Source organism: Streptomyces sp. NPDC045701, from assembly GCF_056432045.1.
This window is the reverse complement of sequence record NZ_JBWKJV010000002.1, coordinates 1-57,151: the sequence shown is the minus strand read 5'-3', so window position 1 is coordinate 57,151 and position 57,151 is coordinate 1. Positions and strand designations below refer to the sequence as shown.

Annotated in this window: 47 protein-coding genes, 3 tRNA genes and 2 pseudogenes (1 of these 52 cut by a window edge); 23 read left to right on the top strand and 29 right to left on the bottom strand. The window is 71.9% G+C overall.

Translation table 11 applies throughout. From position 1 onward, the window contains the following. A protein-coding gene (locus AC07DW_RS02520) for a helix-turn-helix domain-containing protein (RefSeq protein WP_478855768.1) crosses the window boundary here: on the bottom strand, positions 1-173 show its 5' portion. Its footprint begins 667 nt before the window's first position; 173 of the gene's 840 nt are visible here — the first part of the coding sequence; its start codon is at positions 171-173; its stop codon lies off the left edge, out of view. A 93-nt stretch (positions 174-266) separates the two neighbouring features. Between AC07DW_RS02520 and AC07DW_RS02515 the strand changes: the two genes are divergently transcribed. Further along, positions 267-524 (top strand): hypothetical protein, encoded by a 258-nt coding sequence (locus AC07DW_RS02515; RefSeq protein WP_478855767.1) that lies wholly within the window; start codon positions 267-269, stop codon positions 522-524. Then, entirely contained in the window at positions 521-736 is a 216-nt protein-coding gene (locus AC07DW_RS02510) for a hypothetical protein (protein ID WP_478855766.1), read from the top strand. Before AC07DW_RS02515 ends, AC07DW_RS02510 begins: the two co-directional genes overlap by 4 nt. Before the next feature lie 81 nt (positions 737-817). On the opposite strand, the gene AC07DW_RS02505 is transcribed toward AC07DW_RS02510, so the two are convergent. Further along, the gene (locus AC07DW_RS02505) at positions 818-1,207 is read right to left on the bottom strand and encodes a peptidase inhibitor family I36 protein (RefSeq protein ID WP_478855765.1); all 390 of its coding nucleotides are present in this window, start codon (positions 1,205-1,207) and stop codon (positions 818-820) included. A 101-nt stretch (positions 1,208-1,308) separates the two neighbouring features. Next, positions 1,309-2,256 (bottom strand): hypothetical protein, encoded by a 948-nt coding sequence (locus AC07DW_RS02500; protein WP_478855764.1) that lies wholly within the window; start codon positions 2,254-2,256, stop codon positions 1,309-1,311. A gap of 242 nt (positions 2,257-2,498) precedes the next feature. On the opposite strand from AC07DW_RS02500, the gene recO reads away from it, so the two are divergent. Both recO and AC07DW_RS02490 read left to right on the top strand, forming a co-directional pair. Next, entirely contained in the window at positions 2,499-3,245 is a 747-nt protein-coding gene (gene recO / locus AC07DW_RS02495) for a DNA repair protein RecO (RefSeq protein WP_478855763.1), read from the top strand. A gap of 27 nt (positions 3,246-3,272) precedes the next feature. Continuing rightward, complete coding sequence (locus tag AC07DW_RS02490) at positions 3,273-4,124, top strand: isoprenyl transferase (protein WP_478855762.1); 852 nt, start codon at positions 3,273-3,275, stop codon at positions 4,122-4,124. A 59-nt stretch (positions 4,125-4,183) separates the two neighbouring features. Here AC07DW_RS02490 and AC07DW_RS02485 read toward each other — a convergent pair whose 3' ends face one another. The 4 genes from AC07DW_RS02485 to AC07DW_RS02470 all read right to left on the bottom strand — a co-directional run bounded on the left by AC07DW_RS02485 (position 4,184) and on the right by AC07DW_RS02470 (position 7,371). Next, on the bottom strand, positions 4,184-4,591 hold the full coding sequence (locus AC07DW_RS02485; protein WP_179166373.1) for a Fur family transcriptional regulator: 408 nt from the start codon (positions 4,589-4,591) through the stop codon (positions 4,184-4,186). An 89-nt stretch (positions 4,592-4,680) separates the two neighbouring features. Beyond that, the gene (locus tag AC07DW_RS02480; protein WP_478855761.1) at positions 4,681-5,589 is read right to left on the bottom strand and encodes a metal ABC transporter permease; all 909 of its coding nucleotides are present in this window, start codon (positions 5,587-5,589) and stop codon (positions 4,681-4,683) included. A gap of 1 nt (position 5,590) precedes the next feature. Continuing rightward, a complete protein-coding gene (locus tag AC07DW_RS02475; RefSeq protein WP_478855760.1) occupies positions 5,591-6,385 on the bottom strand; it encodes a metal ABC transporter ATP-binding protein in 795 nt (264 codons plus the stop codon). 5 nt (positions 6,386-6,390) lie between these two features. Further along, complete coding sequence (locus AC07DW_RS02470) at positions 6,391-7,371, bottom strand: metal ABC transporter substrate-binding protein (RefSeq protein WP_478855759.1); 981 nt, start codon at positions 7,369-7,371, stop codon at positions 6,391-6,393. 144 nt (positions 7,372-7,515) lie between these two features. Here AC07DW_RS02470 and AC07DW_RS02465 point away from each other — a divergent pair, with 144 nt between their 5' ends. After that, positions 7,516-8,898, top strand: coding sequence for a glycine--tRNA ligase (locus tag AC07DW_RS02465; RefSeq protein ID WP_433117374.1), 1,383 nt, complete (start codon positions 7,516-7,518; stop codon positions 8,896-8,898). A 115-nt stretch (positions 8,899-9,013) separates the two neighbouring features. Here the strand turns inward: AC07DW_RS02465 and AC07DW_RS02460 are convergent, their stop codons facing one another. After that, positions 9,014-9,601: a TetR/AcrR family transcriptional regulator gene (locus AC07DW_RS02460; protein ID WP_478855758.1), complete on the bottom strand. Its 588-nt coding sequence runs from the start codon at positions 9,599-9,601 to the stop codon at positions 9,014-9,016. A 32-nt stretch (positions 9,602-9,633) separates the two neighbouring features. Next, positions 9,634-10,650 (bottom strand): aldo/keto reductase, encoded by a 1,017-nt coding sequence (locus AC07DW_RS02455; RefSeq protein ID WP_478855757.1) that lies wholly within the window; start codon positions 10,648-10,650, stop codon positions 9,634-9,636. A gap of 237 nt (positions 10,651-10,887) precedes the next feature. Between AC07DW_RS02455 and AC07DW_RS02450 the strand changes: the two genes are divergently transcribed. After that, positions 10,888-11,067 carry a DUF6243 family protein gene (locus AC07DW_RS02450; RefSeq protein WP_478855756.1) on the top strand — a complete coding sequence of 60 codons (180 nt, stop codon included), beginning with the start codon at positions 10,888-10,890 and terminating at the stop codon, positions 11,065-11,067. A 308-nt stretch (positions 11,068-11,375) separates the two neighbouring features. Here the strand turns inward: AC07DW_RS02450 and AC07DW_RS02445 are convergent, their stop codons facing one another. Beyond that, entirely contained in the window at positions 11,376-12,821 is a 1,446-nt protein-coding gene (locus AC07DW_RS02445; RefSeq protein WP_478855755.1) for an MFS transporter, read from the bottom strand. A gap of 57 nt (positions 12,822-12,878) precedes the next feature. Between AC07DW_RS02445 and dusB the strand changes: the two genes are divergently transcribed. The 3 genes from dusB (at position 12,879) to AC07DW_RS02430 (ending at position 19,014) form a co-directional block, all read left to right on the top strand. After that, a complete protein-coding gene (gene dusB / locus AC07DW_RS02440; protein ID WP_478855754.1) occupies positions 12,879-14,015 on the top strand; it encodes a tRNA dihydrouridine synthase DusB in 1,137 nt (378 codons plus the stop codon). Positions 14,016-14,438: 423 nt separating this feature from the next. Beyond that, the gene (ppdK, locus tag AC07DW_RS02435; RefSeq protein ID WP_478855753.1) at positions 14,439-17,150 is read left to right on the top strand and encodes a pyruvate, phosphate dikinase; all 2,712 of its coding nucleotides are present in this window, start codon (positions 14,439-14,441) and stop codon (positions 17,148-17,150) included. Positions 17,151-17,970: 820 nt separating this feature from the next. Further along, entirely contained in the window at positions 17,971-19,014 is a 1,044-nt protein-coding gene (locus AC07DW_RS02430) for an ArsR/SmtB family transcription factor (RefSeq protein WP_478855752.1), read from the top strand. On the opposite strand, the gene AC07DW_RS02425 is transcribed toward AC07DW_RS02430, so the two are convergent. Beyond that, positions 18,984-20,144 carry a PhoX family protein gene (locus AC07DW_RS02425; RefSeq protein ID WP_478855751.1) on the bottom strand — a complete coding sequence of 387 codons (1,161 nt, stop codon included), beginning with the start codon at positions 20,142-20,144 and terminating at the stop codon, positions 18,984-18,986. The genes AC07DW_RS02430 and AC07DW_RS02425 overlap by 31 nt on opposite strands. A gap of 464 nt (positions 20,145-20,608) precedes the next feature. Here AC07DW_RS02425 and AC07DW_RS02420 point away from each other — a divergent pair, with 464 nt between their 5' ends. Beyond that, positions 20,609-21,013 carry a VOC family protein gene (locus AC07DW_RS02420; protein ID WP_478855750.1) on the top strand — a complete coding sequence of 135 codons (405 nt, stop codon included), beginning with the start codon at positions 20,609-20,611 and terminating at the stop codon, positions 21,011-21,013. 144 nt (positions 21,014-21,157) lie between these two features. On the opposite strand, the gene nirD is transcribed toward AC07DW_RS02420, so the two are convergent. From nirD to AC07DW_RS02405, 3 genes are read right to left on the bottom strand one after another with little or no spacing between them, the layout of a single operon-like run. Beyond that, on the bottom strand, positions 21,158-21,499 hold the full coding sequence (gene nirD, locus AC07DW_RS02415; protein WP_478855749.1) for a nitrite reductase small subunit NirD: 342 nt from the start codon (positions 21,497-21,499) through the stop codon (positions 21,158-21,160). Beyond that, the gene (nirB, locus tag AC07DW_RS02410; protein WP_478855748.1) at positions 21,496-24,015 is read right to left on the bottom strand and encodes a nitrite reductase large subunit NirB; all 2,520 of its coding nucleotides are present in this window, start codon (positions 24,013-24,015) and stop codon (positions 21,496-21,498) included. The genes nirD and nirB overlap by 4 nt, the downstream gene beginning before the upstream one ends. A gap of 1 nt (position 24,016) precedes the next feature. Continuing rightward, entirely contained in the window at positions 24,017-25,198 is a 1,182-nt protein-coding gene (locus AC07DW_RS02405; protein WP_478855747.1) for an NAD(P)/FAD-dependent oxidoreductase, read from the bottom strand. A 212-nt stretch (positions 25,199-25,410) separates the two neighbouring features. On the opposite strand from AC07DW_RS02405, the gene AC07DW_RS02400 reads away from it, so the two are divergent. Continuing rightward, on the top strand, positions 25,411-26,187 hold the full coding sequence (locus AC07DW_RS02400) for a sulfite exporter TauE/SafE family protein (protein WP_478855746.1): 777 nt from the start codon (positions 25,411-25,413) through the stop codon (positions 26,185-26,187). On the opposite strand, the gene AC07DW_RS02395 is transcribed toward AC07DW_RS02400, so the two are convergent. Both AC07DW_RS02395 and AC07DW_RS02390 read right to left on the bottom strand, forming a co-directional pair. Next, positions 26,184-26,774, bottom strand: a complete 591-nt coding sequence (locus AC07DW_RS02395; protein WP_478856043.1) for a class F sortase — start codon at positions 26,772-26,774, stop codon at positions 26,184-26,186. The two genes, AC07DW_RS02400 and AC07DW_RS02395, sit on opposite strands and share 4 nt — an antisense overlap. Before the next feature lie 202 nt (positions 26,775-26,976). Continuing rightward, complete coding sequence (locus AC07DW_RS02390; protein ID WP_478855745.1) at positions 26,977-27,576, bottom strand: hypothetical protein; 600 nt, start codon at positions 27,574-27,576, stop codon at positions 26,977-26,979. Positions 27,577-27,850: 274 nt separating this feature from the next. On the opposite strand from AC07DW_RS02390, the gene AC07DW_RS02385 reads away from it, so the two are divergent. Then, on the top strand, positions 27,851-28,450 hold the full coding sequence (locus AC07DW_RS02385; RefSeq protein WP_478855744.1) for an NADPH-dependent FMN reductase: 600 nt from the start codon (positions 27,851-27,853) through the stop codon (positions 28,448-28,450). A 153-nt stretch (positions 28,451-28,603) separates the two neighbouring features. After that, positions 28,604-28,927, top strand: coding sequence for a divalent-cation tolerance protein CutA (cutA, locus tag AC07DW_RS02380; RefSeq protein WP_478855743.1), 324 nt, complete (start codon positions 28,604-28,606; stop codon positions 28,925-28,927). Positions 28,928-29,032: 105 nt separating this feature from the next. Here the strand turns inward: cutA and AC07DW_RS02375 are convergent, their stop codons facing one another. The 3 genes from AC07DW_RS02375 to AC07DW_RS02365 all read right to left on the bottom strand — a co-directional run bounded on the left by AC07DW_RS02375 (position 29,033) and on the right by AC07DW_RS02365 (position 32,736). Beyond that, positions 29,033-31,126, bottom strand: a complete 2,094-nt coding sequence (locus AC07DW_RS02375; RefSeq protein WP_478855742.1) for a molybdopterin oxidoreductase family protein — start codon at positions 31,124-31,126, stop codon at positions 29,033-29,035. A 157-nt stretch (positions 31,127-31,283) separates the two neighbouring features. After that, on the bottom strand, positions 31,284-31,979 hold the full coding sequence (locus tag AC07DW_RS02370) for a SanA/YdcF family protein (protein ID WP_478855741.1): 696 nt from the start codon (positions 31,977-31,979) through the stop codon (positions 31,284-31,286). Positions 31,980-32,022: 43 nt separating this feature from the next. After that, positions 32,023-32,736, bottom strand: a complete 714-nt coding sequence (locus AC07DW_RS02365) for an aquaporin (RefSeq protein WP_478855740.1) — start codon at positions 32,734-32,736, stop codon at positions 32,023-32,025. 267 nt (positions 32,737-33,003) lie between these two features. On the opposite strand from AC07DW_RS02365, the gene AC07DW_RS02360 reads away from it, so the two are divergent. From AC07DW_RS02360 to dnaG, 4 genes are all read left to right on the top strand, one after another. After that, positions 33,004-33,885 (top strand): sirohydrochlorin chelatase, encoded by an 882-nt coding sequence (locus AC07DW_RS02360; protein WP_478855739.1) that lies wholly within the window; start codon positions 33,004-33,006, stop codon positions 33,883-33,885. Between the two features lie 37 nt (positions 33,886-33,922). Beyond that, on the top strand, positions 33,923-35,227 hold the full coding sequence (locus AC07DW_RS02355; protein WP_478855738.1) for a deoxyguanosinetriphosphate triphosphohydrolase: 1,305 nt from the start codon (positions 33,923-33,925) through the stop codon (positions 35,225-35,227). Positions 35,228-35,329: 102 nt separating this feature from the next. Next, a complete protein-coding gene (locus AC07DW_RS02350; protein WP_478855737.1) occupies positions 35,330-36,598 on the top strand; it encodes an NAD(P)/FAD-dependent oxidoreductase in 1,269 nt (422 codons plus the stop codon). A 49-nt stretch (positions 36,599-36,647) separates the two neighbouring features. After that, positions 36,648-38,552 carry a DNA primase gene (gene dnaG, locus AC07DW_RS02345; protein WP_478855736.1) on the top strand — a complete coding sequence of 635 codons (1,905 nt, stop codon included), beginning with the start codon at positions 36,648-36,650 and terminating at the stop codon, positions 38,550-38,552. Between the two features lie 20 nt (positions 38,553-38,572). On the opposite strand, the pseudogene AC07DW_RS02340 reads toward dnaG, so the two are convergent. Beyond that, positions 38,573-38,677 (bottom strand): annotated as a pseudogene (locus AC07DW_RS02340) (cupin domain-containing protein); the annotation flags it as partial. An 80-nt stretch (positions 38,678-38,757) separates the two neighbouring features. Here AC07DW_RS02340 and AC07DW_RS02335 point away from each other — a divergent pair. Next, the gene (locus AC07DW_RS02335; RefSeq protein ID WP_478855735.1) at positions 38,758-40,005 is read left to right on the top strand and encodes an RNA polymerase sigma factor; all 1,248 of its coding nucleotides are present in this window, start codon (positions 38,758-38,760) and stop codon (positions 40,003-40,005) included. 350 nt (positions 40,006-40,355) lie between these two features. On the opposite strand, the gene AC07DW_RS02330 is transcribed toward AC07DW_RS02335, so the two are convergent. The 4 genes from AC07DW_RS02330 to AC07DW_RS02315 form a co-directional block, all read right to left on the bottom strand. After that, the gene (locus tag AC07DW_RS02330; protein ID WP_478855734.1) at positions 40,356-42,305 is read right to left on the bottom strand and encodes an ABC transporter ATP-binding protein; all 1,950 of its coding nucleotides are present in this window, start codon (positions 42,303-42,305) and stop codon (positions 40,356-40,358) included. Then, positions 42,305-44,038: an ABC transporter ATP-binding protein gene (locus AC07DW_RS02325; protein ID WP_478855733.1), complete on the bottom strand. Its 1,734-nt coding sequence runs from the start codon at positions 44,036-44,038 to the stop codon at positions 42,305-42,307. The genes AC07DW_RS02330 and AC07DW_RS02325 overlap by 1 nt, the downstream gene beginning before the upstream one ends. A 76-nt stretch (positions 44,039-44,114) precedes the next feature. Beyond that, complete coding sequence (locus AC07DW_RS02320) at positions 44,115-45,557, bottom strand: FGGY family carbohydrate kinase (protein ID WP_478855732.1); 1,443 nt, start codon at positions 45,555-45,557, stop codon at positions 44,115-44,117. Positions 45,558-45,578: 21 nt separating this feature from the next. Beyond that, entirely contained in the window at positions 45,579-45,881 is a 303-nt protein-coding gene (locus AC07DW_RS02315) for a YtxH domain-containing protein (protein WP_478855731.1), read from the bottom strand. Positions 45,882-46,052: 171 nt separating this feature from the next. Here AC07DW_RS02315 and AC07DW_RS02310 point away from each other — a divergent pair. The 3 genes from AC07DW_RS02310 to AC07DW_RS02300 all read left to right on the top strand — a co-directional run bounded on the left by AC07DW_RS02310 (position 46,053) and on the right by AC07DW_RS02300 (position 46,472). Beyond that, a tRNA-Asn gene (locus AC07DW_RS02310) sits at positions 46,053-46,125 on the top strand. A gap of 5 nt (positions 46,126-46,130) precedes the next feature. Next, a tRNA-Asn gene (locus tag AC07DW_RS02305) sits at positions 46,131-46,203 on the top strand. Positions 46,204-46,398: 195 nt separating this feature from the next. Then, positions 46,399-46,472, top strand: a tRNA-Ile gene (locus AC07DW_RS02300). Between the two features lie 506 nt (positions 46,473-46,978). Here AC07DW_RS02300 and AC07DW_RS02295 read toward each other — a convergent pair. Continuing rightward, complete coding sequence (locus tag AC07DW_RS02295) at positions 46,979-49,555, bottom strand: glycoside hydrolase family 9 protein (protein ID WP_478856042.1); 2,577 nt, start codon at positions 49,553-49,555, stop codon at positions 46,979-46,981. A gap of 406 nt (positions 49,556-49,961) precedes the next feature. Between AC07DW_RS02295 and AC07DW_RS02290 the strand changes: the two genes are divergently transcribed. After that, positions 49,962-50,357, top strand: a complete 396-nt coding sequence (locus AC07DW_RS02290) for a substrate-binding domain-containing protein (RefSeq protein ID WP_478855730.1) — start codon at positions 49,962-49,964, stop codon at positions 50,355-50,357. Between the two features lie 495 nt (positions 50,358-50,852). On the opposite strand, the gene AC07DW_RS02285 is transcribed toward AC07DW_RS02290, so the two are convergent. The 4 genes and pseudogenes from AC07DW_RS02285 to AC07DW_RS02270 all read right to left on the bottom strand — a co-directional run bounded on the left by AC07DW_RS02285 (position 50,853) and on the right by AC07DW_RS02270 (position 55,750). Next, positions 50,853-52,421, bottom strand: coding sequence for a PQQ-dependent sugar dehydrogenase (locus AC07DW_RS02285; RefSeq protein ID WP_478855729.1), 1,569 nt, complete (start codon positions 52,419-52,421; stop codon positions 50,853-50,855). A gap of 264 nt (positions 52,422-52,685) precedes the next feature. Next, complete coding sequence (locus AC07DW_RS02280) at positions 52,686-53,357, bottom strand: lytic polysaccharide monooxygenase auxiliary activity family 9 protein (protein ID WP_478855728.1); 672 nt, start codon at positions 53,355-53,357, stop codon at positions 52,686-52,688. A gap of 134 nt (positions 53,358-53,491) precedes the next feature. Next, positions 53,492-54,593, bottom strand: a pseudogene (locus tag AC07DW_RS02275) (lytic polysaccharide monooxygenase auxiliary activity family 9 protein). 935 nt (positions 54,594-55,528) lie between these two features. After that, complete coding sequence (locus tag AC07DW_RS02270; RefSeq protein WP_478855727.1) at positions 55,529-55,750, bottom strand: hypothetical protein; 222 nt, start codon at positions 55,748-55,750, stop codon at positions 55,529-55,531. Positions 55,751-55,882: 132 nt separating this feature from the next. On the opposite strand from AC07DW_RS02270, the gene AC07DW_RS02265 reads away from it, so the two are divergent. Beyond that, on the top strand, positions 55,883-56,926 hold the full coding sequence (locus AC07DW_RS02265; RefSeq protein ID WP_478855726.1) for a TIGR00645 family protein: 1,044 nt from the start codon (positions 55,883-55,885) through the stop codon (positions 56,924-56,926). Positions 56,927-57,151: the final 225 nt, after the last annotated feature.

Here is a 57,151-nt window from a genome sequence, read left to right as displayed (position 1 = left end):
ACGTCCAACTGCGGTTTCCGAATAGCCTGTTCGAATTGGCCGATGTACCCGCCCGAGACGAAGACCTTCCGCCCCAGTTCCTGCTGCGTCATTTTCGCCGCTTCGCGCCGGTTCTTCAGCTCCGTGCCGTAGAACTCCCAGGCGGCCTGCCTGGACGAGCCTGTGTTGGCCATGGCTTAACACCCCAGTCCTGCAAAGCAGTTGTAGCGCGTGCGCAACCGCCAATGCTAGGCGGTCGGGTCCATCCTGGGGGCAGTAAGCGGGAAATGGATTCGGAAAGGACGGCGTTGGTGAAGGAAGAAACCGAGCGGCAGTCGTCGGGGAGCGTTCAGGACGCGGAGGAGGCGTTGGAAGAATTGCGCGCGGCACTGGAGAGGGCGGGAATCACGCTCCCGTCGCTGGGGCTGGACCCCGTCACGTGTGCCGCCGAGCCCCCTCGGCCGCTCGTGGAATTGGGACGTTGCACGGTGGAGACGGCGCGCAGGCTGGCCGCCGCCCTGCCGGAGGAAGGTGGCCGCTCATGAACCTGCCCGTCGGGTCGTACGTCGTCGATGTCCGCAGCGGACGCGTGGGGCGCGTCATGGGGCACGTGGGGCCGTACCTCCAGCTGCGGCCCGTCGGGGGCGGGCGGGAGTGGGACTGCCCGCCGGAGGGGGTACGGCCGGCGACGGACGCGGAGCGGCTCAGCGCGGCGACGTCGTACGTGAACGCGCGGAGCCGGGGCGAGGTGCCGTGACCGGTCGGCGAACGGGAACGGCCCGGCCCGTACCCGGCGTGGAAAGCGGGTACGGGCCGGGCCTGCGCCGGGTGAGTGGCGTCAGCAGTTCGAGACCCACCGCAGGGAGGCGTTCTCGTTGTACGTCTCCACCAGGTTCTGGGGGGCGTACGCGTAGATCCGGTCGAACGCGCCACCGTAGTTGGAGGAGAAGAACACCAGGGCCTGGCAGCCGGTGTTGTTCTTGACCGACGCGGAGTTGTTCTTGACGTACTGGCCCTGCCCGGCACCGGCGGCCGTGTACGTGTACCCGGCCAGGTTGGGGACGTCCGCCTTGAAGCCCTTGTAGGAGCCGGCCTGGTTGGAGTTGTAGAAGAAGCAGAAGGTGCTCGACGGGCAGTCGCTGGCCGCGGCCTGGGCCGAGGACGCCATCATGGGGACGAGCAGGGCGGCACCGGCGACCGCGGTGAAGAACTTGGAGATACGCTTCATTTTTGCCGTTCCTTTGTGTGTGTTTCTTACACATGGGCAGGGAGCGGTGAATACCCCTGACCAAGTCGTGACTTCTCCGGCACGGAGGTGCCTCTGTGCGGTCAGCGAGTGGCGCGGACGGCCTTGGCATTGCTCAGCTGGCTCTTCTTGGACCGAAGTGCCGAGTCGAATGCCGACGGGTTCCGTGCGATGAGGCTTTTCTGCACGGCCGTTTCGACGGTGAACCAAACGCCGACCAGGTTTGTCTCCCGCTTGCAGGCGACGTCGGCCGCCGCTGCTTTGCGCTCCTCCGGTGTCGGATCTTTCCGCTGGAATTTCGCATCGCTCATCGCCGCGAGCGGATCTGGGTACGAGTGGCCTGACTTCACCATGCACGCCGACCATGCCTCCAGGGCCGACACGACGCGCGGATCGGACTTGGAGATGCTGAAACTGTCGAAGTTCATGCGCCTGGCCGGCTCGCTCGGGCCCAGCGGTTGTGACCCGGCTATCCTCCTGGCCGCCTCTCCGGCGCAGCCGCCCGCCGGAACCGGCAGTCCGTTGACCCGGGGGCCCCGCGCGCCGGTGGGCGCCGACGAGGGTGGACCCTGGAGGACCAGGGTGAGCTGCTGCTTGTCGGCCTCGGCCGGTGGTGTCCGCCCGGCGCCGGGCCCGGCGGCGCGCGACCGGTCGGCGAGGTGGTAGCCGTGGGCCTTCACGGCCGCCCCGTCCGTCACCCCGTACCGGCGCTCCATCAATGTGCGCGGCCCGGGTGTGGGCTCCGGACTTCCGAGGTCATGGTCCAGACCGAAACGCTTCAGGCAGTCATTCATCAGTCGGAACCTGGCGCGGTCCAGTTCCAGTGTCTCCGACTCGGAGAATAGGTAGTCCTCGACGGGGAGGCGCAGATCCGCGCTGTTCAGAAGGGCCGGTGCGTGAAATTCTGGCGTCTTTTCCGGTGCCTGGGAAGGTGCGGAGCAGCCCGCAACAGCCAGGTAGACAGTGCCGACGAGCGTGGCGAATGCCGCTTTCCTGACACTGCGGCGCCGAGTACGCTTTTTCTCTTTCACGGCAGCCCCCCGGCCATGTTCATCGCGTTGCAGCAGACTTTCCCTCGCCCCCCGCGAGGAAAAGCAGAAATATTTCCGGTGACCCCGGATTCGGTTTGTCATTCAAGCACGAATCCCGACCATGATCAACTTGCTTGTGAAGATCCTGTAGGGGGCCGGTGTCGTTCGCCCGCCGACGAGCCGGCGCCCACCGGAACGGAGGACCGGGACCCCGGGCGCCCCGGGTACGGGACAATGGACCCATGACCCTGTTCCGCGACGACGGCATCGTGCTGCGCACCCAGAAGCTGGGTGAGGCGGACCGCATCATCACGCTCCTCACGCGCGGGCACGGGCGCGTGCGGGCCGTCGCGCGGGGCGTCCGGCGGACCAAGTCGAAGTTCGGCGCCCGGCTGGAGCCGTTCAGCCACGTCGACGTGCAGTTCTTCGCGCGGGGCTCCGAGCTGGTGGGGCGCGGGCTGCCGCTGTGCACGCAGAGCGAGACGATCGCGCCGTACGGCAGCGGCATCGTGACCGACTACGCGCGGTACACCGCCGGCACCGCCATGCTGGAGACCGCCGAGCGGTTCACCGACCACGAGGGTGAGCCGGCCGTGCAGCAGTACCTGCTGCTCATCGGCGGGCTTCGGACCCTGTCGCGCGGGGAGCACGCCCCGCACCTGATCCTGGACGCGTTCCTGCTGCGGTCGCTGGCCGTGAACGGTTACGCGCCCTCGTTCGACGACTGCGCGCGCTGCGGCCTGCCCGGCCCGAACCGGTTCTTCTCGGTCGCGGCGGGCGGGGTCATATGCGGCGACTGCCGGGTGCCCGGCAGCGTCGTACCCTCTGCGGAGGCCGTCGGTCTGCTCAGCGCGCTGCTGACCGGCGACTGGGAGACGGCGGACGCGTGCGAGCCGCGCCACGTCAGGGAGGGCAGCGGGCTGGTGTCCGCGTACCTGCACTGGCACCTGGAGCGAGGGCTGCGCTCCCTTCGGTACGTCGAGAAGTAGAAGCAATTTGAGGAGAGTGTGAGCCGCATGGCACGACGCGGATTCCTGGGCCGGTCCCGCCGCGACTACAAGGACCCCGAGCCGCACCCCTCGGGCGCGCGACCGCCGAGGATCCCCGGCGAGCTGGTGCCGAACCACGTCGCGATCGTCATGGACGGCAACGGCCGCTGGGCCAAGGACCGCGGCCTGCCGCGTACCGAGGGGCACAAGGTCGGCGCCGAGCGCGTCCTGGACGTCCTCCAGGGCGCCGTCGAGATGGGTGTCGGCTCCATCTCCCTGTACGCCTTCTCCACCGAGAACTGGAAGCGCTCGCCCGACGAGGTGCGCTTCCTGATGAACTTCAACCGCGACTTCATCCGCAAGACCCGCGACCGGCTCGACGAGCTGGGCATCCGGGTGCGCTGGGTGGGCCGGATGCCGAAGCTGTGGAAGTCGGTGGCCAAGGAGCTCCAGATCGCCCAGGAGCAGACCAAGGACAACGACCGGCTCACGCTGTACTTCTGCATGAACTACGGCGGGCGCGCGGAGCTCGCGGACGCCATGCAGGCCATCGCCGAGGACGTGAAGGCGGGCAAGCTCGACCCGTCGAAGGTCGGCGAGAAGACGATCCAGAAGTACCTGTACTACCCGGACATGCCGGACGTGGACCTGTTCCTGCGGCCCAGCGGTGAGCAGCGCACGTCCAACTACCTGATCTGGCAGAGCGCGTACGCGGAGATGGTCTTCCAGGACGTGCTGTGGCCCGACTTCGACCGCCGCGACCTGTGGCGCGCCTGCCTGGAGTTCGCCCAGCGCGACCGCCGCTTCGGCGGAGCGATCCCCAACGAGGAGCTGCTGGCCATGCGGGGCCGCCCGGAGGGGGAGCAGCCGGCCGTCTGACCGACGCGCGGAAGGGCCCGCACCGGACCGTGCCGGTGCGGGCCCTTCCGCGCGTCACCTCACTTGGCGGCGCACTCCGCGCACGTACCGAAGATCTCCACCGTGTGCGCCACGTTCACGAAGCCGTGCTCGCCCGCGATCGTCTCGGCCCACTGCTCCACCGCCGGGCCCTCCACCTCGACCGCCTTGCCGCACATCCGGCACACCAGGTGGTGGTGGTGCTCGCCCGTCGAACAGCGGCGGTACACCGCCTCGCCGTCGCTGGTGCGCAGGACGTCGACCTCACCGGCGTCGGCGAGGGACTGCAGGGTGCGGTAGACCGTCGTCAGGCCCACCGAGTCGCCGCGGTGCTTGAGCATGTCGTGCAGCTCCTGCGCGCTGCGGAACTCGTCCACCTCGTTCAGCGCCGCCGACACGGCAGCTCGCTGCCGGGTCGACCGGCCGCGCACGCCGGGGGTTCCAGCCATCGCCACAGGTGCCTCCTCAACACTCGGCCCGCTCACATGTACGTCGGGCCATTCTGCCAGGCCCCACCGACGGGCCCGGCAGTCGCGCGTCAGGGCTTCCCGACCCTGACGTCGTCGTCCGCCGCGCCGGGAGCGCCCGTCACGGCCACGTCGCAGGCCGCCACGGGCGCGGGTTCGGCGGCCCGGGCCCGCCGCCGGGCCAGCGGCGCGGCCAGGCCGGTCAGGACGACGAACACCGCGATGGCCAGCAGGACGATCGTCGCGCCGGGCGGTACGTCCTGGTAGTAGGAGGTCGCCGTACCCGCCAGCGTCACCGCCGTACCGATGAGCACCGCCAGGGTGAACGTCATCCGGAAGCTCCGCGCCAGCTGCTGCGCCGCCGCGACCGGCACCACCATCAGGGCGCTGACCAGCAGCAACCCGACCACCCGCATGGCGACCGTGACGGTCACCGCGGCGGTCACCGCGATCAGCAGGTTCAGCGCCCGCACCGGCAGCCCGGTGACCCGCGCGAACTCCTCGTCCTGGCTGACGGCGAACAGCTGCCGCCGCAGCCCCAGCGTGACGAGGATCACGAACGCCGCCAGCACGCAGATGGCGGTGACGTCCTCCTCGGACACCGTGGACAAGGAGCCGAAGAGATACGAGTTGAGGTTGGCGTTCGAGCCGGTCGGCGACAGGTTGATCAGCATCACGCCACCGGCCATGCCGCCGTAGAAGAGCAGGGCCAGCGCGATGTCGCCGCGGGTGCGCCCGTACGCCCGGATCAGCTCCATGGTGATGGCGCCCGCGACGGAGACGGCCGCGGCCATCCACACCGGGTTGGTGGACAGCAGGAAGCCGAGGCCGACGCCCGTCATGGCGACATGGCCGATGCCGTCGCCCATCAGGGCCTGCCGGCGCTGCACCAGGTAGATGCCGACGGCCGGGGCGGTGATGCCGACCAGGACGGCCGCGAGCAGCGCGCGCTGCATGAAGGCGAGCTGGAGGATTTCCATGTCAGGTCAGCAGTCCCGTGCGGAGCGGCTCGTCCGCCGCGTGCGGATGTACGTGGTCGTGGCCGGGCAGCGCGTGCTGGCCGACGGCCCTCGGCGGCGGCCCGTCGTGCACGACGCAGCCGTCGCGCAGCACGACCGCGCGGTCGATCAGCGGCTCCAGCGGACCCAGCTCGTGCAGGACCAGCAGGACCGTCGCCCCGCCCGCCACCTGCTCGCGCAGCGTCGCGGCGAGGATCTCCTGGCTGGCCAGGTCGACGCCCGCCATCGGCTCGTCCATGATCAGCAGCTCGGGGTCGGCGGCGAGGGCGCGGGCGATCAGCACCCGCTGGTGCTGGCCGCCGGACAGGGCGCTCACGGAGTCCTTGGCGCGGTCGGCCAGCCCGACGAGCCCGATGGCCCGCTCCACGGCCGCCCGGTCGGCCCTGGAGGGCCACTTCAGCCTGGTACGCGAGAGGCGGCCGGACGAGACGACCTCGCGGATCGTGGCCGGGACGCCGCTGGCGGCGGTGGTGCGCTGCGGTACGTACCCGACGCGCGACCACTGGCGGAACCGCTTCAGCTCCGTGCCGAACAGGGCGATGGACCCGCCGGTGAGCGGGACCTGGCCGATCACGGAGCGCACGGCGGTGGACTTGCCCGAGCCGTTGGCGCCCAGCAGTGCGACGACCTCACCGCGGTGGACGGCGAGGTCGACGCCGCGCAGCACGGGGCGCGAGCCGAGCGAGGCGGTGGCCGAACGGACGGATATGACTGGCTCTGTCCTGGCGGGTTCGCTGCTCACAGTGCTGCCTCCCATGCGTGTCACTTGGCGCCGAGGGCCTTCTGCAGCGCGGCGAGGTTGGCTTCCATGACCTCGATGTAGTCAGTGCCCCTCGACCGGTCGGTGATTCCCTCCAGCGGGTCCAGGACGTCCGTCTTGAGGCCGGTGTCCCGGGCGAGGGTCTTCGCGGTCTTGTCGCTGGCGAGGGTCTCGAAGAAGACGGTGGTGACGCCGTCCTTCTTCGCGGTGTCCTGGAGTTGCTTGATCCGCGCGGGGCTCGGCTCGGACTCGGGGTCCACGCCGGAGATGCCCTCCTGGTCCAGCCCGTAGCGCTCGGCGAGGTAGCCGAAGGCGGAGTGGGTGGTGATGAAGGTCTTGGTGACGGTGTTCGTCAGGCCCTGCTCGAACTTCCCGTCGAGGGCGTCCAGCTCCTTGACCAGCGCGTCGGTGTTCTTCCGGTACGCCGCCGCGTTGTCTGGGTCGGCCTTCTCCAGGGAGGCGCCGACGCCCTTGGCGACCTCGGTGTACTTCACCGGGTCCAGCCAGATGTGCGGATCGGCTCCGGCCTCTTCGCCGCCGTGTTCGTCGCCGTGCTCGTCGTGTCCGTGGTCCTCGCCCTCGTGGGCGTGGCTGTCGGTGGCGGTGCCGTGCTGTTCCAGCTCGGTGAGCGTGCCGGCGTCCACGGTGTTCTTGACGCCCGCCTGCTTGATGGCGTCGTCGACGGCGGGCTGAATGCCCTTGAGGTAGAGGATGTAGTCGGCTTCGCCGAGTTCGCCGATCTGCTTCGGCTTGAGCTCCAGGTCGTGGGGCTCGACACCCGGCTTGGTCAGGGTGGTGACGGAGACGTGGTCGCCGCCTATCCGCTCGGCCAGGAACTGCATGGGGTAGAACGACGCCACCACATCCAGCTTGCCGTCCTCGTTGCCGGAGGCGGAGGTCCCGCCGCAGGCGGAGAGCGTGACCATGCCGAGGGTCACGGCTCCGGCCAGGGCGGTGGTGGGTATCAGGCGTCGTACGTTCATGGGATTCATTTTCAACAATGTTGGAAACGATTGTCAACAAAGGGGGTACGTGGCCCCGGCCACCCACCGATTTGATCCCAGGGGTGCGCGCGCCGGTAACCTGAAGCATTCGCCGTTCGCCATCGTCGTTATGAAGAGAGCACAGTGGCCGCCGACAAGATCGACTCGATCGTCAACCTGAGCAAGCGCCGTGGCTTCGTCTACCCGTGCAGCGAGATCTACGGCGGTCAGCGGGCCGCCTGGGACTACGGGCCGCTGGGTGTCGAGCTCAAGGAGAACCTCAAGCGCCAGTGGTGGCGCTACATGGTCACCTCGCGCGAGGACGTCGTCGGTATCGACTCGTCGGTGATCCTGGCCTCCGAGGTCTGGGAGGCCTCCGGCCACGTCGCCACGTTCACCGACCCGCTCACCGAATGCACCTCCTGCCACAAGCGGTTCCGCGCGGACCACCTGGAAGAGGCGTACGAGGAGAAGCACGGCCGTCTCCCCGAGAACGGCCTGAAGGACCTGGGCTGCCCCAACTGCGGCAACAAGGGCACCTTCACCGAGCCCAAGCAGTTCTCCGGCCTGCTCTCCACGCACCTCGGCCCGACCCAGGACTCCGGCTCCGTCGCCTACCTGCGTCCCGAGACCGCCCAGGGCATCTTCACCAACTTCGCCCAGGTGCAGCAGACTTCCCGCAAGAAGCCGCCGTTCGGCATCGCGCAGATGGGCAAGTCCTTCCGGAACGAGATCACTCCGGGCAACTTCATCTTCCGCACGCGCGAGTTCGAGCAGATGGAGATGGAGTTCTTCGTCAAGCCGGGCGAGGACGAGCAGTGGCAGGAATACTGGATGGAGCAGCGCTGGAACTGGTACCGCGACCTGGGTCTCCGTGAGGAGAACATGCGCTGGTACGAGCACCCGAAGGAGAAGCTCTCCCACTACTCCAAGCGCACCGCCGACATCGAGTACCGCTTCCAGTTCGGCGGCAGCGAGTGGGGCGAGCTCGAGGGTGTCGCCAACCGCACCGACTACGACCTGTCGGCCCACTCCAAGGCGTCGGGGACGGACCTGTCGTTCTTCGACCAGGAGGCCGGCGAGCGCTGGACGCCGTACGTCATCGAGCCCGCCGCCGGTGTCGGCCGCGCCATGCTGGCGTTCCTCCTCGACGCGTACAACGAGGACGAGGCCCCCAACGCCAAGGGCGTCATGGAGAAGCGCACCGTGATGCGCCTCGACCCGCGCCTCGCGCCGGTCAAGGTCGCGGTGCTGCCGCTGTCCCGCAACCCGCAGCTGTCGCCGAAGGCCAAGGGCCTCGCGGCCGACCTGCGCAAGAACTGGAACATCGACTTCGACGACGCCGGCGCCATCGGCCGCCGCTACCGCCGCCAGGACGAGATCGGCACCCCGTTCTGCGTCACCGTCGACTTCGACACCCTCGACGACAACGCGGTGACCGTGCGCGAGCGCGACACCATGAAGCAGGAGCGCGTCTCCCTGGACCAGATCCAGGGCTACCTGGGCAGCCGCCTGCTGGGCTGCTGACCCCGCGCCGACGACGCGCGAAGCCCCCGGTTCCTGGTGAGGGACCGGGGGCTTCGGTGTGTCCGGGGGAGTCGCGGCGAGGCCGGGCGGCGGAGCGCTGGCCGGGCGGGTGTGGTTACGCGCGCAGGCCGCGCAGCAGCAGGGCGACCACGGCGTCGAAGGCCGCGTCGATGTCCGGCTCGCTCCAGTCGGTGGCGTGCGCCGGGTCGTGGAAGCGGTCCGTGGCGTCGAAGACCGCGCGCGCCGTTGTGGTGGCGTCGGTCTCCGGGGCGGCGAACTCGCCCTGCCGCCGGCCGTCCTCGATGATCCGGGCGAGCTGCCCGACGAGGTGGTCCACGTGCTCGGCCACCACCCGGCTGCTCTCGCCGATCAGCACCATGTACGTCGCGAACAGCTCCGGATCGGCACCCGCCTTGCGGCGCTTGGCCGCGAACAGCGCGGAGAGCCAGGCGGTGAGCCGCTCGGCGGCGGGGCCGGGTCCGTCCGCGAAGGGGGCCAGCTCACGCACCGCGCGCTCCAGCCACCGCTCGGTGACGGCCTCGCGGAGTGCCACCTTGGTGCGGAAGTGGCGGTAGACGCTGCCGTGGCTCACGCCGAGGGCCCGCGCCACGTCGACCACCGTCGCCTTGGCCGGGCCGTAGCGGCGCAGCACCTCCTCGGTGGCTTCGAGGATGCGGTCGGGGGTCAGGGCATCGGTGCTCATGGACAGTGAAGGTACCCCGGCGGCGCGGAGGGTCAGCGTTCGCTGTCCAGGTGCGCCATCTGGGCCGCCGGGTAGCGCTCGCCGGCCGCCGCGCCCGCCGGGACGGCCGCCTCAACGGCGGCGAGGTCGTCGGCGTCGAGGGTGACGTCGAGGGCGCCGAGCGCCTCGGCCAGGCGGTCGCGGCGGCGGGCGCCGACGAGCGGGACGATGTCGTCGCCCTGGGCGAGCACCCAGGCGATGGCGATCTGGGCGACGGTGGCGCCCGTGCCCTGGGCGATCCCGCGCAGCCGGTCGACCAGGGAGAGGTTGCGATCCAGGTTGTCGCCCTGGAAGCGCGGGCTCATGGCGCGGAAGTCGCCGGGCGCGAGCGCGCGGTCGCGGGCGAAGTGGCCGCTTATCAGGCCGCGGGAGAGCACTCCGTACGCCGTGACGCCGATGCCCAGCTCGCGCGCGGTCGGCAGGATCTCGTCCTCGATCCCGCGCGAGAGCAGCGAGTACTCGATCTGGAGGTCCGCGATCGGCGCGACGGCGGCGGCGCGGCGGAGCGTGGCCGCCCCGGCCTCGGAGAGCCCGATGTGGCGTACGTGGCCGACCTCGACCAGTTCGGCGATGGCGCCGACCGTCTCCTCGATCGGGACGTCGGGGTCGACACGGGAGAGGCGGTAGACGTCGATGTGGTCGGTGCCGAGGCGCTGGAGCGAGTACGCGGCGAAGTTCTTGACCGCGGCCGGGCGGCCGTCGTAGCCGGTGAACCCGCCCTCGACGGTGCGCAGGGCGCCGAACTTCACGCTGGTCAGCGCCCGTTCGCGGGAAGCGGCCGGGGCGGTGCGGAGGGCCTCGTTGATGAGCAGCTCGTTGTGGCCCATGCCGTAGAAGTCGCCGGTGTCCAGGAGCGTGACCCCGGCGTCGAGGGCCGCGTGGATGGTGGCGATGGACTCGGTGCGGTCGGCGTCGCCGTACAGCGCGGACATGCCCATGCAGCCGAGGCCGAGGGCGGAGACGTGCGGCCCGGTGGTGCCGAGCCGGCGGGTGGGGAGGGCGGAGGTCATGGGTGCTCCTCGGGGGCGCGGGATTCTGTCGTCCTCATCCACAGTGACACGACGTGTGACAGATTTCAATATCTGTCAGTAGTCATCAGCGGGAAAAGTGGATGCCGGACCCACCGGGGCGGGGTACCGTCGACCCCATGCCGTTCCTTCCGATCTACGAGTGAGAGTGCGGCGGGACCGACCACCCGCCCCCCACGCGCCCCAAGCCGATTCACTTCTCACCACGATGGAGAACCCGTGGCCAAGAGCCGTAACAACCTTCTCGGCGTAGGCGGACAGCGCAAGAAGCTGTCCCGCGCCGACCAGCAGGGCTCCGCCCCGGCCCGCGCGGCCGACCGCCGGGCCGCCGCCGACCAGAAGCAGGACCTGCTGCGCAAGATGCGCGAGCGCGCGCTCGGCGAGCCCCAGGAGAGCTGACCCCGCCGGTCGCCTCCCCCAGTACCGCGCACGGCGATATGTCGCACGGCGCGAAACAGGGCCCGGGTCCCCCTTCACGGGGGCCCGGGCCTTTGTCGTCTCGGCGCGGAGGGGAGCGGGGCGGGTGCCGATTGCCGGCGCCGCGGGGCCGCCGCCGGTGCCGACGCCGATTGCCGGTGCCGTGGCGCGGGCCGGGGGCGGGTTGCGCGGGCTGGGTGCGCGCCGGGGGCGGGGTGCGGCGCCGCGGGTGCGGGGCGGGGGCCATGGGCCCGGGTTGCGCGAGCGGTCCCTCGGTGCGTACGCCGGGGTCAGCGGGTGGCGGGCATCCCCGCCTCGGGTTCCTCCAGGCGGCGGGCCGTTCGTTCGGCTGTGGCGCGGGCCCAGGGGCCGCTGGTGGCGGCGCCGACCAACAGGACGCTCAGGCCGCAGCCGGCGATCACCCACCAGGCCGGGCGGCTCGCGGCGACGAAGCCGGCCGTGTGCGAGGCGGGCGGGACACCGGCGGCCAGGACCGCGCCGATGACCGCGACGCCCAGGGTCTGGCCGATCTGCCGGCTGGTGGAGGCGACGGCGGCGGCGACGCCCGCCTGGGCGCGGGGCATGCCGGAGACGGCCGTGTTGGTGATGGGGGCGTTCACCATGCCGAAGCCGAGGCCGAACAGGACGTACCCGGTGAACAGCAGCGGCGTGGACGTCTCCGCCTCGAAGGCCGCGAACAGCACCCCGCTCGCCGTCATCGTCACGCCCGCGATCAGCAGCGGCAGGCGGGGGCCCCGGCTGCCGACCAGCCGCCCCGACAGGGGCGCGCAGACGAAGGTCAGCGCCGCCATCGGCAGCATGTACAGCCCGGCGTGCAGCGCGGTGAGCCCCCGTACGTCCTGGAGGTACAGGGTGTTGACGAAGAGGAACCCGCCCAGCGCCGCGAAGGCGCACACCGCGACGACCGTGGCCCCGCTGAACGGGGCGCTGCGGAAGAAGCGCAGGTCGATCAGTGGTTCGGCGCGCCTCCGCTCGTACAGCACCAGACCGGCCAGGGCGAGGGCGGCGGCCACGGCGAGGCCGGCGATCGGCGGGGAGGTCCACCCGGCGACGGGCGCCTCGATGATGGCGTACGTCAGGCAGCCCAGGAGTGCCATCACCAGCAGCTGGCCGACCGGGTCCACCCGGCGGGGCCGGGGGGCGCGGGACTCGGGGACGTACCGGAAGGCGAGGAACAGGGCGAGGAGGCCGACCGGCAGGTTGATCCAGAAGATCGCCCGCCAGCCGACCGAGTCCGTGAGCACCCCGCCGACCAGCGGGCCCGCCGCCATGGAGATGCCCACGACCCCGCCCCAGACGCCGATGGCGCGGGCACGCGCGCGTGGCTCGGTGAAGGTGTTGGTGATGATCGACATGGCGACCGGGTTCAGCATCGAACCGCCCACCGCCTGCACCATGCGGAAGGCCACCAGGGAGGGCAGGTCCGGGGCGAGGGAGCACAGGACCGAGCCGAGGGTGAAGAGGACCAGTCCGGCCATGAAGACCTTGCGGCGGCCGATCCGGTCGGCCGTGGAGCCGGCGAGCATCAGCAGCGACGCCAGGACCAGCGTGTAGGCGTCGATGGTCCACTGCATCCCGGCGACGTCCGCGCCCAGTTCGCGCCGCATGGAGGGCAGGGCGACGTTCAGGACGGTGTTGTCGAGGCTGACGATCAGCAGGCTCATGCAGCAGATCGCCAGGACCAGCAGGCGCCGGCGGTGGGAGAGCTCGGGCATACATCCAAAGTACGCCTAACTAACGATCCACTCGGGACGTGGGTGACAATGGGGGGCATGACCGCGTTCAGTCCTCTTGCCATCGGGCCGCACACCGTGCGGCCGCCGGTGGTGCTCGCGCCGATGGCCGGCATCACCAACGCCCCGTTCCGCACCCTTTGCCGTGAGTTCTCCGGCGGGAAGGGGCTGTTCGTGAGCGAGATGATCACGACACGGGCGCTGGTCGAGCGCAACGAGAAGACCATGCAGCTGATCCACTTCGACGAGACGGAGACGCCCCGCTCGATCCAGCTGTACGGGGTCGACCCCGTGACGGTCGGCAAGGCGGTTCGCATGATCGTCGACGAGGACCTCGCCGACCACATCGACCTGAACTTCGGCTGCCCGGTGCCCAAGGTGACCCGCAAGGGCGGCGGCTCCGCCCTGCCGTACAAGCGGCCGCTGCTGCGGGCGATCCTGAACGAGGCGGTCTCGAACGCCGGGGACCTGCCGGTCACGATGAAGATGCGCAAGGGCATCGACGACGATCACATCACCTTCCTGGACGCCGGCCGCATCGCGGTCGAGGAGGGCGTGACGGCCATCGCCCTGCACGGCCGGACGGCCGCCCAGCACTACGGCGGCACGGCCGACTGGGACGCCATCGCGCGCCTGAAGGAGCACGTCCCGGAGATCCCGGTGCTCGGCAACGGCGACATCTGGTCGGCGGACGACGCGCTGCGGATGATGCGCGAGACCGGCTGCGACGGCGTCGTCGTGGGGCGCGGGTGCCTGGGGCGACCGTGGCTGTTCGGCGACCTGGTGGCGGCCTTCGAGGGTACGGGCGCGCCGGCGACCCCCACCCTGCGCGAGGTCGCGGACGTGATGGTCCGGCACGCGCGGCTGCTGGGGGAGTGGATCGGTGACGAGACGCGGGGCGTCATCGACTTCCGTAAGCACGTGGCCTGGTACCTGAAGGGGTTCGCGGTCGGTTCGGAGATGCGCAAGCGGCTGGCGGTGACCTCGTCGCTGGACGAGCTGCGCGCTCAGCTGAGCGCCCTCGATCTGGACCAGGCGTGGCCGGCCGGGGCGGACGGGCCGCGCGGGCGGACGTCCGGCAACAACCGCGTGGTGCTGCCGGACGGGTGGCTGAAGGACCCGTACGACTGCGCCGCCGTCAGCGCTGACGCGGAACTGGACACGTCGGGCGGCTGATGGCGCCGGGGTCCGCCGAGGGTGTCCGCAGGGGGTGCGGACGCGGTCCGGATCGTGGAATCGGCCGCTCCAGCGGGGCGTGATTCTCGCCACCCCTGATAGGGGTTGCGCTCAAATGAGCGCGAAAGGGGCGGTTGCACTTCTCAAAGGGTGGCACTGAGTGCCACCCTTTTTGTGTTCAAGACTTGAACTCACGTGCCTTGCTAGGCGCTCAGGTGAGCGATTATTCCCAGCTTTGGGTCAAGGGTCATTCGGAGGCTGAACGAGTCGAGCCGGGAAACCTACCGCTTGGTCACTTTCGATCTGCTGGCGGACGGGTGGTTAAGGCCGTATGACGGATAGGCGTACGTACCCAGAAGCCTTCGATCTGGGTATGTTCCTGGCCGTCAGGGCAGCCACCGAGTCCTCGAGGAGTCGAGACCCGTGTCGGAAAACAAAGATCAGAAGTTCGTGTACGACTTCACCGAGGGCAACAAGGACCTGAAGGACCTGCTCGGCGGTAAAGGTGCCAACCTCGCCGAGATGACCAACCTGGGTCTCCCGGTGCCCCCCGGCTTCACCATCACCACCGAGGCCTGCAAGGTCTACCTCGACAGCGGTGACGAGCCCGTCGAGCTGCGCGACGAGGTCACCGCGCACCTCGACGCCCTCGAGGCGAAGATGGGCAAGAAGCTCGGTCAGGCCGACAACCCGCTTCTGGTCTCCGTCCGGTCCGGCGCCAAGTTCTCCATGCCCGGCATGATGGACACCGTCCTCAACATCGGACTCTCCGACAAGTCCGTCGAGGGCCTCGCCAAGCAGGCCGGTGACGAGCGCTTCGCCTGGGACTCGTACCGGCGCCTCATCCAGATGTTCGGCAAGACCGTCCTCGGCGTCGACGGCGAGCTCTTCGAGGAGGCCCTCGACGAGGCCAAGGCCGCCAAGAAGGTCACCGTCGACACCGACCTCGACGCCGCCGACCTGAAGAAGCTCGTCAAGAACTTCAAGAAGATCGTCAAGGCCGAGGCCGGCCGCGACTTCCCGCAGGACCCGCGCGAGCAGATGGACCTGGCCATCAAGGCCGTCTTCGACTCCTGGAACACCGACCGCGCCAAGCTGTACCGCCGCCAGGAGCGCATCCCGCACGACCTCGGCACGGCCGTCAACGTCTGCTCCATGGTCTTCGGCAACCTCGGCCCCGACTCCGGCACCGGCGTCGCCTTCACCCGCGACCCCGCCTCCGGCCACCAGGGCGTCTACGGCGACTACCTCCAGAACGCGCAGGGCGAGGACGTCGTCGCCGGTATCCGCAACACGGTGCCGCTGGCCGACCTCGAGTCGATCGACAAGAAGTCGTACGACCAGCTGATGCAGATCATGGAGACGCTGGAGAACCACTACAAGGACCTCTGCGACATCGAGTTCACCATCGAGCGCGGCCAGCTGTGGATGCTCCAGACCCGCGTCGGCAAGCGCACCGCCGGTGCCGCCTTCCGGATCGCCACGCAGCTCGTCGACCAGGGTCTGATCGACGAGGCCGAGGCGCTCCAGCGCGTCAACGGCGCCCAGCTCGCCCAGCTGATGTTCCCGCGCTTCGACGAGAAGGCGGAGGTCCAGCAGGTCGGGCGCGGCATCGCCGCCTCGCCGGGTGCCGCCGTCGGCAAGGCCGTCTTCGACTCGTACACCGCGGTCAAGTGGTCCCGGTCCGGCGAGAAGGTCATCCTGATCCGCCGCGAGACCAACCCCGACGACCTGGACGGCATGATCGCCGCCGAGGGCATCCTGACCTCGCGCGGCGGCAAGACCTCCCACGCGGCCGTCGTGGCGCGCGGCATGGGCAAGACCTGTGTCTGCGGCGCCGAGGAGCTGGAGGTCGACACCAAGCGCCGCCGGATGACCGTGCCCGGCGGGCACGTCGTCGAGGAGGGCGACGTCGTCTCCATCGACGGCTCCACCGGCAAGGTGTACCTCGGTGAGGTCCCCGTCGTGCCGTCGCCGGTCGTCGAGTACTTCGAGGGCCGTATGCACGCCGGCGCCGACGACGCCGACGAGCTGGTCCAGGCCGTGCACCGGATCATGGCGTACGCGGACCGGGTACGCCGGCTGCGCGTACGGGCCAACGCCGACAACGCCGAGGACGCCTCCCGCGCGCGGCGGTTCGGCGCCCAGGGCATCGGCCTGTGCCGCACCGAGCACATGTTCCTCGGCGACCGCCGCCAGTACGTCGAGCGGCTCATCCTCGCCGACACCGACACCGAGCGCGACGAGGCCCTGAAGGCCCTGCTGCCGCTCCAGAAGGACGACTTCGTCGAGCTGTTCGAGGCGATGGACGGCCTGCCGGTGACGGTCCGCCTGCTGGACCCGCCGCTGCACGAGTTCCTGCCCGACATCACCGAGCTGTCGGTCCGCGTCGCCCTCGCCGAGGCCCGCAAGGAGCCGCACGAGAACGAGCTGCGCCTCCTCCAGGCCGTGCACCGGCTGCACGAGCAGAACCCGATGCTGGGCCTGCGCGGCGTACGCCTCGGCCTGGTCATCCCCGGCCTGTTCACCATGCAGGTCCGGGCCATCGCCGAGGCCGCCGCCCAGCGCATCGAGGCCAAGGGCGACCCGCGTGCCGAGATCATGATTCCGCTGGTGGGCACCGTCCAGGAGCTGGAGCTGGTCCGCGACGAGGCCGAGCAGGTCATCGCCGAGGTCCAGGCGCAGACCGGCGTCGAGCTGAAGCTGGCGCTCGGCACCATGATCGAGCTGCCGCGCGCCGCCGTGACGGCCGGTCAGATCGCCGAGTGCGCCGAGTTCTTCTCCTTCGGCACCAACGACCTCACCCAGACGGTGTGGGGCTTCTCCCGGGACGACGTGGAGGCCAGCTTCTTCACCGCGTACCTGGAGAAGGGCATCTTCGGCGTCAGCCCGTTCGAGACGATCGACAAGGACGGCGTCGGCGCGCTCGTGCGCAGCGCGGTCGAGGCCGGCCGGGCCACCCGCCCCGACATCAAGCTCGGCGTCTGCGGCGAGCACGGCGGTGACCCCGAGTCGGTGCACTTCTTCCACGAGGTGGGCCTGGACTACGTCTCCTGCTCGCCGTTCCGCATCCCGGTGGCACGCCTTGAGGCGGGTCGCGCGGCCGCGCAGTCGAGCGGCAGCGACAGCCGCTGAGCCGAGGCCGGACCGTCCCCTCGCCCGGGCGGTCCGGCACCGAGACACCGGAGCCGCCGTCGGTCCCCGACCCTCACCGATCGGCGGCGGCTCCGGCCCGCAAGAGAGACGGGGCGGACACCTTGTGCGGAGGTGTCCGCCCCGTCGTCGTGCGTCGGAGCCGGGAGCCGGGAGCCGGGAGCCGGGAGCCGGGAGCCGGGAGCCGGGAGCCGGGAGCCGGAGGGCGGGGGCGGGGAGTCGGAGAGCCGGGGGGCCGGGAGCGGGGAGCCGCGTCGGGCCGAGGGGGCACGGGCCGAGGGGGCACGGGCCGGCCGGGAGCAGGGTCCGGGGCGGGCCGCCGGGGGCCGGGAGTCACGGGCGGGCCGGGAGCCGTGGGCCGGGGGCGGGGCGGGAGACCGCCGGGAGAGGAATTGGGGGTTCCTGTTGCATTGTGGCCGTTGAATTGCGGGCTGTTGAACACCGGACCTTTATGTCAGGTCAATGTACCGGCCAATGTCCGGTCGAATCAGGTGATTCAACCCGCAAAGAACGGGCGGAGCGCGGCCACCGGATCCCCACCCGCCGACCGCGCCCCATTACCCCTGCCGGGCGGGAGAGCCGCAACCTTTCAGGTCCGCCGCCGGACGCGCGAAGCCCCCCACGGTCTTCGGCGCGTCACCTCGGTCCTGAAGGTTTCCTGCCCGACGCCGTACAGCTTTTCGGTTCACCCCCGGTCTCCGCGATGCGTTTCAACTGTGGCTGAAATGCCGTGGTGACGGGGTGTGATGGCATGCATACTCATTGGCGGGGGGTGATTGCGGATGCAACAGGGGTGGGTTCAGTGCTGCGTATTCATTTCACCGGGGACGACCTTGCCGGGGTCCGGATGGCGGCCCGGCCGGATGCGTTGTGGGAAACGATTCTCAGCTTTCACCGGTTGCGGGACCGGCGCGGCGCGCTCGTGTACGGAGCATGGCGCTCGGAATCGCGGACGCGACTGAACGGCGAAACGCGACTGCTGGGCGCCCTGGTGCCCACGCGCGGCTATTTCCCCGATTTCCTCACCCCGCCCCAGGGCCTCGACGGACTCGACCCCGGCCTCCAGGCCGTGCGGGCCACCCCGCCCGCCCGGGTCCACACGGAGCTGGCCCTGCTGGCCTCCTCACGGCCCGGCGGCCCCGCCCTGCCCGGCTGGGCGCGCGACCTCGCCGAAGGGCGACAGGAGCCGTTCGGACGGCTCATCGGGGCCCTCCGCGGCTACCACCGGGCCGCCGTCGAGCCGTACTGGTCGCACATCGAGGCGCGCGTCGAGGCCGACCGGGCGGTCCGCGGCCGGGCCCTGCTGGACGGCGGGGCCGACGAACTGCTCGCCTCCCTGCCGCCGGTGCTGCGCTGGCGGGCGCCGGTGCTGGAGGCCGACTACCCGGTGGACCGCGACCTGCGGCTGGACGGGCGCGGCCTGCTGCTCCAGCCCTCGTACTTCTGCCGGGGCACCCCGGTCGTCCTGCGCGACCCGGACCTGCCGCCCGTCCTGGTCTACCCCGTCACGCACAGCGACGCGCCCGTGTCGGGGCCCGGCGAGCCCGGCGCGTCGCCGCTGGGCCGGCTCGTCGGGCACACCCGCTGCGCGGTCCTGCGGGCCATCGGCCAGGGCGGTACGACCAGCGAGCTGGCCCGCCGCGCGGGGGTGTCCCTCGCCTCCGCCAGCCAGCACGCGGGCGTGCTGCGGGACGCGGGCCTCGTGGTCACCCTCCGCCAGGGCAGTTCCGTGCTGCACACCCTGACGCCACTGGGCGCCGCCCTCCTCGACGGAGGTGGCGCCCAGCCGGGGCGGCGGCAGCCGCAGCGGCGGCGTTACGCGCGGAACGGCCCCGTCACCTCGTAGGTGATGCCCCCCGACGAACTGCCGGTGGTACCGCGCTGGCTGGAGAAGTACAGCCGCTTGCCGTCCGGAGAGAAGGCCGGGCCGCAGATCTCGGAGCCGGAGTGGCCGTTGATCCGCAGGAAGGGCGCCACCACGTCGTCCGGCGTGATCACGCAGATCTCCATGTTGCCGCCGTCCTCCGCGACGAACAGGTCGCCGGAGGACGAGCCGGTGACGTTGTCCACGCCGGTCAGCGGGGCGGTGCCGCCGGTGACCAGCGAGTCGTCGTAGGCCAGCTCGTAGGTGTTGTCCCTGAGGTTGAGCTGCCACAGGCGGTTGTCGCCCTTGGTGGTGAACCAGACGGTGTCGTTGGCGTAGTGGCAGCCCTCGCCGCCGCTGAAGCGCTTGGCGCCGGAGACCTGGTCACGGGTGTAGGTGGGGGAGCCGTCCGGGTCCGGAACGGTCACCCAGGTGAAGGCGCCGGAGGTGGCGGTGCCGGCCTTCAGCACCTGGAGGGTGCCGGAGGAGAGGTCGCCCCAGGTGGTGGGGACGAAGCGGTACAGGCAGCCGTTGGTCTCGTCCTCGGTCAGGTAGACCACCTTGCGCACCGGGTCGGCCGCCGCCGCCTCGTGCTTGAAGCGGCCCATCGCGTCCCGCCGGACGGCGGCGTTCACGCCGAACGGGTCGGTCTCGTACACGTACCCGAGGCTGACCTCCTCGCAGGAGAGCCAGGTGTTCCACGGGGTCCTGCCGCCGGCGCAGTTCTGCCGCGTGTTCGACAGGACGCGGTAGGCGCCGGTGATCGCGCCGGTCGAGGAGAACTTCACGGCGCTCGCGCCGCCGCCCGGGTTGATCTCCGAGTTCGACACGTAGATCCAGCCCGTGCCGTCCGCGAAGCAGGCGCCGCCGTCCGGGGCGTTGTGCCAGGTGTACGAGGTGGGGCCGACCTTCTGTCCGGACCGCGCGATCACCCGGCTCGTGAAGCCGCTGGGCAGCTGGATGCCGTTGGCGTCCGCCGCGCCGAGCGCCCCGTACGGCCCGGGACCCGGCTGCGCGGGCGCCGCGTAGGCCGCGCCACGCATCAGGGTGCCGCCGAACGCGGCGGCGGTGCCGCCGATGACCGCTCCACGCAGGAAACTGCGACGTTCCACTTGTCACTCCAGGAGGTTCGTGACCGGACCAGCCGCCCCGGGACGGGGCGGCGGGGTCGAGCGCATCGGGAACCTAGAAGCCCTGTATTGACGGTGCGGCAACAAGCGGTGAAGGGGAAGCGTCGGGAGCCGGTCCGGGCCGGTCCTGGCCGGCCGGGGCCGGTCCGGACCGGCCCCGGCGGTCCACCCCTCCGGCGGCTTCTCGGGTCGGGCAGAGGCGCTCCTTCCTGGACCCTTCTACCCCTCCACCGCGCGCGTGGCCGGTAGCGCGGCCCCGGCCCGGGGCGGCGCGCGTCCGCCCGGGTGGCGCCGGCTGCCCGGCGGGGCCGGACGCCCCTGAGTGGCGGGCCGGGCGGAGCGGGGCGAGATTTCTTCCGAGAGGATCCGGCGGGAGCGATGAGTTCCGCCAACGGCCCCGGTCCACCCATCGAAAGCGCCGCACCGATGAGAGAAGAGACGACACCATGCCCCAGATGATCTTCGTGAACCTGCCCGTGAAGGACCTCGAGACGTCGAAGACCTTCTGGGGCAAGCTCGGCTACTCGTTCAACGAGCAGTTCAGCGACGACAGGACCGCGTGCCTGGTCATCAGCGACACCATCTTCGTGATGCTGCTCACCGAGCCCCGCTTCAAGGACTTCACCAAGAAGGAGATCGCGGACGCGTCGCGGTCCACGGAGGCGATCTTCGCGCTCAGCGCAGACAGCCGGGAGCGGGTCGACCAGCTCTGCGACGCCGCGCTGGCGTCCGGCGGCTCGGCGGCCAACGACCCCCTGGACTACGGCACGATGTACGGCCGGTCCTTCCAGGACCCGGACCACCACCTCTGGGAGGTCATGTGGATGGACCCGGCCGCGGTCCAGGGCTGAGACGGTACGCACGGCGGCGGCGTACGCCGCACCGGGGCGCCGCCGCCGGATGGGATCGCGACCTGGCGGGGCACCGCGCGGGCGCCGGTCCGGGAGACGCCCCGGACGCGGCCCCGAGCACGGCGCCGGTCCGGGGGACGTGCGTCAGGAGACGGCGGCGAGTTCGCGCGCCCGGACCTCGATGACGGCGACCGCCACCTCCTCGTCGTCCAGACAGCGCCCGGTCCCCAGGTCGAAGCGCTGCTTGAGCAGCGGTGACGCCACGAACGGCCGTCCGCCCGCCGACCCCATCAGGCCGCGTGACAGCACCTGCGCACCGGTGAACGGATCCCGGTTGTCGATCGCGTACGACCGCCCCGCCCGGTCGCGGAACAGCGCCACCTGCCGACCGTCGGGCAGCAGGGCCGCCATGCCGCGGCCGGGCGTCAGTACGGAGTCGTCGCAGATCGGCAACCACTCGTCACCGTAGGAGAGTTCGAGCATCATCGGGCGGAAGCTCCTTCCAGGGGTTCCAGCGTGAGGATCGTCAGGTCCGGCTTGATCTGGCCGCGCTCCGGCACGAACCGCACCGACGGGTCCGGCGCGTCGGGGGCGTTCACGAAGGAGACGAACCGGCGCAGCCGCTCGGGGTCGTTCAGCGTCTCGGCCCACTCGTCGTGGTAGCCGGCCACGTGCGCGGCCATCAGCGCCTCCAGCTCGTCGCACAACCCGAGCTTGTCGTGCACCACCACGTCGCGCAGGTGGTCGAGCCCGCCCTCCAGCCGCTCCAGCCAGGCCGCGGTGCGCTCCAGCCGGTCGGCGGTACGGATGTAGAACATCAGGAACCGGTCGATCAACCGGATCAGCTCCGCGTCCGACAGGTCCTGGGCGAGCAGGTCCGCGTGGCGCGGGGTCGCGCCGCCGTTGCCGCCGACGTACAGGTTCCAGCCATTGGCCGTGGCGATCACGCCGAAGTCCTTGGACTGGGCCTCCGCGCACTCCCGCGCGCACCCCGAGACCGCCGACTTGAGCTTGTGCGGGGCACGCAGGCCCCGGTAGCGCAGCTCCAGGTCGATCGCCATCTTCACCGAGTCCTGCACGCCGTAGCGGCACCAGGTCTGGCCCACGCACGACTTCACCGTGCGCAGCGACTTGCCGTAGGCGTGGCCCGACTCGAAGCCCGCGTCCACCAGCCGCGTCCAGATCAGCGGAAGCTGGTCGACCCGCGCGCCGAAGAGGTCGATCCGCTGACCGCCGGTGATCTTGGTGTAGAGGCCGAAGTCCCTGGCCACCTCACCGATCACGATCAGCTTCTCCGGGGTGATCTCCCCGCCCGGGATGCGCGGCACGATCGAGTACGAGCCGTTGCGCTGCATGTTCGCCAGGAAGTGGTCGTTGGTGTCCTGGAGCGCGGCCCGCTCGCCGTCGAGGATGTACTCGTTGGTCAGGCTCGCCAGGATCGACGCCACGGCCGGCTTGCAGATCTCGCAGCCCTCCCCGCCGCGCGCCTCCTCGCGCCCGTGCGAGTCGAGCAGCTGCGCGTACGAGGTGAAGCGCATCGTGCGGACGATCTCGTACAGCTCGCTGCGGGTGTACGAGAAGCAGCCGCACATCCCGCTGTCGGCCGGCTTCGGCAGCAGCTGCTGGATCACCTTGACGCAGCTTCCGCAGCCGGTGCCCGCCTTGGTGCACTTCTTCACCTCGGGCAGCGAGGAACAGGCGCAGATGGCGCCCTTGGTGACGTTGTGGCAGGAGCAGATGATCGCCTCGTCGGGGAGCGACTGCGGGCCGAGCGACACCGGCGCCCCGGCACCGGCCGGCAGCACCAGCTGCTCCGGCGCCACCGGCGGCTTCGTCCCGGTCATCGGGCGCAGCATGCCGTACGACTCCGCGTCGCCGACCAGGACGCCGCCCAGCAGTACGCCGTCGGGGTCCACCACCAGCTTCTTGTAGATCCCCGAGCGGGAGTCGGAGTAGACGACGTCCAGGCAGCCCTCGGCCGTGCCGTGCGCGTCACCGAACGACGCCACGTCCACGCCGAGCAGCTTCAGCTTGGTGGACATGTCGGCGCCCGTGAAGCCGCCCGCCTCCTCCTCCGCGATCGTCGCGGCGGCGGTGAGGGCCATCTCGTAGCCGGGCGCGACCAGGCCGTACACCCGGCCGTCCACCGCCATCGCGCACTCGCCGATCGCGTACACCGCGGGGTCCGACGTACGGCACCGCTCGTCGACCGCGATGCCGCCGCGCTCGCCGACCGCCAGGCCGCAGTCGCGCGCCAGCTGGTCGCGGGGGCGGACGCCCGCCGAGAAGACCACCATGTCGGTGGCGACCGTCGTCCCGTCCGACAGGGCCATGCCGGTCACCGAGCCGTCCTCGGTGAGGACCTCCTGCGTACCGGTGCCGGTGTGGACGACGAGGCCCATGTTCTCGATGGTGCGCAGCAGCGCCGCGCCGCCGCCCTCGTCCACCTGCACCGGCATCAGCCGCGGCGCGAACTCCACCACGTGCGTCTCCAGGCCCAGGCCCTTGAGCGCGCCCGCCGCCTCCAGGCCGAGCAGCCCGCCGCCGACCACCGCGCCGGTCCTCGCCGTCTTCGCGTACTCCTCGATGGCGAGCAGGTCCTCGATGGTCCGGTAGACGAAGCAGCCGGTCGCGTCCTTGCCCGGCACCGGCGGTACGAAGGGGTACGAACCGGTCGCCAGGACGAGGGTGTCGTACGCGATCACCCGGCCGGCCCGCGAGGTGACCGTGCGGGCCTCCCGGTCGATGGTCTCGGCCGGGTCGTCCAGGTGCAGCTCGATGCCGTGCCGCGCCATGAAGCCGTCCTCGACCATGGACAGGTCGTCGGGCGTCTTCCCGTCGAAGTAGGAGGTCAGCCGGACGCGGTCGTACGCCGGGCGGGGCTCCTCGCAGAGCACGACGATCCGCGCCCGCTCGGTGACCCCACGCTCGGCGAGGGCCTCCAGGAAGCGCTGGCCGACCATGCCGTGGCCGACGAGGACGATTGTGGGCATGTGGGCCATTTCAGGAGCCTCCGTCATGGGTGAGCAGGTGGAGCAGGGGCGCTTCCGGAAGGGCCTCGTCGCCCTCCCAGGCCCGGGCGAGCGCCCCGACCGCGCCGAGGTCGCCGAGCAGGACGCCGCCGACGAGCCGGTCGCCGCGGACGACGACCTTGCGGTACGCGCCGCTCGTCGCGTCCGCCAGCTGCACGGTGTCGTCACCGGGCAGCGGCGTCGCCTCGCCGAACGCGGCGAGTTCCAGGGCGTCCATGCTGAGCCGGGTCAGCGCGCGGGTGCCCCGGTAGCCGCCGGAGCCGCCGGTGAGCACCTCGGTGAGCACGTCGGCCTGCTCAAGGGCGGCACCGGCCAGCCCGTAGAGCCGGCCGTCGTGCTCGGCGCAGTCGCCGACGGCGTGGATGTACGGGTCGGAGGTGCGCAGTTGGTCGTCGACGACGATCCCGCGCTTCACGTCCAGGCCCGCGTCGAGGGCGAGGCCCACGCGGGGGCGCACCCCGCAGGCGATGACGACGACATCGGCGTCCAGGACGAAGCCGTCGGCGAGTTCGACCGCCTCGACCGTGTCGTCGACGCGGCGCAGGCCCCGGACGCGGCACTCGGTGTGCACCTCCACGCCCAGGTCCGCCTCCAGGTGGCGGCGCAGGATCGCCGAGGCCCCCGCGTCGAGCTGGCGCTCCATCAGGTGCTCGCCCTGCTGGGCCAGTACCACGTCCGCGCCCCGGGCGGCCAGCGCGCGGGCCGCCGACACGCCCAGCAGGCCGCCGCCGATCACCACCGCCCGCACCCCGGGGCCGACCAGCGCGTCCAGCGCCAGGCAGTCGTCGAGCGTCCGGAACGCGTGCACCCCGGCCGGCAGCCGCCCGCCGCCCAGGCCCCGCAGTGGCGGCAGCACCGGGTTCGAGCCGGTGGCCAGCACCAGCCGGTCGTAGGCGAACGCCTCGCCGTCCGCGCAGTGCACCACCCGGGCGGCGCGGTCGATGCCGGTCACCCGCACCTCGTGCCGCGCCCCGTCGTGGCGCGGGGACGGCAGGGCGATGACCTCGGGCCCGTACCGTCCGGCCAGGACGTCCGCGAGCAGCACCCGGTTGTAGGGGGCGTGCGGCTCCTCGCCGAGCAGGGTGACGGGCAGCCGCTCGGCGAGGCGAGCGCCCGCCGTGCCTCCGCCGACCACCACGATCCGTGAACTCATGCTCGCCAGCGTGCGTCGGCGGTGTTACCCGGCCGCATCCCTATTGTTTCGCGCACGGAAAGCTGATCTCAGCGACGATCGCCGTCCTCGGTGAGGGGCACGGACACGAGTACGGGCGGGGCACGCCACCGGGCCCCCTCCAACCTCAGAGGTACCTCAAGCCTCACCGGTTCCGTGGGCGGCACATGTATCCACCTCATAGGCTCACGGTCGTGCCCGACATATCGCTGACCACCCTGGTCCTCCTCTGCGCGGCCGCCCTCGTGGCGGGCTGGATCGACGCCGTCGTGGGCGGGGGCGGGCTGCTCCTCCTGCCCGCGCTGCTGCTCGGCCTCCCGCAGGCCCCGGCCGCCCACATCCTCGGTACCAACAAGGCGGTGGCCATCGTGGGGACGACCGGCGCCGCCGTGACCTACGTGCGGCGGGCGCCGGTGCGGGTGCGGACGGCGGCGCGGATCGGGCTGGCGGCGCTGGCGGGGTCGATGGGCGGGGCGTTCTTCGCCGCGGGGATCAGCAGCGACGTCCTGCGGCCGGTCATCATGGTGGTGCTGCTGGGCGTGGCGGCGTTCGTGATGCTGCGGCCGTCCTTCGGCACGGCGGCGGACCAGGGCCCGGTCACCCGGGCGCGGGTGGTCACGGCGATCGTCCTCGTGGGCGGCGGGATCGGCTTCTACGACGGGCTCTTCGGCCCCGGCACCGGCACGTTCCTGGTGCTGGCGCTGACCGCGGTGCTGCACCTGGACCTGGTGACCGCCTCCGCCACGGCCAAGATCGTCAACGTGTGCACCAACGCGGGGGCGCTGGCGATGTTCGCGTACCAGGGCACGGTGCTGTGGCCGCTGGCGGCGCTGATGGCGGTGTTCAACCTGGCGGGCGGGATGTTCGGGGCGCGGATGGCGCTGCGCAAGGGCGCGGAGTTCGTGCGGGGCGTACTGCTGGTGGTGGTCTTCTCGCTGGTGGCGAAGCTCGCCTTCGACCAGTGGAGCTAACGCACGCCGATCAGATGGGCGTAGGCGACGACGTTGCCCTGATAGCCGGTCCTCTTGTCGAACGTGCCGCCGCAGGTGATCACACGTAGCTCGGCGCGGTCGGCCGGCCCGTAGACCTTCCGGTCGGGGAAGTCCTCGTTGTCGTACACCTCGACGGCGTCGACGGTGAAGACCGCGGTACGGCCGTCGCGGCGGGTGACCTCGATCCAGTGGCCCTTCTTGAGGCTGCCGAGCGCGTAGAAGACGGCGGGGCCCTCGGCGTTGTCGACGTGACCGGCGACGATCGCCGTCCCCCGGGAGCCGGGTGGCGTGCCGTCCTTGTACCAGCCGGCGATGTCGGGGTTTCCGGCCGGCGGCACCTCCAGGCTGCCGTCACGGGCGAGCCCCAGGCGCATCACCGGGGCGTCGACGTCGATCTCCGGGATGCGGACGCGGACCGGGGCCGAGGGGCTCAGGGGGGTCGCGGCCGCGTCGGTGTGCCGGTGCGGTCCGGCGGCGAACGCCTCGGCGGCGGACGGGACGGGCGGGGTCGTCTCCGCGGAGCCGTTCTGGACGAGCCAGAGGCCGACGCACGCGGCGATGGCCATGCCCCAGCCCTTGCCCTTCGCGCCGGAGCCGGTGCCGGCGGCGGTGCCCGGGCTCGTCGTACCGGTGCCGCTTCCCGCGGCGCTCCCGGTGTCGTCGGTCATGGCTGCCCTCGCGTGGCTGGGGCTCCCCGCCCGCGCCGCGGTCTCGGGGACACACGCGGCGGGGGCGGGGAGCGGGGCGGGGGTACGGGGACGGACCCCGTCAGCTGTCCTGCGCGCCGCTCGCCCGGCGGCGCAGGAGCCAGACCCCGCCCGCGGCGGAGGCGGCCAGCACGGCCGCTCCCGCCGCGATCTGGGTGGTGTCGGGGCCGACGCTGCCGCCGACCCCGGTCTTCACGTGGCCGCTGGGCTCGTGGCCGCCCTGGTCGTGCCCGCCCGAGCTGTGGCCGCCCGAGCTCTGCCCGCCCGAGTCCTGGCCGCCCGAGGTGTGCCCGCCGCCGTGCTCGACGACCAGGTCACCGGTGGCCGTCTTGCCGTTGTCGCAGGCGACGGCGATGGCGTAGGTGCCCGGCTTGGTGTGGGACGGCACCGTGAACCGGCCGATAGCGACGTCCTTGTGGGTCCCCGGCGACAGCTTGAAATCGCCCGCGCCGAGCGACTGCGCGTCACCGATGCCGTGCCCCTTCTTGCCGCACGCGGTGGTGTTGACCGTGACGGTCTCGCCCGGCTCGGCGGTCGACGGGGACACCTCCAGCCTCCCGAAGTCACCGGCGTACGCGGCGTACGCGGTCGGCGAGGCGAGGGCGCCGAGCGAGACGGCAGCCAGCGCGGTACCGGTCAGCAGGTGGGCAGTGGTGCGCATGGGGTCCTCCGGGGCGCGCGACAGGCGGGGCGTGACGGGCGGATGTCCTGTCTCCGAGGTAAGGCCCCGCCCGCCGCGCCCGCCTCCTGATGTTCCATCAGATTGAGCCGTCCGGGTCGGCGTGTCGCCCTGGACGTTCCGTGTTCCCGCAGGTCGGCGGCGTTGCCCGGCGTATCCCGGCGCGCCGCCCCGAACGGGTGACGCCTCCACCGGGAGCGGGCCCCCACGACGGCCGCTTGACCTCGACCTTGGTCGAGGTACCAAGGTCTTCCCCATGGAGACCACCCGCACCTCACCGCTCACGCTGGCCGTCGTCGTCGCCAGCAACCGCGCGGGCCGCTTCGGCCCCGTCGTCGCCGACTGGTTCCTCGGCCACGCCACCCGGCGCACCGACTTCGCCGTCGACGTCATCGACCTCGCCGACCCCGACACCGACCTGCCCACCGCCCTGTCCCACGACCCGGCCCCGGCCGTCAGGGACCGGCTCTCCAAGGTCAGTCCCGTACTGGCCGGCGCCGACGCCTTCGTCGTCGTCACCCCCGAGTACAACCACTCCTTCCCCGCGGCCCTCAAGAGCCTCATCGACTGGCACTTCACCGAGTGGCAGGCCAAACCCGTGGGCTTCGTCTCCTACGGGGGCGTGTCCGGCGGCCTGCGCGCGGTCGAGCAGCTGCGCCAGGTCTTCGCCGAAACGCACGCCGTGACCGTCCGCGACACGGTCTCCTTCCACAACGCCCACGGCCACTTCGACGAGGACGGCCGCCACAAGGACCCCACCGCCCCCGACGCCGCCGCCAAGACGATGCTCGACCAGCTCGCCTGGTGGGGCCACGCCCTGCGCGACGCCAAGTCCCTCCGCCCCTACGGCGGCTGAACCCGGCTCCCGCGACCGCGTGCCGCCGGGCGCGGTTGCCGCGTACGGGCCGTCGCCGGCGACGGCGGGTGCGTACGCTCGGCCCGTACGCGGCGCGGTTCGCCGCCGCGGCGAGACGACCGGCACGCGGAGACGACGCGCGGAGGAGAGACCGTGACCCTGGCCCTGACCGTACTCACCACCACAGACAGCGCCGAGAAGGCCCAGGAGCTGGCCCGGGGCGCGGTGGAGGCCCGGCTCGCCGCCTGTGCGCAGATCTCCGGCCCGGTCACGTCCGTCTACCACTGGCGGAACGCCATCGAGACCAGCCAGGAGTGGCAGGTCCTCTTCAAGACCACCGAGGCCTGCTACGACACGCTGGAGGCGTACCTCACCACCACGCACGACTACGAGACACCCGAGATCATCGCGACCCCGGTGGTCCGGGGGAGCACCGGCTACCTCGCGTGGCTCCAGCGGGAGACCTCCGCGCGCTGACCCGGGAACCGCCGGTCTCCGTGCACGGGACACCGCGCCCGGGCGCGGGGGTACGTGGCCACGCCCGCCGTGCGGCCGGGGAGCCGATGGCGGGCGGGGGCCGGGTCAGTCGCCGGCCGCGCCTGCCGGGCGTACCGCTTCCAGGCGCACCGCGCACACCTTGAACTCGGGCATACGGGAGGTCGGGTCGAGCGCCGGGTTGGTGAGCGTGTTCGCCCGGCCCTCCCCGGCCCAGTGGAACGGCATGAACACCGTGTCCGGCCGGATGCCGGTGGTGATCCGCGCCGGCGCCACCGCCCGCCCGCGCCTGGACACCACGGCCACCGGCTCGCCCTCGGCGACGCCCAGCCGCCCGGCCAGCCGGGGGTGGAGCTCCACGAACGGTCCGGGCGCGGCGGCGTTCAGCTCGTCGACGCGCCGGGTCTGGGCGCCCGACTGGTACTGGGACACCACCCGCCCGGTCGTCAGCACCACCGGATACTCGTCGTCCGTCTCCTCGCCCGCCGCCCGGTGGGTGACGGGCACGAACCGCGCCCGCCCGTCCGGTGTCGCGAACCGCTCCAGGAACAGCCGGGGCGTACCGGGGTGTCCGGGTTCGGGGCACGGCCAGAAGACGCCGTCCTCCTCCACGATGCGGCGGTAGCTGATGCCCGCGTAGTCGGCGGGGCCGCCGGCCGACGCGCGGCGCAGCTCGTCGAAGACCTCCTCGGGGTCGGTGGCGAACCCCTTCTCCCACCCCAGCAGCGCGGCGAGCGCGTTCATCACCTCCAGGTCGCTGCGTACGCCCTCGGGCGGATCGACGGCCCGGCGGCGCAGCAGGACGCGGCCCTCCAGGTTGGTGAGGGTGCCGGTCTCCTCGGCCCACTGGGTCACGGGCAGTACGACGTCGGCGAGCGCGGCGGTCTCCGACAGCACCACGTCCGCCACGGCGAGGAAGTCCAGGGACTCGATCCGCTCCTGGATGTGCGCGGCCCTCGGCGCCGACACGACCGGGTTGGAGCCCATGAGCAGCAACGCCCTGACGTCGGTGCCGAGCGCGTCGAGCAGCTCGTAGGCGCTGCGGCCCGGCCCGGGGAGGGTGTCGGGGTCGACGCCCCACACCCCGGCGACGTGGGCGCGGGCGGCGGGGTCGTCGAGCTTGCGGTAGCCGGGCAGCTGGTCGGCCTTCTGCCCGTGCTCGCGCCCGCCCTGGCCGTTGCCCTGCCCGGTGAGGCAGCCGTACCCGGACAGGGGCCGGCCGGCGCGGCCGGTGGCCAGGCACAGGTTGATCCAGGCGCCGACGGTGTCGGTGCCCTTGGACTGCTGCTCCGGGCCGCGCGCGGTCAGCACCATCGATTCGGGCGCGTCGCAGAACAGCGCCACCGCCTCCCGCAGCTGCGGCACGGGCACGCCCGTGATGCGCTCGACCTGCGCGGGCCAGTGGGACATGGCGGCGGCGCGGGCCTCGGCCCAGCCGGTCGTACGGCTCCCGATGAACTCCTCGTCCGTCCGCCCCTCCGCCACCACCAGGTGCAGCAGCCCGAGCGCGAGCGCCAGGTCGGTGCCGGGGCGGGGCGCGAGGTGCAGGTCGGCCTGCTCGGCGGTGCGGGTGCGGCGCGGGTCGACGACGATCAGCTTGCCGCCGTTCTCCTTCAGCTCGGTGAGGTACCGCAGGGCGGGCGGCATGGTCTCGGCCAGGTTCGACCCGACGAGGACCACGCACCCCGTGCGGGGGATGTCCTCCAGCGGGAAGGGCAGCCCCCGGTCGAGCCCGAAGGCCCGCTGGTGGGCGGCGGCGGCGGACGACATGCAGAACCGGCCGTTGTAGTCGATCTGCGACGTGCCGAGGACCAGCCGGGCGAACTTGCCGAGCGTGTACGCCTTCTCGTTGGTGAGCCCGCCGCCCCCGAAGACCCCGACGGCGTCGGCCCCGTGCCGCTCCCTGGTGCCGCGCAGTCCGTCGGCGACGGCACGCAGGGCCTCCTCCCAGGTGGCCGGTTCGAGCCTGCCTGTGGCGGGGCGTCGGACCAGGGGCCCCTCCAGCCTGACCCGGGAGGAGAGCACGGCGGGTGCGGTACGTCCCTTACCGCACAGGGCTCCCCGGTTGACGGGGAAGTCGGTGCGTTCCACCACCTCGACGCCGTCGCCGGCTGGCCGGAGGTTCATCCCGCACTGCAGGGCGCAGTAGGGACAGTGCGTGGCGGTGGTGGCGGTGAGCATGCCCCCGAGGATGCGACGCGTGTGTTACGGCCACCGACACGGCGCATTACGGGCCCGGTACGGCCCGCTCCACGGCCGCCCGACGGGCCGGTGAGGCGCGCGGGCGGCGGGGCGGCCGGCGACGGCCCGGCTCGGCCCCGGCCCGGCGCCGGGGCGGTCAGCGCCCCAGTGCCTCCGTCACGCCGGTCTCCCGCCGGCCCAGGAACGTCGGCTCCGGCTCGAACGCCGCGTCCAGCGCCGCCTTCCCGGCCGCGACCAGTTCGCGGGCCCCGCCCCAGTACCAGACGGAGTCGTGCGGTTCGTCGACCCCGACCCCGTACACGTCGATGTCCGCCGCCCGGCAGAGCGCGACCGCGCGGCGGATGTGGAAGCCCTGGGTCACCAGGACGGCCCGGTCCACGCCGAATATCCTCTTGGCGCGGACGCACGAGTCCCAGGTGTCGAAGCCCGCGTAGTCGCTGACGATCCGCCCGTCCGGTACGCCCCGCTCCCTCAGGTACGCGCGCATGGCGTCCGGCTCGTCGTACTCGGCGCGGCCGTTGTCGCCGGTGACGAGGAGGACCTTCACCTTGCCGTCCCGGTACAGCGCGGCGGCGGTGTCCAGCCGGTGTGCCAGGTACGGGGTGGGGCGGCCCTTCCACAGCCCCGCCCCGAACACGACGGCCACGTCCCGCGCGGGCACGTCCGCCGCCGTACGCAGCCGGTCGTCGGCGACGGCGTGCGTCCACGTCGCCGGCGTGAGCGCCAGGACGCACCCCACCATGACCCCCCGCACCAGCCGCCGCCGCCCGCGCCGGCTCGCCGGCCACCTCGGCCCCGACCGCACGGACCGCAAACCCTGTCGGAATCCCACGTCCCACCTCCGCCTCTTCCGACGCTGGAACGGCCCGTCCGGTTCACCGCGGGACGTGTGATCCCGCCGGCGGCCGGCCGCCGTACAGCAGCGCGGCGAGCCCCGCGCCCAGGAGGCCGCCGAACAGCTGGGCGGCGATGAAACCCGGCGTCGACGCGGGCGCGATGCCGGTGAACGAGTCGGTGAGCGAGCGGCCGACGGTCGCGGCCGGGTTCGCGAACGAACCGGACGAGGTGAACCAGATGGCGGCCGCGATGTACGCCGCGACCGCGCGCGGCGCGAGCTGGGCGCGCCCGATGCGGTCCAGGCCCCGGACCAGCAGCACCAGACCGGCGGTGGCGACGACCTCGCCGAGCAGCAGGTGACCGTCGGACCGGGTCTGCGTGGACCAACTTCCGGGCGTCCGCCCGAACATGGCCCCGGCGAGCAGGGCCCCCGCGACCGCCCCGGCCAGCTGCGCGGTGATGTAGAGGGAGACCTCCCGGCCGGTCAGCCGGCCCGGGGCGCGCCGTCCGGTCCACCAGGCGGAGAGGGTGACGACCGGGTTGAGGTGGGCGCCGGAGACCGGGGCGAACAGGGCGATGAGCAGCCCGAGCCCGATCGCCGAGGCCAGTGAGTTGGCCAGCAGCCGTACCCCCACGTCCTGGCTCAGGCCGGTGGCCTGGATGCCCGAACCGATGATGACCGACACCAGCGCCCCGGTGCCGACGAGCTCCGCGACGGCGCGGCGTGGCAGCGTCCTGTGCGTACCACTCATGGAACCCCCACTTCCTGTCTGCGGAAAATATATTCCGCGTTTCGAAAACAAGGTAGTGGGTAAAAAGATCGTTCTCCGCCGTACGCCTGGCACGGTGTCCGCCTGACCCCCCCGGAGCCCTGGGGCGGCACCCGCGCGGGGTGCCGCCCCCGGCACCGACCGCGGCACCTCCCGCCCGCGCGCCCGCCGCGCGGACCGTGAGCGCCTGGAAAACACCCGTCACCGCCGCGCAACGCCCCGGCAACACCCACCCGTCACCATCGGTTCATGACGGAGCCGGCCCACCCCCTCACGCCCCCGCCCCTCGACACCACCTCCCGACCGCTCACCCACGGCACCGCGCCGCCCGGCTCCCGACCGACCCACCTCCACCTCGACGGAACGCGCAGGCCCATGAGCACACCCCAGCCGCCCACCCTCGTCGCCGTCGCCCACGGCAGCCGCGACCCCCGCGCACCGGCCACCGTGAACGCCCTGCTCGACCGGGTCCGCGAACTCCGCCCCGGCCTCCCGGTACGGCTCGGCCACATCGAGCTGAACGCCCCCCTGCTCACCGGCACCCTCGCCGGTCTGCCGGCCGGTGACGCCGTCCTCGTACCCCTGCTCCTCAGCCGCGGCCACCACGTCAAGCACGACCTGCCCGGCGCCGCCGCCACCGCACCCCACCTGCGCGTGCGCGTCGCCGCCCCGCTCGGCCCCCACCCCCTGCTCGTCGAAGCGCTGTACGCCCGGCTCACCGAGGCCGGCTGGCGCACCGCGCACGGCACCGGCGGCGGCACCGGAGTCGTCCTCGCCGCCGCCGGCTCCCGCGACCCCGACTCCGCCGCCGACACCCGCCGCACCGCCCGGCTGCTCGGCGAACGCCTAGGCGGCGTGCCCGTGATCGCCGCCTACGCCTCCGCCGCCTCGCCCACCGTCGCCGAGGCCGTCCGCGCGCTCACCGCCCGGGGCCACCACCGCATAGCCGTCGCCTCCTACTTCACCGCCCCCGGGCTGTTCGCCACCCGCAGCGCCGCAGCCGCCCCCTGGATCGCCGCCGCGCCCCTCGGACCGCACGCCGCACTCGCCCGGCTCGTCCTCCACCGCTACGACCAGGCCCTCGCCACGGCACCGGTCCCGGCCGATTCCTCCCAACTGGTCTCCGCCTGACCGGTTCACCGTCAGCCCCTGCGGTTACCTTCAGTGCATGAACGGCATGTACGGCACTGACGGCACTGACGGCACGTACGACGGGACGGCCACCGAACGCTGGGCCGCCGAGCCCGACAAGCGGCCCGGCCGCACCGCGTTCCAGCGGGACCGCGCACGCGTGCTGCACTCCAGCGCGCTGCGGCGACTGGCCGGCAAGACCCAGGTCGTCACCCCCGGCTCCCGCAGCCACGCCTGGGACGCGAGCCCGCGCACCCGGCTCACCCACTCCCTGGAATGCGCCCAGGTGGGCCGCGAGCTGGGCGCCGCCCTGGGCTGCGACCCCGACCTCGTCGAGGCCGCCTGCCTCTCCCACGACATGGGCCACCCGCCCTTCGGGCACAACGGCGAACAGGCGCTCAACGACTTCGCCAAGGACTGCGGCGGCTTCGAGGGCAACGCCCAGTCGCTGCGCCTGCTCACCCGCATCGAACCCAAGCGGTTCCTCCACGACGACACCACCGGCGAGGTCGTCAGCGTCGGCCTCAACCTCACCCGCGCCACCCTCGACGCCGCCACCAAGTACCCCTGGCCGCGCGGCGCCCACCCAGCCGACCCCGACTCGACCAAGTTCGGCGTCTACGAGGACGACCTCCCGGTCTTCGCCTGGGTACGGCAGGGCGCGCCCGAGCACGGCCGCTGCTTCGAGGCGCAGGTCATGGACTGGTCCGACGACGTCGCCTACTCGGTCCACGACTTCGAGGACGGACTGCACGCCGGGCACGTCGACCCCAACCTCCTCCACGCCGAACCCGAACGCGCCGACATCTGGCGCGTCGCCATCGGGCGTTACGTCCCGGCCGGCACCGACCCGCAGGAGCTCGCCGACGCCCTCGACCGGCTGATGGAACAGGAGTGGTGGCCGCACGGCTACGACGGCAGCGCCACCGCCCAGGCCCGCCTCAAGGACGCCACCAGCCAGCTCATCGGCCGTTTCTGCCTGGCCGCCGAGTCCGCCACCCGCCAGGCGTACGGCGCGGGCCGCCTCACCCGGTACGCCGCCGAACTGGTCGTACCGCGCGAGACCCGCAACGAGTGCGCGGTGCTCAAGGCGGTGGCCGACCGGTACGTGATGCAGCGCGCCGAACAGGAGGCGCTCCGGGCCGACCAGCGGATCGTGCTCGCCGAGCTGGCCGAGGCGCTGACCGCCCGCGCGCCCGAGGGCCTGGACCCCCAGTTCCGCGCCCTGTTCGACACGGCGCCCGACGACCGGGCCCGCAAGCGGATCATCGTCGACCAGATCGCCTCCTTCACCGACGCCTCCGCCCGCACCCTCCACGCCCGCCTGACCGGCCGCCGGTGAAGGTGACGCCCGACGTCCTCTTCCACCCTCACGCTCCGTACGGGACGCTGCTGGATGCCGACGGCGTAGCGTGACATTCCCGGAACCACCAGGAGGTAACAAGTGGTCGACGCAGATCAGACCTTCGTCATCGTCGGTGGGGGACTGGCCGGGGTGAAGGCGGCGGAGACACTCCGCGCCGAAGGGTTCAACGGCCGGGTGATCCTCATCGGCGACGAGGCCGACCCGCCCTACGAGCGCCCGCCGCTGTCCAAGGGCTACCTCACCGGCAAGGACCCGCGCGAGCGCGCCTTCGTCCACGAGTCCGCCTGGTACGCGGAGAACGACGTCGAGCTCCACCTCGGCCAGCCGGTCACCGCCGTCGACCGCGCCGCCCGGACGGTCCGCCTCGGCGACGGCACCACCATCCGCTACGACAAGCTGCTGCTGGCCACCGGTTCCGAACCGCGCCGCCTCGACGTCCCCGGCATCGACCTCGCCGGCGTCCACCACCTGCGGCGGCTCGTCCACGCCGACCTCCTCCAGGGGACCCTCGCCGCCCTCGGCCGCGACAACGGCCACCTGGTCATCGCCGGAGCCGGCTGGATCGGCCTGGAGGTCGCCGCCGCCGCGCGGGCGTACGGCGCCGAGGTCACCGTCGTCGAACCCGCCCCCACCCCCCTCCACCAGGTCATCGGCCCCGAGCTGGGCCAGCTCTTCGCCGACCTGCACGCCGGGCACGGCGTCCGCTTCCGGTTCGGCACCCACCTCACCGAGATCGTCGGCCAGGACGGCATGGTGCTGGCCGCCCGCACCGACGACGGCGACGAGCACCCCGCCCACGCCGTCCTGGTCGCCGTCGGCGCCACCCCGTGCACCACCCTCGCCGAGAACGCCGGCCTCGCCCTCGTCGACCGCGCCCACGGCGGCGGCATCGCCGTCGACGCGTCGCTGCGGACCTCCGACCCGGACATCCACGCCGCCGGGGACGTGGCCGCCGCCGAGCACCCCCTCCTCCACACCCGGCTGCGGGTCGAGCACTGGGCCAACGCCCGGAGCGGCGGCGCCGCCGCCGCCCGCGCCATGCTCGGCCGGGACACCGGCCCCGGCCAGGTCCCGTACTTCTTCTCCGACCAGTACGACCTCGGCATGGAGTACAGCGGCTGGGCCCCGCCCGGCACCTACGACCAGGTGGTGCTCCGCGGCGACGTCGGCAGGCGCGAGTTCATCGCCTTCTGGCTGAAGGACCGCAGGGTGCTGGCCGGGATGAACGTGAATGTGTGGGACGTCACACCCGCCATCCAGGCGCTGGTCCGGTCCGGTGCGCCCGTGGACACCGAGGCCCTCGCCGACCCGGCGACGCCGCTCACCACCGTCCTGCCCCGGCCGTAGCACCCGCATCCCGCCGGACGGGCCGCCGTCACCCCCGTAAGATTCAGGGGTGGCAGGCGGCAGGATCAACGATGACGACGTGAAGGCGGTACGGGACGCGGTCCCGATCGACGCCGTCGTGTCCGAGTACCTCCAGCTGCGCGGCGCCGGCGGCGGCAACCTCAAGGGGCTGTGCCCCTTCCACGACGAGAAGTCCCCCTCGTTCCAGGTCAGCCCCAGCAAGGGTCTCTTCCACTGCTTCGGCTGCCAGGAGGGCGGGGACACCATCGCCTTCGTGATGAAGATCGACCACCTCTCCTTCTCGGAGACGGTCGAGCGCCTCGCCGCCAAGGCGGGCATCACCCTGCGCTACGAGGAGGGCGGGTACAACCCCGGCCACCAGCGCGGCGAGCGGATCCGGCTGATCGAGGCCCACAAGGCCGCCGCCCAGTTCTACGTCGAGCAACTCGACAGCGCCGAGGCCGAGATCGGGCGGAAGTTCCTCGCCGAGCGCGGCTTCGACCAGGCCGCCGCCCAGCACTTCGGCGTCGGCTACAGCCCGGCCGGCTGGGACCACCTCACCCGCTACCTGCGCGGCAAGGGCTTCACCGACAAGGAGCTGCTCCTCTCCGGGCTCTCCCAGGAATCCCGCCGCAACCCCATCGACCGGTTCCGCGGCCGCCTGATGTGGCCCATCCGGGACGTCGGCGGGGACGTCGTCGGGTTCGGCGCGCGCAAGCTCCGCGACGACGACAACGGGCCCAAGTACCTCAACACACCCGAGACGCCGATCTACAAGAAGTCGCAGGTCCTGTACGGCATCGACCTGGCCAAGAAGGACATCGCCAAGTCCAGCCGGGCCGTCGTCGTCGAGGGCTACACCGACGTCATGGCCTGCCACCTCGCCGGCGTCACCACCGCCATCGCCACCTGCGGCACCGCCTTCGGCGGCGACCACATCAAGATCCTCCGCCGGCTGCTGATGGACAACGGCTCGGCGCGCGTCATCTTCACCTTCGACGGCGACGCCGCCGGCCAGAAGGCCGCGCTGCGGGCCTTCGAGGACGACCAGAAGTTCGCCGCCGAGACGTACATCGCCATCGCCCCGGACGGCATGGACCCCTGCGACCTGCGCCTCGCCAAGGGCGACGAGGCGGTCGCCGACCTCGTCGAGCCCCGCACCCCGCTCTTCGAGTTCGCGCTGCGTCAGATCGTGGGCCGGTACGACCTGGAGACCCCGGCGGGCCGCGCCGCCGCCCTCGACGAGGCCGCGCCGGTCGTCGCCCGGATCAAGAACACCGCCTCGCAGCACGAGGTCGCCGTACAGCTCGCGGGCATGCTCGGCATCCTCGACACCCAGTTCGTCGTCAAGCGCGTCGCCCAGTTCGCCCGCTGGGCCAGGGACCGCGGCGGCCGGGGCCCCGCCCCTGCCGCCCGCCCCACGGCCGCCCCGTCCGCGACGCGGGCCCCCGCCGCCCCCTCGGGCCCGGCGCTCAACCTGCGCAGCCCGGCCCACCGCACCGAGCGGGAGCTGCTGAAGCTGGCGCTCCAGCACCCCGCCCTCGTCTCGCCCGCCTTCGACGCGTACGGCGCCGACGAGTTCACCGCCCCGCCGTACGCCGCGGTCCGCCGCACCATCGCGGAGGCGGGCGGCGCCGAACAGGGCATCGGCGACACCGCCGGATACCTGGCGCGCGTCAGGGACGCCGCGCCCGACGACACCGTCCGCGCGCTCGTCACGGAGCTGGCCGTGGAGGTCATCCACGGACGTACCGTCGACGAGACGTACGCGGGCGACCAGCTCGTCCAGGTGCGCCTGCGCGCGGTCGACCGCCGGATCCACGACGTGCAGGGCTCCCTCGCCCGCCTCGCCACGTACGGCGACGCCGACCACCTGGCCGCCGTGCAGAACGAGCTGTGGGTCCTCCAGCAGTACGCCCAGTCACTCCGCAACCACGGCGCCGCCGCGCTGTAGCCCGGGGACGGCGACGGCCCCTACAGGTTGATCGCGTACGCCTCGCGCAGCGTCCGGTGCACCGTCCACGTCGTCCGGTCGCCCTCGCGCAGCACCGCCATGTCCCCCGTGACCTCCGGGCCACCGCGCCCTGTCACCGGCCGGTCGCAAAAAGTGTTGGCACGCCCCTACTGGCGGTGATGTGTCGTACCCCACACTGGGGGCGGTGCCTGAGTCCTCGGAGCGCGGCCGGCCCACCGACGGTGTGCCCCTCACCCCCGCGGATCCGCTCATCGCGTACGGGACGGAGAACAGCGGCACGGCCGCCGCCGTCCCGCTGCCGCACGCCCCCGAACCGGCAGCGATCACCCTGGAGGTCGCCCTCGTGCAGACCCGGACCCTGACCGACATCGACCCGGCCACGGCCACGGCCATCGCCGTCCCCGTACAGGGCATCCCGGCCCACCACCCGGAGACCCTCCCCGACGCCGTACCGGATCCGGACGAACCCGAGCAGGCGCCCGCCCCCCGGAGCCGTGCCGCCGCCGAGGCGGCCGGCGGCGGCCCGTCCTCCGACCTCTTCCGCCAGTACCTCCGGGAGATCGGCCGCATACCTCTGCTCACCGCCGCCGAGGAGGTCGAACTGGCCCGCCGCGTCGAAGCGGGACTCTTCGCCGAGGAGAAACTCGCCGGCACCCCCGACCTGGACTCCCAGCTGGCCCTGGACCTCGACCGGCTGGTCGTCATGGGCCGGATGGCCAAGCGCCGCCTGATAGAGGCCAACCTGCGGCTCGTCGTCTCCGTGGCCAAGCGGTACGTCGGCCGGGGCCTGACCATGCTCGACCTCGTCCAGGAGGGCAACCTGGGTCTGATCCGGGCGGTCGAGAAGTTCGACTACGCGCGCGGCTACAAGTTCTCGACGTACGCCACCTGGTGGATACGGCAGGCCATGTCCCGCGCCCTCGCCGACCAGGCCCGTACCATCCGCGTCCCGGTCCACGTCGTCGAACTCATCAACCGGGTCGTACGGGTCCAGCGCCGCATGCTCCAGGAACGCGGCTGCGAACCCACCCACGCCGAGGTCGCCGCCCACCTGGACCTGGCGCCCGAACGCGTCGGCGAGGTGCTGCGCCTCGCCCAGGAACCGGTCTCCCTGCACGCCCCGGTCGGTGAGGAGGACGACGTCGCGCTCGGCGACCTCATCGAGGACGGCGACGCCGCGTCCCCCGTCGAGTCGGCGGCGTTCCTCCTGCTGCGCGAGCACCTGGACGCCGTCCTGTCCACCCTCGGCGAACGGGAACGCAAGGTCGTCCAGCTCCGCTACGGGCTGGCCGACGGCCGGCCCCGGACCCTGGAGGAGATCGGACGCATCTTCGGCGTGACCCGCGAACGCATCCGCCAGATCGAGTCCAAGACCCTCGGCAAACTGCGCGACCACGCTTTCGCCGACCAGCTCCGGGGCTACCTGGACTGACCACCCCGCCCCGGCGCCGCCTGCCGCCCGTCCGCGCGGAGACGCAGGGCCGGACCCGCCGCGCGCCCGTCGTACGCCGCTACGCCCCGCAGCCGCCGCGGCCGCGCCCGCCCGTCGGCCAGGCGCCCGCAGCCGCCGCACCGGCCGCGCACCCGCGCGATGCGGCCGCCCGTCGGGGTGGGACGAGGGCCGGGCCGCCGCTCACCCCCGGCGTGCGCCGGTACGCCCTGCCGCCGCGGGCCCGGCGCCGTCCCCGGCACCCGGCGCCGTCCCCGGCACCCGGCACCGCACCGGCCACGGCACCGCACCGGCCGCAGCGCCGCGCCCCCGCGCGCCCGGCCGGCGGCCCGTCAGTCGACCTCCGCCACCGCCTGGGCGAACTGCGCCGCGTACAGGCGGGCGTAGGCGCCCTCCGCCGCGAGCAGCTCCTCGTGCGTGCCCTGTTCGACGATCGCCCCGTTCTCCATCACCAGGATCACGTCCGCGTCCCGGATCGTCGACAGCCGGTGGGCGATGACGAAACTCGTCCGCCCGTGCGCCAGGCGGGCCATCGCCTTCTGGATGAGCACCTCGGTCCGGGTGTCGACGGAGCTGGTCGCCTCGTCCAGCACCAGGATCACCGGGTCCGACAGGAACGCCCGCGCGATGGTGATCAGCTGCTTCTCACCCGCGCTGACGCCCGCGCCCTCGTCGTCGATGACGGTGTCGTACCCGTCCGGCAGCGTCCGGATGAACCGGTCGGCGTGCGCGGCCCTGGCCGCCTCCTCGATCTCCTCGCGGGTCACCCCGCGCGACTCCGGCGCGCCGTAGGCGATGTTGTCGGCGATCGTGCCGCCGAACAGCCAGGTGTCCTGGAGCACCATCCCGATGCGGGACCGCAGCTCGTCCCGCGTCAGCTCCGTCGCGTCGACCCCGTCCAGCAGGACACGGCCGCCGGTCACCTCGTAGAACCGCATCAGCAGGTTGACGAGCGTGGTCTTGCCCGCGCCCGTCGGCCCGACGATCGCGACCGTCTGGCCGGGCTCCACCGACAGGGACAGGTCCTCGATCAGCGGCCGGTCCGGGTCGTAGCGGAACGACACCTTCTCCAGCGACACCCGGCCCTCCGACACCGCCGGTTCCGCCGGCCGCCCGGTGGGACGCGGGGCGTCCGGCTCCTGCTCCTCCGCGTCCAGCAGCTCGAAGATCCGCTCCGCGGACGCGACCCCGGACTGCACCAGGTTCGCCATCGACGCCACCTGCGTCAGCGGCATCGAGAACTGCCGCGAGTACTGGATGAACGCCTGCACGTCACCGATGGACAGCGTCCCGGACGCGACGCGCAGCCCGCCCACCACCGCGACCAGGACGTAGTTCAGGTTCGAGATGAAGAACATCAGCGGCTGCATGATCCCGCTGTTGAACTGCGCCTTGAACCCCGCTTCGTACAGCGCCTCGTTCTGTTCGCGGAAGTCGGCCGCCGACTCGTCCTGCCGCCCGAACACCTTCACCAGCGCGTGCCCGGTGTACATCTCCTCGACGTGCGCGTTCAGCCGGCCCGTCGACTTCCACTGCTGCACGAAGTGCGGCTGCGACCGCTTGCCCACCCTCGTCGCCACGACCACCGACAGCGGCACCGTCACCAGCGCGACCAGCGCCAGCAGCGGCGAGATCCAGAACATCATCACCAGCACACCGACGATGGTCAGCGCCGAGTTGATCAACTGGCCCATCGTCTGCTGCATGGTCTGCGAGATGTTGTCGATGTCGTTCGTCGCCCGGCTCAGCACCTCCCCGCGCTTCGCCCGGTCGAAGTACGCCAGCGGCAGCCGCTCCAGCTTGGCCTGCACGTCCTCCCGCAGCCGGTACACGGTCCGGTTGATCACCCGGATCGACATGCGCGTCGACACCAGCATCAGCAGCCCTGCCGCCAGGTACACCACCAGGACGACCATCAGCACGTCGCCGACCGCGCCGAAGTCGATGCCCTGCCCCGGGCGGAAGTCGACCCCCGACAGCATGTCCGCGAGCCCGTCGCTCCCGTCGGCCCGCAACCCGGCCAGGGCCTGCTCCTTGGTGAGCCCGTCCGGGGTCCGCCGCCCGACCACGCCCGCGAAGATCAGGTCGGTCGCCCGGCCCAGGATCATCGGTCCGACCACCGACAGCGCCACGCTCAGCACCCCGGCCGCCAGCATCAGCCACAGCGTGGCCTTCTCCGGCCTCAGGTGCCGCAGCAGCCGTTTCCCGGATCCCTTGAAGTCCATCGACCGCTGGTCGGGGCCCCCGGCCCCCGCCATCATCCGTCCCGCCGGCCCCGCCATCAGGCAGCCTCCGCCTCGGTCAGCTGGGAGAGCACGATCTCCCGGTACGTCTCATTGCCCGCCATCAGCTCGGGATGGCGCCCCGTCCCCACGACCCGGCCCTCGTCCAGGACCACGATCCGGTCGGCGTCCCGGATCGTCGACACCCGCTGGGCCACGATCACCACCGTCGCCTCGGCCGTCTCCGCCGCCAGCGCCGCCCGCAGCAGGGCGTCCGTCGTGTAGTCCAGCGCGGAGAACGAGTCGTCGAACAGGTAGATCTCCGGCCGCTGCACCAGCGTCCGCGCGATCGCCAGGCGCTGCCGCTGCCCGCCCGACACGTTCGTCCCGCCCTGGGAGACCGGCGCCTCCAGGCCACCCTCCAGGTCCCGTACGAAGTCGGCGGCCTGCGCCACCTCCAGCGCGTGCCAGAGCTCCTCGTCGGTCGCGCCGGGATTGCCGTACCGCAGGTTCGTGGCCACCGTCCCGGAGAACAGGTACGGCTTCTGCGGCACCAGGCCCACCGTCTTCGCCATCAGCACGGGATCCAGCTCCCGCACGTCCACGCCGTCGACCAGCACCTCGCCGCCGGTGACGTCGAACAGCCGCGGCACCAGACCCAGCAGCGTCGACTTGCCGCTGCCGGTCGAACCGATGATCGCCGTCGTCTCACCCGGCCGGGCCACCAGGTCCACCCCGCGCAGCACCGGCTCCTCGGCACCCGGATAACGGAAGTCCGCGCCCCGCACCTCCAGGTGCCCGCGCCGCAGCAGCTTCCGCACCGGCGCCACCGGCGGGATCACGCTGGACTCCGTACGCAGCACCTCCTCGATGCGCTCGGCGCACACCTCGGCGCGCGGCACCATCATGAACATGAACGTGGCCATCATCACGGCCATCACGATCTGCATCAGGTAGGCCAGGAACGCCGTCAGCGCCCCGATCTCCATCCCGCCGCCGTCGATGCGGTGCGCGCCGAACCAGACCACGGCGACGCTGGAGAGGTTCACCACCGTCATCACCGTGGGGAACATCAGCGCCATCAGCCGGCCGGTCGACATCGACATCTCGGTCAGCCCGGTGTTGGCGCGCTCGAACCGCTTCCGCTCGTAGGCGTCCTTCACGAACGCCCGGATCACCCGGTTGCCGGTGATCTGCTCGCGCAGCACCCGGTTCACCGTGTCCAGCCGCTCCTGCATCGTCCGGAACAGCGGCCGCATCCTGCGCACGATCAGCGACACGGCGACGCCCAGCACCGGCACCACCGCGAGCAGGACCCCGGACAGCGGCACGTCCTGCCCGAGCGCCATGACGATGCCGCCCACACACATGATCGGCGCCGACACCATCAGCGTGAACGCCATCAGCACCAGCATCTGCACCTGCTGGACGTCATTGGTCGTCCGCGTGATCAGCGAGGGCGCCCCGAAGTGCCCGACCTCCCGCGCCGAGAACGACTGCACCCGGTCGAAGACCGCCGCCCGCACGTCCCGCCCGAGCGCCGCCGCCGTACGCGCCCCGAAGTAGACCGCGCCGATGTTGCAGACCACCTGGACCACCGACACCGCGATCATCAGCGCGCCGAAGGTCAGGATGTAACCGGTGTCCCCCAGGACGACACCGTTGTCGATGATGTCCGCGTTCAGCGTCGGCAGGTAGAGGGTGGCGCACGTCTGCAACAGCTGCAGCGCCACCAACAGGGCTATGGGCCGCTTGTACGGCCCCAGGTGAATCCGGAGAAGTTGTCTGAGCACGGTTCAACTATCGCCGGGCATGCTCGGTCTGACGACTCGGTTTCCCTGTCCTTTGCCCCCGGAGCCGCCCCCGCCGTCAGACGGAGAAAGCCCCCGGGTGCAGCTGCTCGCGTGTGGCGCCGTACTGCTGACGCACCGCCCGGCCGACCGCCAGGTCCTCGCCCGGCTCGAATACCTGGGCCGCCGCCCCCTGCCAGGCCGGCGGAGCCTGCGGCGACAGCACGCCCTGCGACACCCCCAGCGCCCACGCCGCCTGCCGCGCCGCGCCCAGCGCCGCGTAATCGGCCGGTTGGGGTACGACCACCTGCGCCCCGAAGATCGCCGGCGCCGCCGCCTGCACCGCGGGCAGCTCGGCGGCCGCCCCCAGCAGGAAGATCCGCCGCACCTCCACGCCCCGCCCGCGCAGCACGTCCATCGCGTCGGCCAGCGAGCACAGCATGCCTTCGAACGCCGCCCGCGCCAGGTGCTCGGGCTTCATCGACTCGCGCCGCAACCCGCTCAGCGTCCCGGCCGTGTGCGGCAGCTGCGGGGTGCGCTCACCCTCCAGGTACGGCAGCAGGACGAGCCCGGAGGCGCCCGGCGTCGACTTCAGCGCCAGCGCCGACAACTCCTCCAGGCCCCCGCCGAGACCCAGCATCTCGGCGGTACCGCGCAGCGCCCGTACCGCGTTCGACGTGTGCACGACCGGCAGGTGCATCCCCGCCGCGTCCGCGAACGCCGTGATCATCCCCCGCGGGTCGGCCGACGCCTCGTGGTGCACCGCCATGACCGAGCCGGACGCCCCGAGCGACACCACCGCGTCCCCGAGCCCGAGTCCCAGCCCGAGCGCGGCCGCCATCGTCTCGCCGGTCCCGGCCGAGATCAGCAGCCCCTCCGGGGTCATCCCGGCGGCCTCGGCGGGCCCCAGTACCTCCGGCAGCGCGGCCTGGTGCCCGAGCGCCAGCTCCACCAGGTCCGGGCGGTACGCGCCCGTGCCGGCGGACCAGTAACCCGTGCCCGACGCCGCGCCCCGGTCGGTCGTCCGCCGCACCGGCCTGCCCAGCAGCTGCCACACCAGCCAGTCGTGCGGCTGCATCACCATCGCGACCCGCGCCGCCGCCTCCGGCTCCGTCCGCGCCAGCCACCGCAGCTTCGCCACCGGCTGCGCCGCCTGCGGTACGGAGCCCACGGCCTCGGCCCATGCCTGGCGGCCGCCGAGGGCCTCGACGAGGTCCGCGGCGGCCACCTGTGCCCGCTTGTCATTGCCCACCAGAGCGGGCCGCACCAGGGCGCCCTGCCGGTCGAGCGGCACGAGTCCGTGCTGCTGCGCGGAGACCCCGATCGCCTGGACGCCTTCGAGCAACCCGCCCGACGCGGCCTCGCCCAGCGAAAGCAGCCACGCCTGCGGGTCGACCTCGGTCGCCTTCGGCTCGACGGGGTGCGGCGCGTAGCCCTGCCGCAGCACCGCACCCGTTTCCGTGTCGCAGACGACGATGCGCGTGAAACCCGACGAACTGTCCAACCCGGCGACTATCCCCATGGGGATAGATTCTGCCGCACCCTAGGTGTTGGTGGTCCCCCACTCGTCCTGGCCGTTGGCCTGGCTGCGCTCCTTCAGCGAGCGCACCCGCTGGGCGACCGACTCGGGCATCCGGTCCCCGACCTTGTCGCTCACGGTGTGCAGCGCCTTCCCGGCCACCTCCCTGCCGGTCTGCGCGGCCGTTTCGGCCGCGTTGCGCACCGCCGGATTCTGCGAGAACTCAGCGGCGGACTTCCGCAGCTGTTCGTAGCGTTCGCGCCCGGCACGTGTGCCGAGGACGTAGCCCAAGGCCAGTCCAACGACGAACGTGAGCTTGTACCGCATGGCTGCCACCCTTCCGTAGGCGTCGGTGCTGGCCGCCTACCCGTCAGGGCGGCAGATCACCCCGGGGAACCGATTGGCGGAGCACCCCCCTGCTTGCGCTAATGTATGTGTCGCAGCGAGCGAGCGCCGCCCGGGACGCCCCGGGTAGGTACGTTCGGTGCAACGCAGCAATCCCCTGTAGCTCAATTGGCAGAGCAGCCGGCTGTTAACCGGCAGGTTACTGGTTCGAGTCCAGTCGGGGGAGCGCGATCCCCTGTAGCTCAATTGGCAGAGCATTCGGCTGTTAACCGGAGGGTTACTGGTTCGAGTCCAGTCGGGGGAGCGGTGACAGGAGAGGGCCCTTGTGGCCCTCTCCTTCTTTTTCGCCCGATTCCGCGCTGATTCCGCCGGGGCGGGAACCGCGCGGGGCGCGGCGGAGTCCTCATGGGCGTGCGTTGCCGACCATCCGGAGCAGGAGATCGTATGAGCGGCTATGCTGCGGCAGACGGCGCGCACAAATGTGCGCGACGCGCCGTAAGGGGCGGTAGCTCAGCCGGTTAGAGCAGCGGACTCATAATCCGTCGGCCGTGGGTTCGAGTCCCACCCGCCCCACCTTGCCGCGCCCCGGCCTGGGGAAACGATTCTTCCCAGGTCCGGGTTACGAAATCCGCTCCGACGGAGTGAATCCGCTGCTCAGGACTGCGGTGTCTGTCATGTCCTCGGCAGCCGTATGGCTGCCGACCCGCGGAGAAGCTCCGGGGCGGAGTACGAGGGCGCCGCAGAGGTCCGACGCGTTCTCGTCGGGGACGCTGTGCGGACCCGAGGAACCCCCGGGGGCGGACCGGGAAGGGACGGTGCGCCCGGTAAGTGGCGCCGCCGGGCCCAGCGGCGGCTTGGCTGGTCGGAAACGGCCCGATCCGGAAGCTCCGTATTCCCCACAGGTCCTTATTGGCGGTCCGGACAAGGCGCCAGGCTCCGGACAAGGCCATCTGTGACCTGTGGCATGAAGGGCACCGGGCCCGTAGGGCTTGAAGGATCGGGTGGACGCGTGGGGCGGGGCCGGTCCCGCCTACGGACGACGGGACCGGCCTCGTTCGGTTGGCGTCAGGAGCCACCGCTCATCGCGGCGGCGCCACCGCACAGGGCCGGTCGTGCAGCCTGAAGACCCGGGGGTCGTTCACGAGTCCGGTCGACGCCCCGTTGAAGCCGAAACGGACGTTTCCGCCGGCCGGAAGGGTGGCGTTCCAGCTCAGCGCCTGGGCGCTGATCCGCGGGCCGCTCTGCTCGATGTCCGCCCCCCAAGGGTCGGACACCCGCTGCCGGTCGGCGAAGGTCCAGTCCAGTTTCCAGTCCTTGACGGCCTGGGCGCCGGTGTTCTTCACCACGACCTGGGTGGTGAAGCCGCCGCTCCAGCGGTGCGACGCGTAGGTGACCTCGCACTGCGCTGTCCGGGTCCGGCCGCTACCCAGGTCGTCCACGTAGGAGGCCACCCAGGCGAGCGGGGCGTTCCAGTTGATGGTGATCTCGTTCGTGGACCAGGACTCGATGTCGTCGATGTAGCACATCGCCGGCGCACAGCCCTTCAGCTTGGCCTGGGCGACAGGGTCCTGGATGGCGTCGTTCGGACCGCCGGCCAGGGAGCCGGGCGCCGGATTGGGCAGGGTGGGGTCGAGTTGGTCCGCCCAGAACCGGTGGTGCTGGTTGCGCGAGTCCCGCTCGCCGTATCCGGTGACGTACGACTGGTTCAGGGGGTTGCGGCCGAGCAGGTAGTCGAGACCGCGCAGGACGGCGTCACGGTAGACGGTCTTGCCGGTGAGGTCGTGCGCCGAGCCCAGGACGACCATGTTGTTGGCGACCTGGCTGTTCGAGCCCCACACGTAGTGTCCGTCGCCGGGTGCGTAGGGAAGACCGTACGCGGCCTCGGCGGAGTCGGCCGCGTAACCGTCGGCGGCCTCCGTCACCATGCTCCGCACCGCCTGGAGCTGGTCGGCGGTGAGCTTGTTCGGCACACTCGCGAGGTTGAGGGCACCGAGTCCCGCGACCGATCCCCAGGCCATGCCGCCGCGTGGGAAGACCGCATCGGTGTCACCGTGCAGCGGGGAGCGGAGGACCGCCTGGCGGAAGTCGTCCTCGCCGGTGGTCAGGAAGAGCTCCGCCGCGGCCCAGTAGAACTCGTCCCGCACGTCGTCGTCGGGGTAGGCGCCGCCGCCCGTGCCGTCGTTCGGGTCGGCGAGTATGCCGGGGTGGGCCTTGGCGGCCGCCCACGCGGTCCGCGCGGCCACGCGGCACTCGTCGGCGAAGTCCGCGTCGTAGACCTGGAAGAGCCGGGCGCACTGGGCAGCGGTGGCCGCCAGGTTGAGGGTGGCCGCGGTGGTCGGGGGGTGCAGTTCTCTGGGCTGCGGGTCGCGGTCCGGCCGGGTGGGCAGTCCCGTCCACGCCTGGTCGTGCAGCTTGTGGTGGGCCATGCCGGCCAGCGGCTGCCCGGCGGGAACCTGCATCCGCATCAGGAAGTCCATCTCCCAGCGGGCCTCGTCGAGGATGTCGGGAATGGCGTTACCGTGCTCGGGCAACCGGAGCCGACCGTCGCCGAGAGGTCCGGCGTCGGCGTTCTCCTCGTACAGGGTCCGCTCGAACGTCGACATCAGCTGGGCGACGGAGATGCCTCCGTTGACGACGTACTTGCCGTGGTCGCCGGCGTCGTACCAGCCGCCCGCCGCGTCGAGGCGGTAGTCGCACACCCCCGGTTGGCACGGCACGTCGTTGTCGCCCTGGTTGGGGCTCACGTTGACGTGGCCGGCGGGGCGGGCGTACTCCTCCCCCACGATGTCGGCGTCGATCCCGATGCCGCTGCGGTTGTGGTAGAAGTACGCGAGCGCGTCGGTGCGCAGGGCCGCGTAGAGGTCGTCGCCGATGGCGAACGGCTCGCTCTTCTCGCCCGCGACCGTGACGGTGTAGTCCTCACCCGGGGTGGTCACGGCGCTGAAGTCGAACGTGTGGGTGTTCTGCCGCGAGCCGGCGTCCACACCCGCCGGAACGGTGGTGCCGCCGGCGCGACGCGTTCCGTCGGCCGCGTTGAGGGTCCAGGGCAGCGGGGTGGTCTCCTCGGTGACGAAGGTGCCGCTCTTGGGACCGTCCGTGAGGTAGCCGACCTGATTGACGCGGACGGGGGAACCGGTGTCCGGCTCGTAGGGCGGTGGTGCGGTCCCGCCGATCAGGGAGACGTCGTCGAGACAGAAGCTGAGGGCCTGCGCGCTGCCGCCGATCTGGAAGACGAGTTGCGCGGCGTCGTGGTCGGCTCCGGCCGTGAAGTTCGAGGTGACACGCGTGGCGGTCTCGTCGATCCGGTGGGTGGCGGCCAGTTCCGCAGTCCACGGGTCGGTCGGCATCTGCACGTTGGTGCGGATGGTGATCGGCACGGTGGACGTCGCCGTGTAACTGAGGGTGTACCCCTCCCCGGCGGTGAGGCCGAGTCCGTTCTGCCCGACGATGGCGTCCCAGGCGTTCTCGGTGCCTGCGGGAACCTCGGCGCACAGGCGTCCGTCCACGACGGTGACGGGGCTGTTGGCGGTCGACCACCAGGGGGCGGTGCCCGCGGAGAAGTCCCCGTTGACGATGAGTTCGGGACCTTCGGCGGCGGGTTCGTCCGCCGCGGCGGGCACCACGAGAGCGGCGGCCAGCAGCCAGGCGGTGGTCATGCTGCCCAGGAGCGCACCGGCGCCTCCGGGCCGGCCGGCTCGGCGCGGTCCGGGGGAGGGACGGGAGCTGCGGGCGTCGGGGGACTGGTGTCGTGGCACGCGGGGGTCCTTAAGAGGGTAGGGAAGAGCGCTCGGTGACCGGGGGCGCTGAGCGGTGATCGAGAGCTGCTCGGTGACCGGGAGGCACGGGGATGCTTCGTTCGAACAGGAATGGGAGCGCTCCCAATCTCGGGGGCGCGCGAGACTCCGTCAAGACGTCGAACGGATTTCGCAGCGGAGAGAGCCGGGCCGCCCGGTTCGCGATCGCCTCTCTCCGGTATCCGGACCCACCTCGTGGCGTCCGGGCGGCGGGCGATCGCCACGATCACCGGGCCGCTGGAGAAGTACGTCGCTCAACGTCGGCTCCGTGAGGTACCGGGAAGCGGCCTTCGGTGACCTGGACGAGTCCTGGATCGCCGAAGGCGACTTCTCCGGGGGGAGCGGGCCCCGTGCGGCCGCCGAGCTTCTCCGGCGCCATCCCGACCTCCATGCGGTGTTCGCGGCGTCGGACACGATGGCCGCGGGCGCGCCGCGCACGCTGCGCGCGGCGGGCCGGCGAGTGCCGGAGGGCGTGGCCGTCGTCGGGTTCGACGACTCCCTCCTCGCCCGGCACACCGATCCCCAGCTCACCAGCGCCCACCAGCCGGTGGAGGAGAGGGGCCGCACCCTGGTCCGGCTGCTCCTCAAGGGGACCGACGACCCGGGCGCCGCCTGGCGCCACGTCGTCCCGCGCACGGGGCTGGTGCGGCGGGGCTCGGCCTGAGACGTCGTTTGGCGCACGGAACGCCGGACGCGCATCGCGGTGCGCCGAGGGCTCGGCGGCCCTTCCTGGACCGGGGAACGGACTGCCCCGTGGCCGGCGCCGGCGATCACCGCGCGGCGCATTCGCCGCCACGGCGCAGTCCGGCGAGGGCCGCCGTCGGCCCCTGAGCGTACGGACGCACCTCCGCGGCCGTCGGAGCGACCCGCCAGGCGCCGCCTTCGGACACCATCAGCAGGGTGCCCGTGCCCCCTCCGCCGCGCCACTGGATCCCGACCGTGCGCCGGTCAAACGCCTCGACGTCGCTGACACTCCGCGCCCGTGGAGACCACCCCCGGAGCATCGGTGACGGAGGGGGAGGCCGAGCCGGCCCCGGTACGCCCGTTCTCCGGCAGGCGTCGCGAGGGGCCGGGCGCGCCCTGGGGAACGGGCGGCCCGGCCCGTGGGGGCGCTCCCGGCCGTCAAGCGTTCCGGTTCGCCCACGGGCGTGCCGACGGCTCAGCGGCCGACGGCGCAGGCGTCTCCGTTGAGCGTGAACCGCGTCGGCGATGACGAGTCGCCGGTGTGATGGGCGAGGTATCCGAGGGTGACACGTGCGCCGGGGGCGATCGTGGTGTTGTGCGAAGCGTTGGCCGCCGCGATCGTGTTGCTCCCCTGGGTCAGATCGGTGTTCCAGTCGGAGACGACGGTCTGCCCGAGAGCCAGCGCGAAGTTGAGCGTCCAGCCGTTCACCGGGGTGTCGCCGGTGTTGGTGACGGTGAGGTCGACCGTCATGCCCGTGCCCCACGTCCTCACGGTGCGGTCCACACGGCAGGTGGGTTCCTCTCGTGTGAACGACACGCGGTGCAGGCCGCCGGGCAGGTCGTTCACCACGTAGAACTCGCCCTCGGCGGTCGTGCCGATCGACGTCACCTGGGTGGGCATCTCGCCGATCTCGGCCTGCTCGTAGCCGCCCCTGCCGTCGGGGCGCAGCGCCCAGACCGTGGACGAGCAGTAATCGGTGGCGATGTACGTGCCGCCGACCAGGGCGGTGTACTTCTGGCCCCGGTAGACATGGCCGCCGATGACCGAGCAGCCGCCGGTGTACGGGGAGTAGGTGAAGACCGGTCCGGTGTACCTCTCGCCGGGATCGCAGTGGCCGCCGGTGAACTTCTCCAGCCCCTCGTAGCAGGACCAGCCGAGGTTCAGCCCGCCCTGCCCGGGGGCGAGGTGGTTTATCTCCTCCCACCGGCCCTGCCCGACGTCGCCGATCCACATGGAGCCGTCGGCGCGGTCGAAGGAGAATCGCCACGGGTTGCGCAGTCCGTACAGCCAGATCTCGGCGCGGGCGCCGGGGGTGTCGACGAAGGGGTTGTCACCGGGGACGCAGTAAGCGAGCGAGCCGCAGGCGCGACTCACGTCGACGCGCACGATCTTGCCCAACAGGGTGTCCAGCCGCTGCCCGGCACGCAGGGGGTCCGCGGAGCCTCCGCCGTCGCCGATGCTCCAGTACAGGTTGCCGTCGAGGCCGAAGGCGAGCTGGCCGCCGTTGTGATTGCTGTACTCGGCGTGGTCCTGGGAGAGCAGGACCTCCAGTCGGGACTCGTCGAGCCGGTAGCGAGCGAGAGTGACCGCGCCGTCGGGCAGTGCCGTGTACGCCAGGTACAGGTCCTGGCTGTCGGCGAAGTCGGGCGGGAGCGCGATGCCGAGCAGGCCGCGCTCGTTGCCCGATTCGTCCACCGCCGAGGAGATGTCGATGAGCGGAGTCCCGTCCAGGCCGGTGTCCGGGTGGTAGACGCGGACGGTGCCGGGCTTCTCCGTGATGAACAGCCGGCCCGTGCCGTCGTCGGGGGCGACGAGGACGGTGGGCCGTTTCAGCCCGGAGGCGACCTGAGCGGTGGTCGCACGGAGCGACGGCAGGGGTACGAGTGGAGTGCCCTGCGCCGCTCCCGGCCGGGGTGGCACAGCATCCGCTGTCGTCGGGGCGGTTGCCGCGAAGGACGGGGCTGCGGCGACGGGCAACAGAGTGAGGGCGGTCAGCAGGAGGGCGGTCAGCAGGAGCTGTCCGGTCCAGCGGCGTCGTGACATGTCGGCTCCAGGGGTGAGGAGGCTTGCACGGCGGTGGCACTTGCACGGGCGGCGCCCCTGCCGACGACGAGCGCGACGGGGCTTCGTCCCGTTGGCACCGGGCCGGCGGGCGGCCGCTCCCTGTGCGCCGCAGACGACGCGGCGCCTCGTCCGGCAGGCCGCGCGCGTCTTGGGACGCCCCGCTCCGCGGACAGGCCGCCGGGATCACCCGACGGCCTGCCCACTGGCCGGAACCGGCGACTCCGCCGTTGAGGGGCGGCGGGGTCAGCCGAAGTTCACATCGCTGCAGAGGAAATACGTCTGGTCCATGTGCGAGGCCTGCCAGATCGTGTAGACGACGTGACGACCGCTGTGACCGGACGTACTGACGGGGATCGAGTAGTTCTGACCGGGCGCGTACCTGCCGGTGCGGGCCACGAGCTGGAGGTCGCTCCAGCGCAGCGGTTGAGTGGTGGGGTCGAAGCCTTGCCGGGTGACGTAGACCAGGAAGTAGTCCGCCCCGTGACTGGCCTGGTCGTACAGCTTGACGGTGAAGTTGGCGCCCACATTCGTGGTCTTCCAGGGGCCCACGGCGTCCATCGAGTTGTAGCGACCTCCTTCGGTCCGGCCGCCGCTGCACAGCTGCCCGTCCGGGACGGCTGCCTGGAAGTTGCCGCCGGAGCCGTTGCGGTACAGACCGTTCCAGTTCCACATGGCGTTGGGGTTGGCCTGCCACGCCTGCCAGCACATGGGGTCCTGCTGTGCCATGGCCGGGTTCTGGAAGTCGCTGCCCCAGCGCAGCCAGCAGCCGTAGTTGCGCGACGCCGGATCCACGACCGATCCATGGGCTACGGCGGTCCCGCTCCAAGGGATGAGACCGAGCAGCACCGCGACGAGTGTGCTGAGGACGAGCGTCAGACGACGTCGCGTCGTGCGGGCACGTAAGTGACGATCCATCAGCTCCTTCTTTCCGTGAGGGGATGTCGCCTTGTGTGGCGGGGAGAGGGGACGACGGCGGCTGGGAGGTGATCCCGCGTTCGCGGACCGCGCGTCGCGCGACTGCCGCGGGGGCGAAGGCCGCCGCCGCGGTGTCATGGATTGACGCAGGTGACCGAGCCGACCGGCAGGTTGTTCCCGGTCGAGGTGGCGGTGAAGCCGAACGTCACGGTGCCGTCCGGCGGGATGGTGCGGTTGTGGTCGACGTTCTTGACCGTGACCGTGCCGTCGGAGCCGGTGCCGAGGGTGCCGTTCCAGACCTGGTTGATCTTGGTGCCGGCGCCCGGCTGCCAGCGCACGGCCCAGCCGTCACGCGCGGTGGTGGTTCATCACCTCGACGGAACCCTGGAAGCCGCCGTTCCAGTAGTTCGTCACCTTGTAGAGGGCCATGCACCCGCTGTGCGGGTCGGACGGGGTCGGCGTGGGGGTCGGCGTCGGGGTCGGGGTCGGGGTCGGCGTCGGGGAGGGAGTGCTCCCCGAGCCGCGCATGCCGGTCACCTCGCCGTTGCCGCCGTCGAAGGCGATGTCGGAGCAGGAGAAGAAGTTCTCCTGGCTGTCCGACCGTACCCACTGGATGAACATCATCGCGTCCCCGGAGCGGCCCGAGGGCAGCTTGAGGTCCCAGTAGTAGTGACCTCCCTCGGACCCCACCGAACCCGACTGCGGCGGGTTGGTGACCGTCTGGATCAGCTCCAGGTCGCCCCAGCCCAGCGGCTTGGTGGGCGAGTAGCCGGGCTTGGAGACGTACACCCGGAAGTCACCCGGGTGCGCCGCCCAGTTGCTGTGCTTGATCCTGATCGTCGCCCCGGAGGTGAGGTGCGTCCGGGGCCAGTCGGCGCGGGCGGCGTTGTAGCCGGTGAAGTTGTACGGGGAGCGGTCGCCGGCGCTGCACAGCTTGCCGTCCGGGACGTAGCCCGGGCCGCGGCCGCCCGCGTTGGAGTCGAGCACGGCGAACCAGTTGTACAGCGCGGTCGAGCCGCTCTCCGCGAGTGCCGCCTTGCACGCCGGGTTCGTCGGGTCGAGCCCGCCGGTGCTGGTCTTGGCGTCCAGGTAGCAGAGGTAGGTCCGCGATCCGGGCGTCATCGTCACGCCGTGCGCCTGGGCGCTGTTCTGGCCGATCAGGGCCAGGCCCAGCCCGCTGTGCAGGGCGGCCAGCACCGCCAGTAAGGACAGTGATCGTCTCTTGCTTCCGGTCATGATGTCTCCTGTGAGAGGTGGGGCTGTGTCTTTCTCCTCGGCGGTCGCCGGGCAGGTCGGTCGGGTGAGGTGCTAACGCCAGGTCGCCGCCCGGGTGGACGGGGACCCTTGAGGCGGCGGAGGAGGGGGCGGTGTCGCGGCTGTAGTCGCCGGCCTCGTCGAAGGCGGACCGGTCGGACGTGCGCGTCCGCGGCCGGAGGTCACCGGCTTCCCGGTGGCGACGCTGCTCAATTCGGGCATTTGTGACCGCGGCGCTCAGCGGCGCCGGACGCGGTGCGACATGGGCGCAGCCGACGGCGGCGCGGTCGCACGAGGCGTGCACGGCAGGCGCGCCGCCGGTGCCGATGAACGGCGCGAAGTCGTCTTCGGTACCACGGCGGTGGACGTCATGGCCCGTGACGCACGCGTGGCCGCGGTCCAGGGCGGCGAAAGGCTGACCCCGGTCCTCGCGATGGTCCTCGGTCCCGTCGGCGCGGCCGGTCCGGTGGTGTCGTACGGTCGGGGTCGCCATGGCCGTCGACCGGCACGGCCGGGTGGGGCTCGCGTGTGTTCATGGAGAACTGGTCGTGGATCCAGTGCACGGCGAGCGGCGCGTCCGGCGTCGTGCCGGTCGGACTGGTGCGTGCCTCCGGCACCGTGTGGTTCGCACGGCGCATCGGGTTCACCCGCTTGACCCCGTCGTTCGAAGTGTCCGTGGTGAGCGGCGTGCGGAACGGGGGGCGGACGGTGCGGACGAGGTGCCGTGGCGATCGCATGCGAGGGCCTCTCTCCGAGGGCTTCGGAGCCGACAGGGGTGCTGTGCGAGTACCGGGAGCGCTCCCATCCTTTGATGGGAGCGCTCCCAAATCATCGGATAGTCTGCGACTGTAGGAGTCCGGCGACACCTCTGACAACCCCGTGAACGCCAATCTGTCGAATGAAATTCGAAGGCCGGGTCAGCGGGTGGGCGAGCGGCGCGCGGCCACAGCGCGACGCACCCCGAGCGAGGCCACCGCTGCACCGACACGCACCTCCCGGGCGAGCCGGCCGGTGCCCGCCACCCGGGCGCCGCCGGACAACGGCGCGGCGGTCTCCGCCAACCCCTTCGGCCCCAGCGGCGGCAGCACGGAGACGGTGACGCCGGCATGGACGGGCCGGGAGCCGTGCCTGAGTGTCACGTGACCGGTGGCGGGCCGAATCGCGGTGGGGGATTGTGCTACTGAATTCCTAATCATCCCAAAGGGTGGCGCGAATTCAGATTGTCGGTGATGGCGCACAAGAATGACGAACCTCCCCGCCTTGGAGGTTTTGTGTCCCGCTCCGCCTCGCCCCCGTCGAACATGACCACCCTGGGGTGTGCCCTCTTCGCGACCCGCTGGCTCCAAGCGCCGCTGTACTTCGGCCTGGTGGCGGCGCAGGGGGTGTACGTCTACAAGTTCTTCAACGAGCTCTGGCACCTCGTCCACCACGTCATCAGCGGTCACGCGGACGAGACGCACGTCATGCTCGCCGTCCTCAAGCTCGTCGACGTGGTGATGATCGCCAATCTGCTGATCATGGTGATCGTCGGGGGGTACGAGACCTTCGTCTCGCGCATCGGGCTCCAGGGGCACCGGGACCAGCCCGAGTGGCTGTCGCACGTGAACTCCAACGTGCTGAAGGTCAAGCTGGCGACCGCCATCGTGGGGATCTCCTCGGTGCACCTGTTGCAGATGTTCGTCGACGTGCACCACACGCCCCGGCACGACCTGCTGTGGGGGACGGTCATCCACATGGCGTTCATCGCCTCGGCGGCCATCCTCGCGTACATGTCCGGCCCCATGGCGGCGCACGAGGCCAAGGCGCACCCCGTGAAGGAGGAACCCACGGCGGTGGTCGTCCCGGCGCAGCGCGACAGGGAGCCGGAGATGCGGAAGGAAGCGGCGGCGGACACGGGTGCGGAGCAGCGGATCGAGGCCGCCGGGTTCCCGGCGCGCAAGGTGCTGGAAACGTTCGACGAGGGACACCTCAGGGCGCCCGAGCCGCAGGTGATCGCCCGGCTGGGCAAGGCCGACTTCGTCACGAGGAGGGCGAACGTGGTGCTGCTCGGCGGCCCCGGTACCGGCAAGACGCACCTGGCGGTCGCTCTGGGCGTACGCGCCTGCCAGGCCGGCCACCGGGTGCTGTTCGCCACCGCCGCCGAGTGGGGCACACGGCTCGCGGACGCCAAGGCGGCGGGCCGGCTGCGCAAGGAGCTGGCCCGGCTGGACGCGTACGAGGTGCTCGTCGTGGACGAGGTCGGCTGTGCGCCACGAGGCGCTGATGGATCTCGCGGGATGAGAGGCCCGCCGCCGGTCCTCGCAGGGACCGGTTGAAGCTGGAGGCAGGCTGAGCCCCGGGTTGGGGGTGAGGCTGGAAGCAGCCTCGACAACGTAGGGGCGGACCGACACCACCAGACGGTTCGTGCCCGCAAGCGAAGACGGAATGGGTGCAAGGAAACTGAACCAGTGGTTGACGTCCCGTGAGTCGTCAGCGGTCTGCCGAATCTGGTGGATGGGCCGCTTTGCAGTGCTGGAGAGCGCCATAGCCGATGGCCTCTC

Coding starts and splice junctions, on each gene's coding strand:
- AC07DW_RS02360 (WP_478855739.1), top strand. CDS start 33,004: ATGACGGAGCCGGCCCACCCCCTCACGCCCCCGCCCCTCGACACCACC.
- nirB (WP_478855748.1), bottom strand. CDS start 24,015: ATGGCCCACATGCCCACAATCGTCCTCGTCGGCCACGGCATGGTCGGC.
- AC07DW_RS02390 (WP_478855745.1), bottom strand. CDS start 27,576: ATGCGCACCACTGCCCACCTGCTGACCGGTACCGCGCTGGCTGCCGTC.
- AC07DW_RS02280 (WP_478855728.1), bottom strand. CDS start 53,357: ATGGATCGTCACTTACGTGCCCGCACGACGCGACGTCGTCTGACGCTC.
- dusB (WP_478855754.1), top strand. CDS start 12,879: ATGACCGCGTTCAGTCCTCTTGCCATCGGGCCGCACACCGTGCGGCCG.
- AC07DW_RS02320 (WP_478855732.1), bottom strand. CDS start 45,557: ATGGGGATAGTCGCCGGGTTGGACAGTTCGTCGGGTTTCACGCGCATC.
- AC07DW_RS02285 (WP_478855729.1), bottom strand. CDS start 52,421: ATGTCACGACGCCGCTGGACCGGACAGCTCCTGCTGACCGCCCTCCTG.
- AC07DW_RS02420 (WP_478855750.1), top strand. CDS start 20,609: ATGCCCCAGATGATCTTCGTGAACCTGCCCGTGAAGGACCTCGAGACG.
- AC07DW_RS02505 (WP_478855765.1), bottom strand. CDS start 1,207: ATGAAGCGTATCTCCAAGTTCTTCACCGCGGTCGCCGGTGCCGCCCTG.
- AC07DW_RS02490 (WP_478855762.1), top strand. CDS start 3,273: ATGGCACGACGCGGATTCCTGGGCCGGTCCCGCCGCGACTACAAGGAC.
- AC07DW_RS02405 (WP_478855747.1), bottom strand. CDS start 25,198: ATGAGTTCACGGATCGTGGTGGTCGGCGGAGGCACGGCGGGCGCTCGC.
- AC07DW_RS02315 (WP_478855731.1), bottom strand. CDS start 45,881: ATGCGGTACAAGCTCACGTTCGTCGTTGGACTGGCCTTGGGCTACGTC.
- AC07DW_RS02510 (WP_478855766.1), top strand. CDS start 521: ATGAACCTGCCCGTCGGGTCGTACGTCGTCGATGTCCGCAGCGGACGC.
- AC07DW_RS02395 (WP_478856043.1), bottom strand. CDS start 26,774: ATGGCCATCGCCGCGTGCGTCGGCCTCTGGCTCGTCCAGAACGGCTCC.
- AC07DW_RS02470 (WP_478855759.1), bottom strand. CDS start 7,371: ATGAACGTACGACGCCTGATACCCACCACCGCCCTGGCCGGAGCCGTG.
- AC07DW_RS02515 (WP_478855767.1), top strand. CDS start 267: ATGGATTCGGAAAGGACGGCGTTGGTGAAGGAAGAAACCGAGCGGCAG.
- AC07DW_RS02485 (WP_179166373.1), bottom strand. CDS start 4,591: ATGGCTGGAACCCCCGGCGTGCGCGGCCGGTCGACCCGGCAGCGAGCT.
- AC07DW_RS02375 (WP_478855742.1), bottom strand. CDS start 31,126: ATGCTCACCGCCACCACCGCCACGCACTGTCCCTACTGCGCCCTGCAG.
- AC07DW_RS02330 (WP_478855734.1), bottom strand. CDS start 42,305: ATGGCGGGGCCGGCGGGACGGATGATGGCGGGGGCCGGGGGCCCCGAC.
- AC07DW_RS02460 (WP_478855758.1), bottom strand. CDS start 9,601: ATGAGCACCGATGCCCTGACCCCCGACCGCATCCTCGAAGCCACCGAG.
- AC07DW_RS02365 (WP_478855740.1), bottom strand. CDS start 32,736: ATGAGTGGTACGCACAGGACGCTGCCACGCCGCGCCGTCGCGGAGCTC.
- AC07DW_RS02385 (WP_478855744.1), top strand. CDS start 27,851: ATGGAGACCACCCGCACCTCACCGCTCACGCTGGCCGTCGTCGTCGCC.
- AC07DW_RS02445 (WP_478855755.1), bottom strand. CDS start 12,821: ATGCCCGAGCTCTCCCACCGCCGGCGCCTGCTGGTCCTGGCGATCTGC.
- recO (WP_478855763.1), top strand. CDS start 2,499: ATGACCCTGTTCCGCGACGACGGCATCGTGCTGCGCACCCAGAAGCTG.
- AC07DW_RS02295 (WP_478856042.1), bottom strand. CDS start 49,555: ATGACCACCGCCTGGCTGCTGGCCGCCGCTCTCGTGGTGCCCGCCGCG.
- nirD (WP_478855749.1), bottom strand. CDS start 21,499: ATGATGCTCGAACTCTCCTACGGTGACGAGTGGTTGCCGATCTGCGAC.
- AC07DW_RS02480 (WP_478855761.1), bottom strand. CDS start 5,589: ATGGAAATCCTCCAGCTCGCCTTCATGCAGCGCGCGCTGCTCGCGGCC.
- AC07DW_RS02455 (WP_478855757.1), bottom strand. CDS start 10,650: ATGACCTCCGCCCTCCCCACCCGCCGGCTCGGCACCACCGGGCCGCAC.
- AC07DW_RS02475 (WP_478855760.1), bottom strand. CDS start 6,385: ATGGGAGGCAGCACTGTGAGCAGCGAACCCGCCAGGACAGAGCCAGTC.
- AC07DW_RS02355 (WP_478855738.1), top strand. CDS start 33,923: ATGAACGGCATGTACGGCACTGACGGCACTGACGGCACGTACGACGGG.